A 56549-nucleotide genomic window follows, 5' to 3' on the forward strand; every position below is an offset into this window, starting at 1 on the left:
GTGCTCGATTTGCTGAATCAGCAATGGAGGCAGGTCGCTGCACTCTTTCACGTCGACGTACAGCTGGGACAGCTTGTCGTGTGGTACTGCAACCACTTTGGCATCGCCGCCGCCGTCGTCAGTCATGTGCAGGATGCCGATTGGACGGGCGCGGATGACCGAACCTGGAGCAACCGGGTAAGGGGTCACGACCAGCACGTCGAGGGGGTCACCGTCGTCAGCCAAGGTGTTCGGGATGAAACCGTAGTTGGCCGGGTAGAACATCGGGGTGGCCATGAAACGGTCAACGAACAGGCAATCGCTGTCTTTGTCGATTTCGTATTTGATCGGGGCGTGGTTGGCCGGAATCTCGATCGCGACGTAGATGTCGTTCGGCAGGTCTTTGCCAGCCGGAATCTTGCTGTAGCTCATTGGGCGGTGCCCCCGTTAGTTGACCAAAAACACTTGGCCGGATTGACCAAAAAGTGGCGGCGATTATAGGCATATTCCGCCACCGATGCTATGGACCAGAGGTCGTGTAGACCTTAGTCGCGTGCCTGATAGACCGGGTCTTCGGCCAGAAGTTGCCGCAGCCGGGCCAGAGGGTCCTGGCGGTAAAACAGCTTCAGTTGTTCATAAACCTGAGGATACGCCTCGTGCAGCAAATCCGGGGCACTGAAGAAGTATTCGCTGGTGACCGCGAAGAACTCGGCGGGGTTTTCCGCTGCGTACGGGTCGATGGCGGTGTCAGCGTCGGGATTGCGGTCCAGTTGCCGATCAAGGTCGTCGTAGGCCTCTTGCATGACCTTGGCCCAGTCGCTGACCCGCATGTCGGCGTGCAGCGGCGGCAGCCCGTTGGCGTCGCCGTTGAGCATGTCGAGTTTATGCGCGAGCTCGTGGATTACCAGGTTGTAGCCTTCCCAGCCACCACTGGCCATCACGCCGGGCCAGGCGAGGATGATCGGGCCTTGCTGCCAGGCTTCGCCGCTGTGTTCGCCGTCCCATTCGTGCTCGACACCGCTGGCGTCGCGATGGCGCTGGGGGCTGAGGAAGTCGTCGGGATAGAGGACGATTTCGTGGAAGCCCTGATACCAGTTCAGATCGCCCAGCTGTAGCAACGGCAATTGCGCCTGGGCGGCAAGCAGCAGGCGTTGCTCCTGGTGGAGTTTGACGCCGGGCAGGGCGGTCAGGTGTTTGTCCTGGAGGAACAGCACGCTGGCTTCGCGCAGCCACTGGTCTTCGGCGGCGCTGATGCCATCGAGAAAACTCAAGTGATGGCGCACCCGCTGCCACATGTCGTCGGCAATCGGGTGCTTGGCCAGGGTGCGCTGGCGACGCCAGGCGCTAAGGGACCACATGGTGAATCAGCGCGATTGGGCTTTGGACGCGGCGTTTGCAAGGCGACTGCGGATCATGCCGATGATCATCGGTACCAGCGATAGCAGGATGATGCCCACTACCAGCAGCGACAGGTTCTTTTTGATGAACGGTACGTTGCCGAAGAAGTACCCGAGGGTCACCAGACCGCCCACCCAGAGGATCGTGCCAAAAACACTGAAGGCGAAGAAACGCGGGTAGGGCATTTTGGCCACGCCGGCGACAAACGGTGCAAAGGTGCGAATGATCGGCATGAAGCGCGCCAGCGTCACCGTTTTGCCGCCGTGTTTGTCGTAGAAGTCGTGGGTTTGCTGCAGGTAGTCGCGGCGGAAGATTTTCGAATTAGGGTTACTGAACAAACGCTCGCCGGCCGTTCTTCCGATCAGGTAGTTGGTGCTGTCGCCAAGGATTGCCGCCAGCATCAGCAGGCCACCCAGCAGCACCGGGTCCATACCGCCGCCGGCGGCTACTGCGCCAGCGATGAACAGCAGGGAATCGCCCGGCAGGAATGGCATGACCACCAGACCGGTTTCGCAGAAGATCACCAGGAACAAAATGGCGTAAATCCATGGCCCGTAGTTGTTTACCAGCAAATCGAGGTACACATCGAGATGCAGGATAATGTCGAGCGGGTTGAAATCCATGTGGGGCACCTGTGGTGATAGTCCGACTCAGCAGACCCGTGCGATTGACTTCATGTAAGGCTACAAGCGGGTGTAGTTTTTCTTACAAGCCGGGAAGCTCGGGATTATACGGGCTGAGAAGTGAAAAACGCGTCGAGTTTGTAGCGGGGGATGTCTAGGGATCCACACCGGTTGGAGTGGCGCAATCGATTCCTGTGGGAGCGAGCTTGCTCGCGATTCAGGCACCTCGGTGTATCAGTCATAGCGAGGAGAAGCTATCGCGAGCAAGCTCGCTCCCACAATGTTCGAGGTGGATCAGAGCTCGTCGCTGATCGGCAACACATAGTTTTTGAACTCGGTGTCTTCCTTGAATCCGATGGATTCGTAGGTTTTCTGCGCGACTTCGTTATTGCTGCTGGTGGAAACGCGCATCCGCACAGCATTGGTTTCCTTGGCCATTTTCTTCGCGGTGCGGATGAGATTGTCGGCCACCAACTGGCGGCGGGCCTCTTCGGCGACGTAGATGTCGTTGAGGATCCACACGCGCTTCAGCGAAAGGGACGAAAAGCTCGGATACAACTGACAGAAACCCATCAGTTTGTTGCTGTCGTCATCGGCCAGGGCCAGGTAGATCACCGACTCCTTGCGACGCAGGCGTTTTTCGAGGAACGCCCGGGACGAGTCCGGATAGGCCAGAGAGCCATAAAACTCGCGATATTTGACGAACAACGGGGTCAGCAGGTCCAGGTGTTCGAGGGTCGCTTGAATAATCCGCATGGTTGGTCTCGTCTTCAAGTGGCTGTCTTCACGTACTCTGACGGCGAACGGTTCTCACTCGGGCAGCCGTGCGTCGATCCTGCCTGAAACTGGATCAGAAACGCAATGCGGAATCGGTTCAGGTATTCGGCGGACTCAGTAGGAAATTGCCTTTCATGTCCGCTCCTGCGTCCGACTCCAGCGTCTGAACCTGCGCTTCGTCCTTCAGATTGACTCCCGACAACTGCCGCCGGCACGCTTCGCGCATCAAATACAGCAAGCGGTGTGCTGCCATGCCGTAACTCAGGCCTTCGAGCCGGACATTGGAGATGCAGTTGCGATAGGCGTCCGTCAGCCCGACCTTTGGATTGTAGGTGAAATACAGCCCCAGGCTGTCCGGGGAGCTGAGGCCAGGGCGTTCGCCGATCAGGATTACCACCATTTTCGCACCCAGCAGTTCGCCGATCTCGTCGGCTACGGCGACCCGACCCTGTTCCACCAGAATGACCGGTGAGACGGACCAGCCGTCACTCACAATCTGATCTTCCATTCGCGCCAGAAACGGCAGGGTATGGCGATGAACGGCCAGCGCCGACAACCCATCGGCAACGACAATTGCCAGATCGACACCGCCGGGATTGGCCAGTGCGTAATCGCGCAGTGTCTGAGCCGACTCATCACTCAGCTTTCGCCCCAAATCGGGGCGTTGCAAATAACTGTTCCTGTCCGTAGCGGCGCTGTGTAGCAGCAAGCTGGCGCGCCCGCGTTCAGCCAGTTGTGAGCTGAGCCCCGCATGGTCGAACGGCAAGTGCACCGCATCCCGCGCCTGAGCGTGGGCGTACTGGAAATCCAGTTGCGCGCTGGTCGGCATGCTGGTGCCAGTTCTACCCAAGGCGATCCGCGCCGGCGTCAGGCGACGCAGTTCCAGCAACGGGTTCTGTGGGTCAACGGGTGGTTTATCCATTTCAACACTCATCCCAGTTGCGCCATCGCTTGGCGGAAAGCCGGCGGCAGGCTGTCGCCGAAGTGAATCTTGCCGTCTGTCTGGGTGAAAATGCCCATTCTCGCCAGCCATTGTTCGAATTCCGGTGCAGGTTTCAGGCCCAGCGTCTGGCGAGCGTAAAGCGCGTCGTGGAATGAGGTGGTCTGGTAGTTGAGCATGATGTCGTCGGAGCCGGGGATGCCCATGATGAAGTTGATCCCGGCCACGCCCAACAGGGTCAGCAGGGTGTCCATGTCGTCCTGGTCGGCTTCGGCGTGGTTGGTGTAACAGATGTCGCAACCCATGGGCACGCCCAGGAGCTTGCCGCAGAAGTGATCCTCGAGGCCGGCGCGGATGATCTGTTTACCGTTGTAGAGGTATTCCGGGCCAATGAATCCTACGACGGTGTTCACCAGGAACGGTTTGAAATGTCGCGCAACGGCGTAGGCGCGGGTTTCGCAGGTCTGTTGATCGATGCCGTGGTGGGCGTTAGCTGACAGGGCGCTGCCTTGGCCGGTCTCGAAATACATCAGATTCTGGCCCAGCGTGCCGCGATTCAGGCTCAAACCGGCGTCATAGCCTTCCTTCAGCACGTTCAGGTTGATACCGAAACTGGCGTTGGCCGCTTCGGTGCCGGCGATCGACTGGAACACCAGGTCCAGAGGAACGCCGCGATTGATCGCCTCAATGGACGTGGTGACATGCGTCAGCACGCAGGCCTGGGTCGGAATCTCGTAGCGCTGAATGATCGCGTCGAGCATTTCCAGCATGGCGCAGATTGAGGCGATGCTGTCGGTGGCCGGGTTGATGCCGATCATCGCGTCGCCATTGCCATACAGCAGGCCGTCCAAAACGCTCGCGGCGATGCCAGCCGGTTCGTCGGTGGGGTGGTTGGGTTGCAGGCGGGTGGATAGCCGACCGCGCAGGCCCATCGTGCCGCGGAACAGGGTGACCACGCGGATTTTCTGCGCCACCAGCACCAGATCCTGCACGCGCATGATCTTCGATACGGCGGCGGCCATTTCCGGGGTCAGGCCTGGCGCGAGGGCGCGCAGGCTCTGTTCGTCGGCGGCATCGCTGAGCAACCAGTCGCGAAAGCCGCCGACGGTGAGGTGGCTGACGGCGGCGAAGGCTTGTTTGTCGTGAGTGTCGATGATCAGTCGGGTGACTTCATCGGTCTCGTACGGAATGAGTACTTCTTGCAGGAAGTGGCTGAGCGGGATGTTGGCGAGGGCCATCTGCGCGGCCACACGCTCGCCATCGTTGAGGGCGGCGACGCCGGCCAGAAAGTCCCCGGAACGCGCCGGGCTGGCCTTGGCCATGACGTCCTTGAGACTCTCGAAGCGATAGGTCTGGGCGCCGACGGAATGGGCAAATGCGGCCACGTTATTCTCCTGATTCAATCAATGACTCAAAACACCACCAAACCCCTGTGGGAGCGAGCTTGCTCGCGATAGCGGTATGTCATTCAGCACATGTGTCGGATATAAGACCGCTATCGCGAGCAAGCTCGCTCCCACAGGAGGGCGGTGCACTTCAATATGGCAGTCGCCGGGCAACAGGCCCGGCGCCGGTGCAACTCAGACGCCTTCGAGCATCGCGTCCGCCGGCGCATCGAAGCGCTGCTTGGCGGTCAATTGGAAATACAAGTAACCGACAGCCATAAACCCGAGGAACACACAGCCAATCAGCGTGTTGAACCAGGCCATCGCCACCAGGCACACCACCGCCAGAAACAGCGCAATACCCGGCACGATCGGATAACCCGGCGCGCGGAAGGTGCGTTCAAGGTTTGGCTCGGTTTTACGCAGTTTGAACAGGCTCAGCATACTGATGATGTACATCACGATGGCACCGAATACCGACATGGTGATCATGGCTGCCGTCAGGGTCATGCCTTGCAGGTTGACCAGGCCGTCGCTGTAGATCGCCGCGATGCCGATCACGCCGCCAGCCAGGATCGCCCGGTGCGGAGTCTGGAAGCGCGAGAGCTTGGCCAGACCGCGAGGCAGGTAACCGGCCCGGGCCAGCGCAAAGAACTGCCGCGAGTAGCCAAGAATGATCCCGTGGAAACTCGCCACCAGACCGAACAGGCCGATCCAAACCAGCATGTGCATCCAGCTCGAATTGTTGCCGACCACGGCTTTCATTGCCTGAGGCAACGGGTCGTTGATGTTCGACAGTTGACGCCAATCGCCAACGCCGCCCGCCATCACCATCACGCCGATAGCCAGGAACACCAAGGTCAGAATGCCACTGACGTATGCCCTGGGAATCGTGCGTTTCGGGTCCTTGGCTTCTTCAGCCGCCATCGCCGCGCCTTCAATCGCAAGGAAAAACCAGATCGCAAAGGGGATTGCCGCAAAGATGCCGGGAATCGAGCCCATGGTGAACTCGTTGGCGCCTGACCAGCCGTTAAGCGCAAAATTACTGAAGCTGAAGCCCGGCGCAACGACGCCCATGAACACCAACAATTCGGCGACCGCCAGCACGGTGACTACCAGTTCAAACGTCGCGGCGATGCTGACGCCGAGGATATTCAAGCCCATGAACACGAAATAGGCGCCTACGGCGGCGATCTTGGGGTCCAGTTCCGGGTATTGCACGTTGAGGTAGGCGCCGATGGCCATGGCGATGGCCGGTGGCGCAAAGACGAATTCGATCAGGGTGGCGATGCCGGCGATCAGTCCGCCTTTCTCACCAAAAGCCCGCCGGCTGTAGGCAAACGGCCCGCCCGCGTGGGGAATTGCAGTAGTCAGTTCGGTGAAACTGAAAATGAAACAGGTGTACATCGTCGCCACCATCAGAGCGGTGACGAGGAAACCCAGGGTCCCTGCGGTGCCCCAGCCGTAACTCCAGCCGAAATACTCGCCGGAAATCACCAGGCCGACGGCAATGCCCCATAAATGCAGGGTGCCGAGTGTGGGTTTGAGCTGTGTAGTAGAAGTCATAAGTCCTCTCTATTTTTTATTGTTTAATCTTTTGGACTTTCGGGTACGACGTTTTCGTGTAGAGCGGGCACGCAAAGCCCGTGCCAGAGCGGCAGGGCGGTTTCGGTGTGTCATTGAGGGCGCCATCGCGAGCTTGCTCGCGATGGCTATTTGAAGGGCGACACAGGAATACCTGTCCCGCCCCCGGATTTTAGAAGAAGCCCAGCGGATTGATGTCGTAGCTCACCAGCAGGTTTTTGGTCTGCTGATAGTGATCGAGCATCATCTTGTGGGTTTCACGACCGACGCCGGACTTCTTGTAACCGCCGAACGCGGCGTGCGCCGGGTACAGGTGGTAGCAGTTGGTCCACACACGACCGGCCTTGATGGCACGGCCCATGCGGTAGGCGCGGTTGATGTCGCGGGTCCAGAGGCCGGCACCCAGGCCGAACTCGGTGTCGTTGGCGATGGCCAGGGCTTCGGCTTCGTCCTTGAAGGTGGTGATGCTCACCACCGGGCCAAAGATTTCTTCCTGGAACACGCGCATTTTGTTGGTGCCCTTGAGCAGGGTCGGCTGGATGTAATACCCGGTCGCCAGGTTGCCCTCGAGTTTTTCCACTTTGCCGCCGGTCAGCAGCTCGGCGCCTTCTCCTTTGGCGATTTCCAGGTACGAAAGGATTTTGTCGAATTGCTGCTCGGACGCCTGGGCGCCGACCATGGTGTCGGTGTCCAGCGGGTCGCCACGTTTGATCGACAGGACTTTTTTCATCACGACTTTCATGAAGTCGTCGTAGATCGACTCTTGCACCAAGGCGCGGGATGGGCAGGTGCAGACTTCGCCTTGGTTGAAGAACGCCAGCACCAGGCCTTCAGCGGCTTTTTCAATGAAGCTTGGCTCGGCGTTCATGATGTCTTCGAAGAAGATGTTCGGCGACTTGCCACCCAGCTCCACGGTGGACGGAATGATGTTTTCGGCGGCGCATTTCATGATGTGCGAGCCGACCGGGGTTGAACCGGTGAAGGCAATCTTGGCGATGCGTTTGCTGGTGGCCAGGGCTTCGCCGGCTTCTTTGCCGAAGCCTTGCACCACGTTCAGCACGCCCGGCGGCAGCAGGTCGCCGATCAGCTCCATCAGCACGGTAATGCCCAGTGGCGTTTGCTCGGCAGGCTTGAGCACCACGCAGTTACCGGCCGCCAGGGCCGGGGCGAGTTTCCAGGCAGCCATCAGGATCGGGAAGTTCCACGGGATGATCTGCCCGACCACGCCCAATGGTTCATGGATGTGATACGCCACGGTGTTGCCGTCGATCTCGGCAGCGCTGCCTTCCTGGGCGCGGATGCAACCGGCGAAGTAACGGAAATGGTCGGCCGCCAGCGGGATGTCGGCGTTGAGGGTTTCACGCACGGCTTTGCCGTTGTCCCAGGATTCGGTGATCGCCAGGACTTCCAGGTTCTGTTCGATGCGGTCGGCGATTTTCAGCAGCACCAGCGAGCGAGCCTGGGCGGACGTGGCGCCCCAGGCATCGGCAGCGGCGTGGGCAGCGTCCAGGGCCTTTTCGATGTCTTCGGCCGTGGAGCGGGGGAATTCGGCAATCGGTTGGCCATTCACTGGCGAGGTATTGGTGAAGTACTGACCTTTAACAGGCGCGACGAACTCGCCGCCGATGTAGTTTCCGTATTTGCTCTTGAACGAAACGATAGCGCCTTCAGTACCGGGGTGAGCGTAACGCATGATGTTTTCTCCTTGGCTTTTGTACTTATAAGAGAGCGCGCTTGTGCGCTTGTTATAAGCGTAGAGCAAAGGTCGGGCCACTGCCTTGCAGGTCAGGCAAATCAAGGCCTTACGCAGTTTTTGTCGGACCGGCGGACGCTGCCTGTGACGGTTCCGGTACGGTCCCGGTGACACTTTGTACCGTCTTCGGCACAACCTGTGACCGGGCGGTCTTGCCAGCATTGCAATGAAGGCTAGGCTGGAGGATGCTCGGCATCACCTCAACCACGGGTCGCCGAGCCTCGGGGAGAACAATAAGAAATGCACGACAACCATTTGAGTCGCCATGCCCAGCAGGTCCTGACCGTCACTCAGGGAAAATCCCACCTGCACGGCCCCGGCAGCGACCCGTCGATTGCCCGTTCCTGGCTGCGCTGTCTTGAGGACTATCACCTCGACCCGGCCCTGACCATGGCGCCGACGGTGCTGGAACATGGCCGCGTCCTGGAAAGCCGCGAGCGCTTGCAGCAAGTGCTGCACATCGCCGGCAGCGAAATGACCAGCCTTCATCAGCAACTCTCCGGCGCCGGCCACGCGGTCCTATTGACCGACGCCCGCGGCGTGATCCTCAATTGCGTCACCGCGCCTGCCGAGAGGAAGATTTTCGAGCGCGCCGGCCTCTGGCTTGGGGCTGACTGGAGCGAAGCCTGCGAAGGCACCAACGGCATCGGCACCTGTCTGGTGGAGCGTCAGTCGCTGACCATCCATCAGGACGAGCACTTTCGCGGCCGTCACACCGGCCTGACCTGCTCGGCGAGCCCGGTGTTCGACCCGCACGGCGAACTGCTGGCGGTGCTCGACGTGTCCTCGGCGCGTCACGAGGTCTCGCGTCAGAGCCAATTCCACACCATGGCCCTGGTCAATCTTTCGGCGAAGATGATCGAGAGCTGCTATTTCCTGCGCTATTTCGACAATCAGTGGTTGCTGCGTTTTCACTTGCAGGCCGAATCCGTCGGGCTGTTCAGCGAAGGGTTGCTGGCGTTTGACGGGGAAGGGCGGGTCAGCGCGGTCAACCAGAGTGCGCTGAACCTGCTGGGGCATATTCGCGGTGGGTTGTTGGGCAAACCGGTGGAGGCGTTTTTCGATTGCTCGCTGGATGAATTGCTCGGCCGCGCCAGCGTCAATGCCAGCGCCAGTTGGCCGTTGCGCACGCGCGACGGACGGAGCCTGTTTGCGGTGTTGCGCGGGCAGCCACGCAGCATTCCGGTGCCGGTGGTGCAAAGTGCGGTGATCACCGAACCTTCGCGTTTATCGAGCATTTGTCTGGGCGACACGGGGTTGCAGGAAGATTTCCGCAAATCTTTGCGCGTGTTCGAGCGGGACGTACCGCTACTGATCAACGGCGAAACCGGATCCGGCAAAGAAGCGTTTGCCAAAGCCGTCCATCAGGCCAGCCAGCGAGCAGAAAAAGCCTTCGTCGCCCTCAACTGCGCAGCCATCCCCGAAAGCCTGATCGAGAGCGAACTGTTTGGTTATCGCGGCGGCAGCTTTACCGGTGCGCGTAAGGAAGGCATGCGCGGCAAGTTGCAGCAGGCCGATGGCGGCACTTTATTCCTCGATGAAATCGGCGACATGCCCTTGGCGTTGCAGACCCGGCTATTAAGGGTGCTGGAGGATCGTCAGGTGGTGCCGATCGGCGGCGAGCCGGAGTCGGTCAACGTACGGATCATCAGCGCCACTCACCGCAATCTGCTGGAGCGGGTGCAGGACGGCAGCTTCCGCGAGGATTTGTATTACCGGCTCAACGGGCTGGAAGTTGCACTGCCGGCGTTGCGTGATCGCAGTGATAAATCCCAACTGCTCGACTTTTTGCTGGCCGAAGAGGCGGGCGGGGAAACCGTATTGATCGACGGTCCGGCACGCCAGGCGTTGCTGGCCTTCGCCTGGCCGGGGAATGTGCGGCAGTTGCGCAATGTGCTGCGCACGTTAGCGGCGTTGTGTGACGGTGGGCGGAGCGGGCTGGAGGATTTGCCGGTGATGATTCGCCAGGCGCGGCTGGCGGTAGTGCTAGCGGTTGAGGAAGTGTCCGAACATCCGCTGGATGATGCCGAGCGGCTGGCGTTGCTAAATGCGCTGGAGCAGACGCGTTGGCATATGACTCACACGGCTGAGCAGCTGGGTGTCAGTCGTAACACGCTTTACAGGAAACTTCGTAAGCACGGTATCGCCCGGTAGGCACGCTCCTACAGGGATGGCGCTGGTTGATCTTTAAACACAAGGTGCGAATTTTCCCACCCTAAGCTAACCTGCGGCCATGTTTTACGAGGTCGACTAATGCACATTCACATTCTTGGTATCTGCGGCACTTTCATGGGTTCGATGGCGGTTCTGGCCAAAGAGCTGGGCCATCACGTGACGGGCTCCGATGCCAACGTCTATCCGCCGATGAGCACTCAGCTTGAGGCTCAGGGCATTGAGTTGACCCAAGGCTACGACCCGGCGCAGCTCGATCCGGCACCGGATCTGGTGGTGATCGGCAATGCCATGTCCCGCGGCAACCCGGCTGTCGAATACGTGCTGAACAAAGGCCTGCCGTACGTCTCCGGCCCGCAATGGCTGGCGGATCACGTGCTGCAAGGTCGCTGGGTGCTGGCCGTCGCCGGTACCCACGGCAAAACCACCACCAGCAGCATGCTCGCCTGGGTGCTGGAGCACGCGGGCATGAGCCCGGGTTTCCTGATCGGCGGCGTGCCGCAAAACTTCTCGGTGTCCGCTCGTCTGGGTGACACACCGTTCTTCGTGATCGAAGCCGACGAGTACGACAGCGCGTTCTTCGACAAGCGTTCCAAGTTCGTTCACTACCGCCCGCGCACGGCGATCCTGAACAATCTGGAATACGATCACGCTGATATCTTCCCCGATTTGCCCGCCATCGAGCGCCAATTCCACCATTTGGTGCGGACCATTCCGAGCGAAGGCCTGGTGATCCATCCGACCACCGAGCCTGCGTTGCTGCGTGTGATCGAGATGGGTTGCTGGACCCCGGTGCAAACCACCGGTGCCGGCGGTCAGTGGCAGGTCAAGCTGCTGAGCGAAGACGGTTCGAAGTTTGAAGTGATGTTCGAAGGTGTCACTCAAGGTGTGGTCGAGTGGGACATGACCGGCCAACACAACGTCGCCAACGCGCTGGCCACGTTGGCTGCGGCGCGCCACGTCGGTGTTGTGCCGTCCATGGGCATCGCTGCGCTGAGCGCATTCAAAAGCGTCAAGCGCCGGATGGAAAAAGTCGCGGAGGTCCGTGGCATTACCATCTATGACGACTTCGCTCACCATCCGACGGCTATTGCGACGACCCTCGACGGCCTGCGCAAGCGCATCGGCGATGCACCGTTGATAGCGATCATCGAGCCGCGCTCCAACTCCATGAAGCTCGGTGCTCACCGCGACGGCTTGCCGGAAAGCGTGGTCGATGCCGATCAGGTGATCTGGTATGCGCCGGCCAACCTCGGTTGGGATCTGGGGGCGACTGCTGCGTTGTGTACGGTGCCGTCGATCGTCAGCGATTCGCTGGAAGGCATCATCGAGCGTGTGAAGAGCCAGGCCCAGCCCGGCACTCACGTGGTGATCATGAGCAACGGCGGCTTCGGCGGCCTGCACGGCAAACTCGCCGAGGCGCTGCAATGAACAACGGCCCGGAACGCATCACGCTGGCGATGACCGGCGCTTCGGGCGCCCAATATGGTTTGCGCCTGCTTGACTGCCTGATTCGTGAAGACCGCGAGGTGCACTTCATGATCTCCAAGGCTGCGCAACTGGTGATGGCCACCGAGACAGACGTTACGCTGCCGCCGAAAACCCAGATGATGCAGGCCTTCCTCACCGAATACACCGGCGCTGCCGTCGGGCAGATTCGGGTGTATGGCAAGGAAGACTGGATGTCGCCAGTGGCCTCGGGCTCCGGCGCGCCGGCAGCGATGGTGGTGGTGCCGTGTTCCACCGGGACCTTGTCGGCTATTGCGACGGGGGCTTGCAACAACCTGATCGAGCGCGCTGCCGACGTCACCTTGAAGGAACGTCGTCAGCTGATTCTGGTGCCGCGTGAGGCCCCGTATTCGAGCATCCATCTGGAGAACATGCTCAAGTTGTCGAACATGGGCGTGACGATTTTGCCGGCGTCGCCAGGCTTTTATCATCAGCCGCAAACCATCGACGACTTGATCGATTTTGTCGTGGCGCGAATTCTCAATCTGCTGAACATTCCCCAGGACATGCTGCCGCGTTGGGGCGAACACCATCTGACCAGCGATGAATAAGCTGCTGGCGATTGTGCTGGCGCTGCAATTGGCTGGCTGCGCCACGGCGCGAACGCTTGATGCCGCCAAGCCCGGGGCACCAGTGGTGTATTCGGGGACGCGTCTGGATTTGTATGCCATGAACGGCGGCTGCTGCGCCATGGACCGCTTCGGCGCCGAAGCTCCGAGCTATCCGGGCGTCGACCTGCCGGCCAGAGCGTTGCTCGACACGCTGCTGTTGCCGCTGTCGCTGCTGACGGTGATCGGGGTAAGTTTTCAGGCGACGGGTGGATTGTAGGACTGAGCGCGGCTCTTGTGGCGAGGGAGCAAGCTCCCTCGCCACAAGGTTTGCGAATTACTTGCCGAGTTTGCGCAACTCATCCGACTCCACAACCCGCACCCCATCCTGCTCTTCCAGCGCCAGTCGCCACATGGCGCGGGCCAGTTGGCAGGCTTCGATGCCGCGGTATTTGCCGGGGATCAAACGGGACAAAGGCCCGACGAATTGCTCAGCCATACGCGGTTCCATACGCTCGCCCAGCAGCAGCGAAGGTCGGCAAATGGTCAGTTGCGGCCAGTCCTGCGCGCGCAACGCATATTCCATCTCGCCTTTGACCCGGTTGTAGAAAACAGAGGACCGGCGATCGGCCCCCAGGGCACTGATCACGATCAGGTGCCGTGCGCCCATCTCCCGTGCACGTTTGGCGAACGCCACCACCATGTCCAGGTCCACCGCGCGAAACGCCTGTTCCGAGCCGGCTTGCTTGATTGTGGTGCCCAGGCAGCAGTAGGCGATGTCGACGCGACCATTCAATTGCGGCAGAAACACCGCAGGGTCGCCGACCGGATTTTCCAGATGGGGATGCTCGGCCAGTGGCCGGCGTGAGGGGGCTAGTACCCGTGAAATCGTTGGCTCATTGAGCAGACGATCCAGAAGATGTTCACCGGTCAAACCAGTAGCTCCGGCAAGCAGTACGTGCTGAGGCGTCAAGTACATAGTGTTTCCCCCTTGATACTATTCAGCTTAGTTGCTCTTTGCATCCTTGTTGCTGATAGAGACACTTTGTAGTGCTTTTCGTGCCTGCTGTTTGCGTAACAGCTGCCAGTGAGAGAGAACGGTTTTCGGCGCCCAGATCTGCGGTTCAGAGGCTTCGAAACTGTCTGCCAGTTCGCGCTCGGCGACGGTGGCCTTGGCCAGTTTGAAGGCTTGCTCCAGATCGTCGGTCTGGTTCAGTGCCTGGGCGAACAGCGCGTCGCCGAAGTAGGTGAAGTTGGCTTCTTCCGAGCAGCCGAAGGACACCCGGTCAGCGCGCGAGGCGGTCATGATCAGGGTGCGTTCATCCTTCAGTGCGGGAATGAAACCACCGGAGTAGCAGGACGAAATCACGATGATCTTGTCGCGGTTTTTCAGCGGAGAGAGCACTGCGGCGAGTTCGTCGGCCGGTAGATCGGACAGTTCCATGCGCGGCTGGTCGAGCACCAGTTCGTGTTCGCTGGTGCCGTGACTGGTCATGTAGATGAAGATCAAATCTTCCGGGCCACTGCGTTCGGCCAGGGTGGCGGCGGCGCGGCGCAGGTTTTCCCGGGTGGCCATTGGCCGGTCGACGAGGTGGTCGCGATGGTTCACCAGGCGGATCTGGCCAAACGCACCAAAGCGGCTGCTGAGCATGTTGCTGACGTAATCGGATTCGCGCAGGAACACGCTTTGCTTGCCGTCACCGCCCAGTGTCAGGGTGTACAACTCGACTGCGGGGGTCGAAGCCGGCACGCTGGACAGTGCATCGTCGAGCAAACGGCCCTGGGCCAGCAAACCGAGTTCCAGACTGTCGGGCAGCAGCTTGCCATTGGCATCGCGAACACGCTGGCCATTGATCCATGTGCCGCTTTGCACTGTGCCGTCAGTCAGCACCAGGGTGCCGTGCCCCGAGTAACTGTCACCGTCGAATTGACCAATGTAGAAGCTGCCGTCGGACAGGTTCAATCGACCTTGGCCGGTAAAGCGCCAGTCGCTGAACTGGCCGATGTAATGGCTGCCGTCGGCGCCGATCAACTCGCCCTTGCCGTTCAGCGATCCTTCCTTGAACAGACCGAGCCAGACATCACCGTCGGCGTTTTCGTAGCGGCCCTTGCCGTGCAGTTGGTTGTTCTTGAAGCCGCCGACATAGATATCGCCATCGGCGCTGTTGAAAGTCCCGTTGCCTTCGAGCTGACCGTCGACGAAATGCCCGGTGAACTGATTGCCGCTGGCGTCGCCCCGTTGGCCTTCGCCGTTGGGTTTACCGTGGGCGAACTGGCCCTGATACGAGCTGCCGTCGTCGAGTTCGAGACGGCCGAGCCCTGAATATTGATCGGCCTTGAATTCACCGCGGTAGGTCATACCGTTTTCTTTGAGGGTGCCTTCGCCGTCCCGTCGACCGGCTTTGAAACCGCCGGTGAAGCTGCTGCTGCTGGTGGTCAGTGTGCCCTTGCCGTCGAACAGTCCTAGATTGAATCCCCCGCGATAGACTTCGCCGTTGCTGCCGTGCCATTCGCCCTGGCCATGCCATTGGCCCTTGTCGAAGTCGCCGGCGTACCAGCTGCCGTTCGGGTAATCGATACGGCCCTGGCCTTGCAGCAATCCGTTGACCAGTTCACCGCGATAGCGTCCGCCGTCCGGCAAGCGGGCGTCGGGGGGCAACAGCGATTCGCCGTCGCCGCAAGCGGTGAGCAATAGGGTCAGAGCGAGGAGTGCAAGTGGGCGCATAGCGGGATCCGGGCAATTAGGCGACCGAGTATGCCGCAGCTGTTTAACCTTATATAGCCAGGAAACAGGAGAGGGCGCGAAACAGCGTGAGCTGCTTCGCATCCGGGATGGGTTACACGAAGCAGAGAGACAGTGGCTCGGCGATGTAGGCCGGTTTGTCCGAGCCTTCGATCTCAAGCGTGGCGGTGGCCTTGAGCAGCCATTGGCCGGGTTTCTTCTCGATGACTTCGTTCATGTCGACCTTGAGTCGTACCCTGGAATTGACCTTCACGGGCTGGATAAAACGCACGGAATCCAGGCCGTAGTTGACCACCATCTTCGCCCCTTCAGGGAGGATCAGGATGTCTTCCATCAGCTTGGGGATCAGCGACAGCGACAGGAAACCGTGTGCAATAGTGCTGCCAAATGGCGTTTGCGCGGCTTTGACCGGGTCGACGTGGATGAACTGATAGTCCCCTGTGGCTTCGGCGAACAGGTTGATGCGCTCCTGATCGATGGTGAGCCATTCGGAACGTCCGAGTTCCTTGCCGACATAATCTTTGAGCTCCGCAACTGGAACATAGGGCATTGAGACTCTCCTTGGGTTCATCGGTTTTATAGTTTTGAGGTGGGGGGATTTGACCTCCCGGATTACCACTTTAGATCAACATGGCAAATGGCTCCGGTCAACTGACCATGATTTTGGCGAATGCCGGTCTATAGCGTTGACGTGCTTATAATGCTCGGCCCGCTTGTGCGGGATGGTATTGGCGGGAGATGACGAATGTTGTTACGTGGCCTGACCTGGCTGGTGCTGTTCCAATTGCTGGGCACAGCCATCAACCACTTGTTTTTACCGGTGCTGCCGGGGCCGATTGTCGGCCTGCTGTTGCTGCTGGTGTTCCTGATCAGCCGTGGCCAGGTCGGCGAACCGCTGAGCCTCGCGGCCAGCAGTCTGCTGCGTTATCTGCCCTTGCTGCTGGTACCGCCAGCCGTGGGTGTGATGGTTTACGCCAAAGACATTGCCGCGGATTTCTGGGCCATCGTCGGTGCGCTGGTGTTGTCACTGTTGCTGTCCCTGGCCTTCGCTGGCGTGCTGATGCAGCGCATGGTCAAGCGTCACGCTCATCGTGAGGACGGCCAATGATCTTCGACTGGCACGGCGCCTGGGCGTCGGTGATTCATCATCCGTTGTTCGGCATCGGTATTACGCTGGGGGCTTATCAGTTGGTGCTGGCGGCGTTCGAGAAAACCCGCTGGATCTTTCTGCAACCGGTGCTGGTCTCTATGCTGCTGGTGATTGGCGTATTGGTGGGTTGCGGCCTGACCTATGCCGAGTACCGCAAGAGCACCGAGATCCTCAGCATCCTGCTCGGGCCGGCGACCGTAGCGCTGGCTGTACCGCTGTACCTCAATCTGCGACGCATTCGGCAGTTGTTCTGGCCGATATTTACTACGCTGGTGATAGGTGGCGTGGTCGCCACCGGTATGGGCGTATTGCTGGGCTGGTCGTTTGGTGCCGAGCACATGATCCTGATGACCATGGCGCCGAAGTCGGTGACGTCGCCGATTGCCATGCTGGTGGCAGAGCAGATCGGTGGCGTTGCGGCGCTGGCGGCAGTGTTCGTGTTGATTACCGGGGTGATCGGGGCGATCTTCGGGCCGAGTCTTTTGACCCGGCTGGGTGTGCACAGCCCTGAGGCGCGCGGTATGGCACTGGGCATGACTGCGCACGCGGTCGGCACGGCGGTGGCGATGCAGGAAAGTGAAGAATGCGGCGCCTTCGCGGCGCTGGCGATGAGTCTGATGGGCGTGGCCACGGCAGTTTTCCTGCCGTTGGCGGTGTCGATGGTGGTGTAAGGAAATGTCTATGAGCTTGCCGCTTTTTCCGCTGAATACGGTGTTGTTTCCTGGCTGCATCCTCGATTTGCAGATCTTCGAGGCGCGCTACCTGGACATGATCAGTCGCTGCATGAAACAGGGCGGCGGCTTCGGCGTGGTGTGCATCCTCGACGGCGAAGAAGTCGGCATTGCCCCGTTGGGCTACGCGCTGGTCGGATGCGAGGCGCTGATCACTGATTTCAAACAGCAGGACAATGGCTTGCTGGGCATTCGGGTGCAGGGCGGACGGCGTTTCCACGTGTTGCGCACCGAGGTTCAGCGCGATCAGTTGACCGTCGCCGACGTCGAGTGGCTGGAGGACGAACCTGAGCAACCGCTGCAGGACGAGGACGCCGACCTGGTTGCACTGCTCAAAGCCTTGGCCGAACACCCGATGGTCGAAGCGTTGAACATGGGCACTGAAGCGACGGGACAACAGTCGCTGGCCAATCAATTGGCGTACCTGCTGCCGTTTGCCGAAGTGGACAAGATCGACCTTCTGCAACTCGATGATCCGCAGCAGCGGCTGGATGCGATTCAGGCACTGCTGGATGAGTTGCAGGGGGAGTTGTTTGCTTAGTTGTACTTTGTATTAACTTGGTTTGTCTGCCAGTATTGTTTTGATTTTGTCTTTGTCCTAATTTTAAGTTGCCCACAAGGAGTGGGTGGCCTGATTAATGATAAGGATGGGATTATGATTGTTTATGAAGATGAAGGGGCGTTCTGGGACGATATTGCTGGCAAGTATATTTTGAAACATGCAGCGGTCGATCATAACGTCGATAAAGTGATAGGCGCTGCGGGCGTTTATGCTGACTTGATGGTGCTTGAACGCCGTAAGCGCAAACGCGTAAAACTTCCTGTTAAAGATGTGCCCGCTGCTGCGGCAGCGTAGGCCGTCTTTTTGTATTTCGTCGATTTTCTGTTTTCAGAGTTCCCGGCTAAATGGACGGGTATTAAATAATATCGAGTTTGATAAAGTACAGGTGGTTTATGTCTCTGGATAATAACAAAGCATTTACAGCTAATCTCTACCTTAATGGTCTGCCCTTGGTGCTCAATCAGCAGCGTCTGAAGCTACGGCTGCGAGACCCACGGATCACCAGGCGCGAGCAGTTGGATGTCGAAGTCGCTCTGGCCGACCTAGGCGGCTCGAGTTTTGTTACGTTGGCCGATCATGAAGATGACAAGCCCTTGTTACTGAAATTTGTTCCATGCGGTGAAAACTATGTTGTCACCGCCGTTCTGCGGGGTGTTTATGATGGATGGCGGTTGAGAATAGAAGGCGGTACGCATCATTTGTCCGTGAGTGATAACGCTCCGTCCGATTATTTTTCAATCAGTAAGGATGTTGTGTCGAAAGTCGGACTGGCAGATCTTGCCCCTGGCCCTTCTTATGTGCGTCTTGTGAGCGAGACAAATAAAAAAGCTTTATATCGTGCCGAGAAGGAAGGGAAGATACATTTCAAAAATGTAGATCCGAATGTAACTGGGCATCCTGCTTTTAATGGTACGCCTGCCACTTTCGTACTGAAGATTATTGATAAGCCCGCTGGGGTGGAAGAATGAGTTAGCGCCATTCATTCGTGCAATGAATGGCGCGTTTTATCGGTATTGGTCAGTACGCATACCGCAACATCGCATGCGGCAAATATCGCAACGCAAAGAAACCGAACAGCGCCACCATCGCCGGCAACACCAGCCACCAGACCTTCGGTGGCATGGCGTTAAGCGGCGTCTGGCGCTGATTCAGCCACAAGCTCGCCGCACACACGCACGCTGCCAGCATCGCGCCGGCCAGCACATCCGTTGGCCAGTGCGCGCCCAGGTACACCCGCGACAGAGCAATCGCCAGCGCGGGCAAGCAACCCAATAGCAGCCAGGTCAGGCGCATGCGCGGTGGTTGTTCGCGACCGGCCAGCACGGCCAGCGTCAGAAACAGCGCAAAAGCGCCCGAGGCGTGGCCGCTGGGCATGCTGTAGCTGGTCAGAGGGTCGCTCAACACTTCCGGGCGTACGCGGGCGAAAAAGTGTTTGGTCACGGTGTTGCCCAGCGCGGTGCACAGCAGGGTGCTGCCGGCGAAAATCGCCTGGCGCCATTGCCGGGTGAGCAGCAGCAAACCCGTCAGCAGGGCGCTGAACACCAGCATGTTGCGAAACTCGCCGATCAGCGTGAACGTCACCGCCACTTCATCGAGCAGCGGGCTGCGATGTTCCTGCACCAGGGTCATCACGCCCTGATCGAGGGCGGTCAGGTGCGGATAGCCGATAAACAGTCCGGCCAGAATCAGGAAGCTCATTCCAGTAATCAGCATCGTCGCTTTGCGATGACGACGCATGCTGCTGGTGATGCTCAAGCCCACCATGAGGGCGATGCTGCCAGCGACGATTCCGGCCTCAGGCCAGAATCCCTCCGGCAACGGCAATCGAATTGCCGCACCGGTGGCCCAGCCGGGCAGCAGGTACGCGACGCTCCAGCCCGCGGCGGCCAGCAGGCTGACGGCTGCGAAGCGCGGGAAGGGCATGTCGAACATCCCGGCGACCATCGGCAACATCGGCCGCAGCGGACCGATGAAGCGCCCGACCAGCAGGCTGGCGATGCCGTAGCGCTGGAAATACGCTTTGGCCCCGGCGATCCATTCCGGATGATGGCGCAACCCAGGCAGGCGCCGGATGTTCTGGTGGAAATGTCGTCCGATGAAGTAAGAGACGATATCGCCCAGAACGCCAGCGACGAATCCCAGTAATAGCGTTTCGCTCAATGACAGCGCGCCACTGCCGGCCAGTACCGCCACGGCAAACAGCAGCACCGTGCCGGGCACAATCAACCCGGCAATCGCCAGGCATTCCACAAAGGCCACTATGAACACCGCCACGGCCAGCCATTGCGGGTTGACCGTCAGCCAACCGGTCACGCTATCGAGCCATGGGCCCATAAAAACAACTCCCTCTTATTAATTGACACCCCCGGCGTAGGAGCTGCCGCAGGCTGCGTTCTTTTGATCTTGATCCTTTAAGGGCAAAAGATCGCAGCCTACGGCAGCTCCTACAGAGAACTGTGTTCACAGCAATATATAATCGCGCCCTTCGACCTGCCCCCGCCGCAGCGGGTTGCGCGTGCAATACGGCGCATAAGCCGCATCGACGAAACGGTACATCAAATGCTCATCGCGCCCGTGGGGAATGCCCAAACGCGTGGTTTGTATGATGTGTACGGGCGCCGGGCCGACATCTTCCACCAGCAGCACTTCATGGTCGAAGCGCTTGGCGTCCCAGACTGGCACCTTCAGGCCCAACGCCTTGCAGAGCAGCGTCTGTCCGGCGCAAAGCTTTTGCGAGGGGCGAGGGCGACCCTGGGCGTCGGGATTGTTCAACAGCATCTGCGCCAGGCTCGCCGGCCCGCTCAAGTCATCGACCCACGGATAGGCCGATTTGATCAGCACAGCATTGCCCGGCCCCTGGGCGCTGAAGTTCAGGGAATCGCCGCCGCGGGCGTAATACATATAGATGTGCCCGCCATCCAGAAACAAAGCCTTACGCTTTTCTGTGTAGCCGAGGGAGGCGTGACTGCCTTTTTCTTCGCAGTAATAGGCTTCGGTCTCGATGATCCGGGCGCTGAGCCACAGGTCGCCGACCCGGTGACGGATGACTTTGCCGAGTAAGTCCCGAGCCAGCGTTTGGGCATCTCTGTCGAAAAATGCATCCGCGAGCCCCTCGGGCAGGCTCGTCGCGGACGTGCGAACAGTCAGGTTGGTCATGATGAACGGCGTTTATAAGGGCTGATTGAGTCGTGATGATAACAATTTGCAGCTTAATCACGGCTGAACGTCGGCAAATTGCCCTCCATTTCGACCATCCGCCCGTCACCGCTGTTAGTCGAGGGACGCGACAGCTATAATCTGCCGCTTTCCTCTTTGCCAAGTCCACGCCAGACCATGACTGAGTCCGTTCTTGACTACATGACCCGCTTGGGTCGCGCTGCCCGCGAAGCTTCTCGCGTCATCGGCCGTGCCAGCACCGCGCAGAAAAACCGCGCTTTGCAGGCTGCTGCCAATGCGTTGGACGCTGCACGCGCCGAGCTGACGGCTGCCAATGAACTGGACTTGGCCGCTGGCCGTGCCAATGGTCTTGAACCGGCACTGCTTGAGCGTCTGGCGCTGACCCCTGAACGCATCGACGGCATGATCGTCGGTTTGCGTCAGGTAGCGGCTCTGCCGGACCCGGTCGGCGCGATCCGCGACATGAGCTTTCGCCCGTCGGGCATTCAGGTCGGCAAGATGCGCGTGCCGTTGGGCGTGATCGGGATCATCTACGAATCCCGGCCGAACGTGACCATCGATGCCGCCAGCCTGTGCCTGAAGTCCGGCAACGCGACCATCCTGCGTGGCGGCTCCGAGGCGATTCATTCCAATCGTGCCATTGCCGCCTGTATCCAGCGCGGTCTGGCCGAAGCCAATTTGCCTGCCGCCGTGGTGCAAGTGGTCGAAACCACTGACCGTGCCGCCGTTGGCGCACTGATCACCATGCCGGAATACGTCGACGTTATCGTGCCCCGTGGCGGCCGTGGCCTGATTGAGCGCGTTAGCCGTGACGCCCGCGTGCCGGTGATCAAGCATCTGGACGGCATCTGTCACGTTTACGTCAGTGCTCACGCCGACCTGCCGAAAGCCCAGCGCATTGCCTTCAATGCCAAGACTTACCGTTATGGTATCTGCGGTGCCATGGAAACCCTGCTGGTGGACCAATCGGTCGCCAAGGATTTCCTGCCATCGATGGCTGCACAGTTCCGCGAAAAAGGAGTCGAGCTGCGCGGCTGCGAGCGCACCCGGGCGATCATCGAGGCTGTTCCCGCTAGCGAAGACGACTGGAGCACCGAATACCTGGCGCCGATTCTCTCGATCCGTGTGGTCGACGGGCTGGACCAGGCCATCGAGCACATTAATAAGTACGGCTCCCATCACACCGATTCGATCGTCAGCGAAAACCTTGCCGACACCCGACGTTTCGTCGCGGAAGTCGATTCGTCGTCGGTAATGATCAACACCCCGACGTGCTTCGCCGATGGCTTCGAATACGGATTGGGTGCCGAGATTGGCATTTCTACTGATAAGCTGCACGCCCGCGGCCCGGTGGGTCTCGAAGGTCTGACCTGCGAGAAGTACATCGTGGTCGGTGATGGCCAGTTGCGCGGCCAGGCGTCGGACTGACTTGGGCGACCTCGACCTGTCAGCCCCGGTCACTGCCAGCGAGCCTGCGCCTAGACGCATTGGCATGCTGGGCGGGACCTTCGACCCGGTGCACATCGGCCATTTGCGTAGTGCGCTGGAAGTCGCTGAATCGCTGGCGCTCGATGAGCTGCGTCTGACACCCAGTGCCAGGCCGCCTCATCGCGGTACGCCGCAGGTATCGGCGAAAGACCGTCTGGCGATGGTCGAGTGCGCGGCGGCCGGTGTGGCGCCGCTGGTGGTGGACGCCCGCGAATTGCAGCGGGACAAACCGTCCTACACCATCGACACCCTGGAACTGATGCGCGGAGAACTTGCCGCCTCCGACCAGGTTTTTCTACTTTTGGGCTGGGACGCATTTTGCGGCCTGCCCACTTGGCACCGCTGGGAAGAGTTGCTCCAGCATTGCCACATCCTGGTGCTGCAACGCCCGGATGCCGACAGCGAACCGCCGGATGCCTTGCGCAATCTGTTGGCGGCACGCTCGGTGAGCGACCCGCTGGCCCTCAAAGGGCCGAGCGGACAGATTGCATTCGTCTGGCAGACACCGCTCGCGGTATCCGCCACCCAGATCCGTCAACTGCTGGCCAGCGGTAAGTCGGTACGTTTCCTGGTGCCCGACGCGGTCCTGGCCTACATCGATGCGCACGGACTCTACCGTGCGTCGAACTGAAAAAGGGAGCGCTTCAAAACACGTGAACGCGTGTACCGAAGCGCCCGAACATACGAGCAAAACGAGTTTTATATGACTGACAAAGACGTAACTAAAGTAAAGCGCAAAGGCACGTTCAAGAGCGCCCCGCTGCCAGTAGAGGTCCCAACCGGCCCTGAGCTGCGCGGCGAAGAGCTGGTCAAGGTTGCCGTAGCGGCCCTGGAAGACGTCAAGGGCCAGGACATTCAGGTGATCGACGTTCGTGAAAAGCAGAGCATCACTGACTTCATGATCATCGCTACCGGTACGTCCAACCGCCAGATCGGCGCGATGCTGGATAAGGTCCGCGAGGCGGTCAAAGCCCAGGGCGTCAAGCCGCTGGGTGAAGAAGGCAAGGGCGACAGCGACTGGGTCCTGCTGGATATGGATGATGTCATCGTGCACATGATGACCGCTTCGGCTCGTCAGTTTTACGACCTGGAGCGTCTGTGGTCCGGTGCAGAACAGAGCCGTGCTCTGAACGCGGCTCACCACAGCCCGGAAAACACCCATGAGCACTTCGTCAAGCTCAACAAAGACCAGCAATAAGGGACCGCTGTGCGACTGCGACTGATCGCCGTCGGTTCACGCATGCCCAAGTGGGTGGAAGAAGGCTGGCATGAATATGCCAAGCGTCTTCCGTCCGAGCTGGCGCTGGAACTGGTGGAAATACCGCTCAACACCCGTGGCAAGAACGCCGACGTGGCGCGCTTCATCCGTCAGGAAGGCGAAGCCATGCTGGCCAAGGTCGGGCCGAACGAGCGCGTTGTGACCCTCGAAGTCCACGGCAAGCCCTGGAGCACCGAGCAACTGGCGGTCGAGCTCGATCGCTGGCGTCTGGACTCGCGCACGGTGAATTTCATGGTCGGCGGCCCCGAAGGGCTGGCGCCGGAAGTCTGTGCCCGAGCCGATCAGCGCTGGTCATTGTCGCCGTTGACGTTGCCGCACCCGCTGGTGCGAATCCTGATCGGCGAACAGCTGTATCGTGCCTGGACAGTCTTGTCCGGCCACCCTTACCACAAGTAGTTCTGCCCTCATGTCCCAGCCGATCCGCATCAAGGACCACGAAAAAGACGCCCGTCTGGTGCGTGGCCGCGTCGTGTTCGGGGCAATTGCGGTCGTGACGCTGATCGGTGTGCTGATCGCGCGGCTGTATTTCCTTCAGGTGATCCAGTACGAGTACCACTCGACCCTGTCGGAAAACAACCGCGTCCATGTGCAGCCGATTCCGCCGACGCGCGGGTTGATTTTCGACCGCAATGGCGTGGTGGTGGCCGATAACCGGCCCAGCTTCAGCTTGAGCATGACCCGCGAGCGCTCAGGCGACTGGCAGCAAGTGCTCGACGTGATCGTCGAAGTGCTGGAGCTGACGCCCGAGGACCGGGTGATCTTCGAGAAGCGCATGCGTCAGGGGCGTCGGCCGTTCGAGCCGGTGCCGATCCTGTTCGAGCTGACCGAAGAACAGATCGCGCGCATCGCGGTGAATCAGTTCCGTCTGCCAGGCGTGGAAGTGGTCGCGCAGTTGGTGCGTCATTACCCGCAGGGTGCGCATTTTGCGCACTCGGTGGGATATATGGGGCGGATCAACGAGAAAGAACTGAAGTCGCTCGATCCGGTGAGTTACAGCGGTACCCATCAAATTGGCAAAACCGGTATCGAGCGCTTCTACGAGCCGGAATTGCACGGTCAGGTCGGTTACGAAGAAGTCGAGACCAACGCCCGTGGCCGCGTGCTGCGGGTACTCAAGCGTACCGAACCGATTTCCGGCAAGGACATCGTCCTGAGCCTGGACATCAAATTGCAGGAAGCGGCCGAAGCTGCACTCGGCGGTCGTCGTGGCGCAGTGGTGGCGCTGGACCCGAAAACCGGCGAAGTCCTGGCGATGGTCAGTCAGCCGAGTTTTGACCCGAACCTGTTCGTCACCGGCATCAGTTTCAAGGCCTATGCCGAGCTGCGCGATTCCATTGATCGGCCGCTGTTCAACCGCGTGTTGCGTGGTCTGTACCCGCCGGGCTCGACCATCAAACCGGCGGTAGCGATTGCCGGCCTTGATTCGGGCGTGGTCACCGCATCGACTCGGGTGTATGACCCCGGCTATTACCAGTTGCCCAACTACGATCACAAATACCGTAACTGGAACCGTACCGGTGATGGCTACGTCGATTTGGACACGGCGATCATGCGGTCCAACGACACCTACTTCTACGACCTGGCCCACAAACTGGGAATCGATCGCTTGTCGGCGTACTTGAGCAAGTTCGGCATCGGCCAGAAGGTTTCGCTGGACATGTTCGAAGAGTCGCCGGGGCTGATGCCTACACGTGAATGGAAGCGTGCAACTCGTCGTCAAGCCTGGTTCCCGGGCGAAACGCTGATTCTGGGGATTGGTCAGGGCTACATGCAATCAACGCCATTGCAACTGGCCCAGGCCACAGCGCTGGTCGCGAATAAGGGTGTCTGGAACCGTCCGCACCTGGCCAAGACCGTCGAAGGCGTGCGGCCGAAGGATGAAAACCCGATGCCGGACATCATCCTGCGTGACCCCTCCGACTGGACCAAGGTCAACCATGGCATGCAGCAGGTAATGCACGGTGCCCGTGGTACCGCGCGCAAGGCATCGATTGGCGCTCAATACCGGATTGCCGGTAAAAGTGGTACGGCCCAGGTCGTCGCGATCAAGCAGGGCGAGAAGTACGACCGCTCCAAGGTTCAGGAGCGCCACCGCGACCACGCCTTGTTCGTCGGCTTCGCACCCGCCGACAACCCGCAAATCGTGGTGTCGGTGATGGTCGAGAACGGCGAGTCCGGTTCCGGCGTCGCGGCGCCCGTTGTGCGTCAAATCATGGACGCCTGGCTTCTGGACCAGGACGGTCGGTTGAAGGCCGAATACGCCAGCCCTATCAGTGCGGAGGCTACGGCCCGTGAAGAGTAATTTCGATCGCATCCTCTCCAGTGAGGATGTGATGCGTCGCCGCGCGACGCTGTTGCAACGCATGCACATCGACGGCCCTTTACTGATCCTGCTGCTGACCCTCGCGGCCGGCAGCCTGTTCGTGCTGTATTCGGCCAGCGGCAAAAGCTGGGATCTGCTGGCCAAGCAAGCCACTTCGTTCGGTATCGGTCTGGTATCGATGATCGTCATCGCCCAATTTGAGCCGCGCTTCATGGCCCGTTGGGTGCCAGTCGGTTATGTGATCGGTGTGCTGTTGCTGGTGGTGGTGGACGTCATGGGCCACAACGCCATGGGCGCCACGCGCTGGATCAACATTCCCGGGGTGATCCGCTTCCAGCCCTCGGAATTCATGAAGATCCTGATGCCGGCGACCATCGCCTGGTACTTGTCCAAGCGCACCTTGCCGCCGCAGCTCAAGCATGTGGGCGTCAGTCTGTTTCTGATCGGCTTGCCGTTTATCCTGATCGTGCGTCAACCCGACCTCGGCACTTCGCTGCTGATCCTCGCCGGTGGCGCGTTCGTTCTGTTCATGGGCGGCCTGCGCTGGCGCTGGATTCTCAGCGTGATTGCCGCGGCTGTGCCGGTGGCGGTCGGCATGTGGTACTTCATCATGCACGACTACCAGAAGCAGCGAATCCTGACCTTCCTCGATCCCGAGAGCGATCCGCTGGGCACGGGCTGGAACATCATTCAATCGAAAGCCGCCATCGGTTCCGGCGGTGTGTTCGGCAAGGGCTGGTTGCTCGGCACTCAGTCGCACCTGGACTTCCTGCCGGAAAGCCACACCGACTTCATTATTGCGGTCATGGGCGAAGAATTCGGCCTGGTGGGTATCTGCGCACTGCTGCTGATTTACCTGCTGTTGATCGGCCGCGGACTGGTGATTACCGCTCAGGCCCAGACATTGTTCGGTAAATTGCTCGCAGGCAGCCTGACCATGACGTTTTTTGTTTACGTTTTCGTCAACATCGGTATGGTCAGTGGCCTGTTGCCGGTTGTGGGGGTGCCGTTGCCGTTCATTAGCTACGGAGGAACTTCGCTGGTGACGCTGCTGTCAGCGTTTGGGGTTTTGATGTCGATCCATACCCATCGCAAGTGGATCGCTCAGGTTTGAATAAGGTGAAGATTTCAATGCAAGTAATGCGTGGCTGGGCGACTCGATACGCGCCATGGGTCGGCCTGGTAAGCATCCTTGGCACAGCGCAGGAAGCGTTGGCCGGCGATTACGAAGGCTCACCCCAGGTGGCCGAATTCGTCGGTGAAATGACCCGCGACTACGGTTTCGCCGGTGAACAGCTGATGGGCGTGTTCCGCGAAGCCGAGCGCAAGCAGTCGATTCTGGACGCGATCTCGAAACCGGCCGAGCGGGTCAAGCAGTGGAACGACTATCGCCCGATGTTCATCACCGACGCGCGCATCGCCCGTGGTGTGGACTTCTGGCGTCAGCACGAGGCGGTACTGGCCCGTGCCGAACAAGAATACGGCGTGCCGGCTCAGGTGATTGTTTCGATCATCGGCGTTGAGACCTTTTTCGGCCGCAATACCGGCAATTTTCGAGTAATCGACGCCTTGTCGACCCTGGGTTTCGACTATCCTCCCCGTGCCGAATTTTTCCGCAAGGAATTGCGTGAGTTCCTGTTGCTGGCCCGGGAAGAGCAGGTCGATCCGCTGACGCTCAAAGGCTCCTACGCCGGCGCCATGGGCTTGCCGCAGTTCATGCCGAGCAGCTTTCGCGCCTATGCGGTGGACTTCGACGGTGACGGCCACATTAATATCTGGACCAATCCGGACGATGCCATTGGCAGCGTCGCCAGTTATTTCAAGCGTCACGGCTGGGTCGCCGGCGAACCGGTGGTCAGCCGCGCCGATGTGCGTGGAGATCAGGTGGACGAAGGTTTGACCACGGGCATCGAACCGACTAAAACCGTCGGGGAGTTGCGGGCGCTGGGGTGGTCAAGTCATGATGCGCTGCGCGATGATATGCCGGTTACGGCATTCCGCCTGGAAGGTGACAATGGCCCTGAATACTGGATGGGTCTGACGAATTTTTACGCAATCACGCGTTATAACCGCAGCGTGATGTACGCCATGGCCGTACATCAACTGTCTGAACAGCTGGTCCAAGCACGGGGCGTCAAGTAATGCGGGCATTGCCTATGAATAAACCCCTGAAGCTGATGGCATTCGCCGCGTTGGCGGTGCTGGTCGCCAGTTGTTCGACCAGCCGTGCGCCGACGCAAAAGTCCACGACTGCCGTGCGTTCTGCGCCGGGGCTGGACATCAACCGCGCGCACAAAGATGGCGCGCCGTGGTGGGACGTCGATGTATCGCGCATCCCGGATGCCACGCCGACCCTGCATACAGGTCCTTATAAAGCCAACCCATACACCGTGCTGGGCAAGACTTATTTTCCGCTGCAGGAATCCAAGACCTACGTGGCCTCGGGCACTGCGTCCTGGTATGGCACCAAGTTCCATGGCCAGAACACCGCCAATGGCGAGGTTTACGACCTGTACGGCATGAGTGCCGCCCACAAGACATTGCCACTGCCGAGTTACGTTCGGGTGACCAACCTGGACAACAACAAGAGCGTAGTCCTGCGGGTCAACGACCGCGGGCCGTTCTACTCGGACCGAATCATTGACTTGTCCTACGCAGCGGCCAAGAAACTCGGCTATGCCGAAACCGGCACCGCGCGGGTCAGGGTCGAAGGCATCGACCCGCAGCAATGGTGGGCAGCCAAAGGCCGTCCGGCGCCTTTGATGCTCAACGAGCCGCAAGTCGCGCAAAATAGCGCCCCGACGATTACGGCGTCGGCCGGCACCGTCGAGCAATGGACGCCACCGCCACAGCAGCACGCCTCGGATACTGTGCCAGTGCCGATCAGTGCAAAAAAAAACGCTTCTGTACCAGCCTCTGGCCAGTATCTGCAGGTGGGCGCGTTCGCCAACCCGGACGCTGCAGAACTCCTGAGATCGAAGCTCAGCGGGATGGTGAGCGCTCCGGTGTTCATCAGCTCGATCGTGCGCAACCAACAGACACTGCATCGGGTGCGCCTGGGGCCGATCGGCTCGCCGGGTGAAATCCAGCAAGTGCAGAACAGTGTGCGTCTGGCCAATCTCGGTTCGCCGAGCCTGGTCACTGCCGAGTAATACGTAGTACTTGATTGACGGTTCGCTTGCGGTTTGGGGGGCGAACCGGGTTGTTGGCTCGTTAAAGAACAAAAGCCCGGCAAGGGTTCTGAGTGAACAGCTGAACACGCGACAGCTCGTTAGAAAGCTGTCTGATTAGTTTTGCCTTCGGGCAGTTTCCATTAGCGATTTCGAGAGACGGATGAACATCACCACCTTTGCCAAACGCCTGTGCCTGCTAGTCCCGCTGCTCCTCTCGCCTGCCGCTTTCGCGGTCGAGATGATGCCGTCGCCACCGCAACTGGCCGCCAAAGCCTACGTACTCATGGACGCCAGCAGCGGCAACGTGCTGGTGGAGAACAACGGTGACCAGCGTCTGCCTCCGGCCAGCCTGACCAAGCTGATGACCGCATACATCGCGACCCTGGAAATCCGTCGTGGCCAGATTGGCGAAAACGATCCGGTGACCGTCAGCGAAAATGCCTGGCGTACCGGCGGTTCGCGGATGTTCATCAAGGTCGGCTCGCAGGTGACTGTCAGCGACCTGCTGCACGGCATCATCATTCAGTCGGGTAACGACGCCAGCGTTGCGCTCTCCGAGCACATCGCCGGCAGCGAAGACGCCTTCGCTGACATGATGAACAAAACCGTGGCTGACCTGGGCATGACCAACAGCCACTTCATGAACCCGACCGGTCTGCCGAACCCTGAGCACTACTCGTCGGCTCACGACATGGCGGTGCTGGCTCGCGCGATCATCCACGAAGACCCGGCTCACTACGCGATCTACTCGCAGAAAGAGTTCTTCTGGAACGGCATCAAGCAACCTAACCGTAACCTGCTGCTGTGGCGCGACAAGACGGTTGACGGCCTGAAAACCGGCCACACCGACGAAGCCGGCTATTGCATGGTGTCTTCGGCAGTACGTGACGGCATGCGCCTGATCGCTGTGGTGTTCGGCACCAGCAGCGAAGTGGCTCGCGCCTCTGAAACCCAAAAGCTGTTGACCTACGGTTTCCGCTTCTTCGAAACCCAGACCTTCTATCAGAAAGGCGCCGAGCTGGCTCAGGCTCCTGTCTGGAAAGGCACCACCAATCAAGTCAAGGCCGGCCTGGCTGAAGACCTGACCATGACCCTGCCAAAAGGCCAGCTGAAAAAGCTCGCTGCCAGCATGACCATGAACCCGCAACTGGTTGCGCCAATCGCCAAGGGCGACGTGATCGGTAAAGTCGAAGTGAAACTGGACGACAAAGTGGTGCACAGCGCCGACCTGATCGCTCTGGACGCGGTCGACGAGGGTGGTATCTTCCGTCGCATGTGGGATAGCATCCGTCTATTCTTCTACGGCTTGTTCAACTGAATTAGTGTGGACTTGCATGGCCCTGTTCCAATTGGAGCGGGGCCATGTCCGTTGCCACGGCTTACGAGGCCGTTACGCCATGACAGACACCGAAGTAAAGGCGCCAAAAATCGAATTCCCCTGCGCGGATTACCCTATCAAGGTGATCGGCGACACCGGCGTGGGTTTCAAGGACAAGATCATCGCGATCCTTGAGAAACACGCGACCGTTGACCACAAAACCCTGGCCGAGCGCCAGAGTACCAACGGCAAGTACACGACCATCCAGCTGCACATCATCGCCACCGGTCAAGAACAGCTGTACGACATCAACAGCGAGTTGCGGGCTACCGGTTTCGTGCACATGGTGCTGTGATGTCTGGCACGCTGGGCTTTCGCGAGCTCGGCCAGATGGCTTACGAGCCGGTCTGGCATGCCATGCAACGCTTCACCAACGAACGTGGCAGCGATGCCGCGGACGAGATCTGGCTGGTCGAGCACCCACCGGTGTTCACTCAGGGGCAGGCCGGCAAGGCTGAGCACGTGTTACTCCCGGGAGATATTCCGGTAGTAAAGGTTGATCGCGGTGGTCAGGTGACTTATCACGGTCCCGGCCAATTGGTGGCCTACCTGTTGCTCGATGTGCGTAAGCTGGGTTTCGGCGTGCGTGACCTGGTCAGCCGCATGGAACAATGCCTGATCGAGTTGCTGGCCAGCTACGGCGTCACTGCCGTGGCCAAGCCGGATGCTCCGGGTGTCTACGTCAATGGGGCGAAAATCGCTTCTCTGGGTCTGCGGATCCGCCACGGTTGTTCCTTTCATGGCCTGGCCCTGAATGTTGACATGAACCTGGAACCGTTTCGACGGATTAATCCCTGCGGCTACGCCGGGCTGGCGATGACCCAGCTGAGCGATCACGCAGGATCGATTGAATTTGCCGAGGTAAGTGCCCGGCTGCGCGCGCAGCTCGTCAAACACCTCGACTATGCTGAGCAGACGACCCTAACGGGCGGAATCGACTGATATGACTACTGATGCAGTGCAAACCATGATCCCGACGCTGGATGTCACCGAGCGTCCGGCCCCGCGTGCCAAGGTTGAAGCCGGCGTGAAGCTGCGCGGCGCCGAGAAGGTTGCACGTATCCCGGTGAAGATCATTCCGACCACCGAACTGCCGAAGAAACCTGACTGGATTCGCGTGCGTATCCCGGTTTCCCCGGAAGTCGACCGCATCAAGGCCCTGCTGCGCAAACACAAGCTGCACAGTGTCTGCGAAGAAGCGTCCTGCCCGAACCTGGGCGAATGTTTCTCCGGCGGCACCGCGACCTTCATGATCATGGGTGACATCTGCACCCGTCGCTGCCCGTTCTGCGACGTTGGCCACGGTCGTCCGAAGCCACTGGACACCAACGAGCCGGAAAGCCTGGCCATTGCCATCGCCGACCTGAAACTCAAGTACGTGGTGATCACCTCGGTTGACCGCGATGACCTGCGTGACGGCGGTGCCCAGCACTTTGCCGATTGCATCCGCGAGATCCGCAAGCTGTCGCCGAACGTGCAGCTCGAAACCCTGGTTCCGGATTACCGTGGCCGTATGGACGTTGCGCTGGAAATCACCGCTGCCGAGCCACCGGATGTGTTCAACCACAACCTGGAAACCGTGCCGCGCCTGTACAAGGCTGCGCGTCCGGGTTCGGACTACCAGTGGTCGCTGACCCTGCTGCAACGCTTCAAGCAGATGATGCCGCACATTCCGACCAAGTCCGGCCTGATGCTGGGTCTTGGCGAGACCGACGAAGAAGTGATCGAAGTCATGAAGCGCATGCGCGAACACGACATCGACATGCTGACCCTGGGCCAGTACCTGCAACCGTCGCGCAGTCACTTGCCGGTGGAGCGTTTTGTGCATCCGGATACCTTCGCCTGGTTCGCCGAGGAAGGCTACAAAATGGGCTTCAAAAACGTCGCTTCTGGCCCGTTGGTGCGTTCCTCGTACCACGCCGACGAGCAGGCGAAACTGGTTAAAGCTGAATTGATGTCGTCCTTGTAACAAAGCGCCCGCAAGGCTTTTCAGCCTTGCGGGCGTTTTTGTTGGCCGTGCCTACGGCCACTACAGTCTTTTCCTGCAACCTGCGGGGCGACTGATCCTCTTCTGTTTGTCCCCGTTCCTGACTACTGTGTGCTGAAGCTTTTTTGCGCAGGGAGATTCATGGATGACCGTTCGACCGACTCACACCCTTTGTCCTCACGTCCCCGTTCCGGCCTTGCCGTCGGAAGGGCTGATCGGCGTCATCGCGCCCGCCGGTCCCGCAGCGCTGGACTCCGATAAAGCCATCGCCTGGATGCGCGCTCGCGGATATTCGCTGCGGGTTTTCCCCGGCGTGTACGAGAAAGATGATTATCTGGCCGGCAATGACGATGTGCGGCTCAATGACCTGCACGCGGCGTTTGCCGACAGTGAGGTCGACGCCATCATTTGCTTGCGTGGGGGTTACGGTACGCCGCGGTTGCTCGATCGCATCGACTTTGAACTGCTGCGCAACAATGCCAAGCCGTTCATCGGCTACAGCGACATCACTGCGCTGCACTTGGCGATCAGCCGTTATGCGGGCTTCGTGACCTTTCATGGCCCGATGCTCAACGCCGACCTGCTAGGTGACAAGCAAAAACCTACCGAGTCTTCATTCTTCAACATGCTCAGAGGACAGTTGAAGGCCGGTAGTGTGTTGATGCACCCGGTGGCCTACCCGTTGACCACCATTGAGCCTGGTATCGCTCACGGGCGTTTGCTGGGGGGCAATCTTTCGATAATCGCCGCGACCATGGGCACGCCGTACGAGATGGATGCCGAGGGCGTCATCCTGTTCATCGAGGACATCAACGAGCCGTTGTATCGAATCGACCGGTTGCTGACCCATCTGCGCCTGGCCGGCACGCTGCACAAGTTGCGCGGGGTTCTGGTGGGGGATGTGGCGGGGGTTGATACGGTTTCTCTGGAGCGCTTGCTCAAGCAGACCTTTGCGCCTTTGCGGATACCGGTGTTGTCCGGTTGGCGCAGCGGGCATTGCGATCCGAACCTGACGTTGCCGATGGGCGCGCTGGTGAGGCTGGATGCGGGGAGCAAGGAATTGGTGTTGGAGCAGGATGTGGTGGTCAGGTCATAGCGCGTAGCAAAAAAAGATCGCAGCTTTCGGCTGCGATCTTTTGCTTTTAGCGGTTACGAAGGCCTTCGAGCAACTTGTGCGTCGGATACCCATCCGCCGGCCAGCCAAACGACTGCTGGGCACTGCGGATCGCCTTGCGGGTGTTGGCGCCGATAATGCCATCGGCGGTGCCCGCGTCGTAGTTCTGAGCACTCAGCAGGCTTTGCAGTTCGATCCGCTCGGTACGGCTCAGCGGCAAATCATCTTTGGGCCACATGCCGTTGATCAGGCCGGTGCCGTTGAAACGCTCGGACAACAGGCTTACGGCCAAGGCGTAGGACGATGAGTTGTTGTACTTGAGGATCGCGCGGAAGTTGTCGAGGACCAGGAACGCCGGGCCACGGTAACCGGCCGGCAGCATCAGGGCGGCTGACAGGTGTTCGGAGCCTGCCGGAACCTGGCCGCCATTGGGCAGGGTAACGCCCAATTGCAGCCATTCAGCGACGCTCTTGCGAATCGTGCCATCGGCCAGGATGTAGTTGAAACTGCCCGGCAGCTGCACTTCAAAGCCCCACGGCTGGCCTTTCTGCCAGCCTGAACTTTGCAGGTAGTGCGCCGTCGAGGCCAGCGCGTCGGCCGGACTGCCCCAGATATCGCGGCGACCATCGCCATCGAAGTCCACGGCTTGGGTGTTGTAGGTAGTCGGGATGAACTGGGTCTGGCCCATGGCGCCAGCCCAGGAACCGAGCATTTTCTCAGGCTCGATATCACCCTGTTGCAGGATCTGCAGGGCGGCGATCAGTTGCGCGTGGGCAAACCCGGGACGCCGACCTTCATAGGCCAGGGTCGCCAGGGAGTTAATCACCGACTTGTTGCCCTGAAACTGCCCGAAGTTACTTTCCATGCCCCACACCGAGACCAGTGCCTGACGATCGACGCCGTAGCGCTGTTCGATGCTTTGCAGGATGTCGGCGTACTGGCTGACGAGCGCCTGACCTTTGCGTACCCGCAGCGGCGAAAGGGCGCCGTCGAGGTATTCCCAGACCGGGCGGGAGAACTCTGGTTGGCTGCGATCAGCACGAATCACGCTGGCGTCGAAGCTGACATTGGCAAACGCACGATCGAACAGATCGGCGCGGATCCCGGCGGCCAGCGCATCCTTGCGGAAACCTGCCTGCCATTCGGCAAAGGTCTGGGTGGGCTGGATGTCGAGGTCTTCACCGGTCGGAACCACAGGCGGAATGACCGCAGGGGCTGTCGCGACGGGGAGGGTCTGAAGCGGCTTGGCGTCGGCTGCGGTGGGTTTTTCCGCGCAGGCAACAAGCAAAATGAGGCTGGAGGCAGCGATCAGTTGGCGCAGGGGCCAACGACGGGAAATACAAAGGGGCATGCACGGGTCCAGGGAATACGAATCAGGTGCAGACCTTAACATGTTGAGCGAGCGCTTGCCTTTCAGGCCGCCAGAAAGTAAGAAGCCTCCCAGCTATTAGACTGGAAGGCTTCGCGGCGGTAGCTGCCTTTGCCCTTGCCGGCTCGTTCCTGACGGCTGCGGAACAGTGGCTGGGCGATGATGGATTTGGCCTTGTTCGGGCCATGCTTCGATGGCTTTTTGCTCATGATGATTTCTCGCAAGTGAGTGGGCTTTGCGGGGCAAATCATCGGCCGAAGCTGGGGATCTGTCTATAGGACAGTTGGATGTGTGTTGTGTAGGAAAGCAGGATCTTTTGATCTTATTCAGCGGGCAAAGACAATCTCTGCCCGGCCATCAGCAACGACAACCGACTCAAACTCATCCACGGCGAACCGGCCGCCTGGCCTTTGATCTGCGCATCGATACGCTGGGCCTCGAGCAACAACTGCGCCCAGCGTTGCGCCGAGTAGCGTTGCAGGGCTTTGCTCATCAGTGGTTTGCGTTTGTCCCAGACCGGAGGTCGGGCAGAGCTGAAGGCTTTGTCCAGTGGCACGCCCTGGCTATATTGCAGTGACAGGTTGGCCAGCAGGCGCAGCTCCCGGGCCAGCGCCCAGAGAATCACGGGTGGTTCGACGCCTTCTCCGCGCAGGCCTTCGAGCATGCGCAGGGCATGAGCTGCTTCACCATTGAGAATCGCATCGGTCAGGCCAAAGACATCGAAGCGCGCACTGTCGGCCACCGCCGCTTGCACGGTATCAACGGTGATCTGACCACCTTCGGCCATCAGTTTGAGCTTTTCGATTTCCTGGGCAGCCGCGAGCAGGTTGCCTTCGACCCGTGCGGCGATCAGTTCGACGGCGTCCTGGCTGGCGGAAAGCCCGGCCTGGGACAACCGTTGACGGATCCAGCTCGGCAACTGGTTGGCCTCTATCGGCCAGATTTGCACGAACTGAGTCTGCTGACCTTCGACCAGCGCCTTGCCCCACTTGGTTTTCTGCGCACTGCCATCAAGTTTCGGCAGGCTGATCAGCAACACCGCGTCTTCGGCGGGCCTTGAGCAGTACTCGATAAACGCGGCAGCGCCTTTGTCACCGGGTTTGCCGGACGGCAGACGCAGTTCCAGCAGGCGTTTTTCGGCGAACAGCGACATGCTCGCGCCGGCTTGCAGCAACGTTCCCCAGTCGAAACTGGCGTCGGCGGCGAAGACCTGGCGCTCGTCGAATCCCTGTTGGCGGGCGGCGGCACGAATGGCGTCGGCGGCCTCCTGACACAGCAGTGGGTCATCGCCACTGATGATGTAGACCGGCGCGAGAGCACCTTGCAGGTGTTTGGCGAGTTGGGCGGGGGCGAGTTTCATAGGCCAGGGCGAACGGGGCGCCTGAGCGCCCCGTAAGTCTTACTGCTGCGGCAGTTGGATTGGCGACTGACGCGGAGTGTTCGCTTCAGCCTTCTGTGCCGCTTCCAGGGCCGCGGCTTCAGCCTTGGCACGGGCTTCGGCGGTCTGTTGCAACTGATCCAGCTGGGCAGGCGTGAGCTGTTGCAGGCGCAGCATCATCCGTTGAACCAACTCACGATGCGTGTCTTTGCGCGCATCACTGGCTTCCTGGTCGGAACCCACCAGGTTGTTGCCGTCGTGCATGAAGACCTTCTGCACTTCGAGCTTGTCGCTCAGCAGCGACAGATCGTGCCCACCACGGATATCGTAGTTCAGCACTGTAGTCACCTGATACTCGCCAGTGCGACCGGCACCTGCGTAGCTGAGGATGCGCTGGGTTTCCTGCTCATCGGTCAGCACCAGCTTGTAAGGCGCACCGCTGTAGACCTTGACGCCGCTGCTTTCGAGTACCTGGCGCAGTTGAGTCACGGTTTCGCCGTAGGCGTTACGGGCACTCAGGTCGAGTTCCTTGATCGCCAGTTCGGTGGTGCCGGTGCCACGCAGCTGGAAACCGCAGGCGCTCAACAGGACCGCAAGGCCCATCACCAGCAAATTGCGTTTGATCATCTTGTTGCTCCCCTTGAAACCATGTGGGCCGATCTTGCGGCCCGAAAGGTTTTACTCGGCGCCAGGCATGACCTGGCGCCTGATCCAATTAGCTGGCGACGATATTGACCAGTTTCCCGGGCACTACGATCACTTTACGAATGGTCAGACCGTCAACAAAGCGCAGCACGTTCTCGTTGGCCCGTGCGGCGGCTTCGACTTCTTCGCGGCTGGCGCTGGCGGGCATTTCGATGTGGCCGCGCAGCTTGCCGTTGACCTGGATGACCAGTTGCAGGCTGTCCTGCACCAACGCGCTTTCATCCAGCACCGGCCAAGCGGCGTCGATCACCGGGGCAGCGTGACCCAGTTGATTCCACAACTCGTGGCTGATGTGCGGCGTGATCGGAGCCAGCAGCAGAGTCACGGTTTCCAGACCTTCGTGAACCAGCGCGCGATCCTGTTCGGAGCCTTGCGGGGCTTTTTCCAGCACGTTCATCAGCGTCATCACCTGGGCGATGGCGGTGTTGAATTTGTGGTTCTGGCCGACGTCGTGGCTGGCCTGCTTGATGGCCTGGTGGATCGAACGGCGAATCACTTTCTGCTCGTCATTCAGGCTGGCGACATCCAGTTTGCCCGGCAGGCCCTGAGTGACGTGGGCTTGAGCCAGGCGCCAGACGCGCTTGAGGAAGCGGTGCGAACCTTCCACTCCGGAGTCGGACCATTCCGCGCTCATGTCAGGTGGCGAGGCGAACATCATGAACAGGCGGCAGGTGTCTGCACCGAACTGGTCAATCATCGACTGTGGGTCAACGCCGTTGTTCTTCGACTTGGCCATCTTCTCGGTGCCGCCGATTTCCACCGGCAGGCCGTCTGCGATTAGCTTGGCGCTAATTACTTTGGCTTTGCTGTCGCGTTCGAGTTCGACGTCCGCCGGGTTGAACCAGGTGTAAGCACCATTGGCTTCGCGACGATAGTAAGTCTCGGCGATCACCATGCCCTGGGTCAGCAGGTTCTTGAACGGTTCGTTGGAGCTCACCAGGCCTTCGTCACGCATCAGCTTGTGGAAGAAGCGCGCGTACAGCAGGTGAAGAATGGCGTGTTCGATGCCGCCGATGTACTGATCAACCGGCAGCCAATGGTCAGCTGCGGATTTTTCCACCAGACCGCCTTCATAGTGCGGCGAGGCGTAGCGGGCGTAGTACCACGAGGACTCGACGAAGGTGTCCATGGTGTCGGTTTCACGCTTTGCAGGCTGGCCGCATTTCGGGCAGCTGCACTCGTAGAACTCGGGCATGCGCGCCAATGGCGAACCGGCGCCATCCGGCACGACGTCTTCCGGCAATACGACTGGCAACTGATCTTCCGGGACCGGGACATCACCGCAGGTGTTGCAGTGGATGATCGGGATCGGGCAGCCCCAGTAGCGCTGACGGCTGATGCCCCAGTCGCGCAGGCGGAACTGGGTGCGCGAGGCGCCAAGGTTCTTCTTGATCAGCGCGACTTCAATGGCGTCGAACGCGCCTTCGAAGTCCAGGCCGTCGAACTCGCCGGAGTTGATCAGAGTGCCGTGTTCGCCATAAGCGTCTTGCCATGGCGACGGGTTGGTGTCGCCGGAGCTGGTGCGCACTACCGACTTGATTGGCAGGTTGTACTTGGTGGCGAACTCGAAATCACGTTCGTCGTGCGCCGGAACGGCCATTACAGCGCCATCGCCGTAGTGCATCAGCACGTAGTTGGCGACCCACACCGGAAGCTTCTCACCGGTCAGTGGATGCTCGACGAACAGCGAAGTCGGCAGGCCTTTTTTCTCTTGGGTGGCGACGTCGGCTTCGGCGACGCTGCCGCCCTTGCATTCAGCGATGAACGCTTGCAGCTCAGGGTTGTTCTGCGCGGCCAGGGCTGCCAAATGGTGTTCGGCGGCTACAGCAACGTAGGTCGCGCCCATCAGGGTGTCCGGACGGGTAGTGAAAACTTTCAGTACGCCGCTTTCGCCGATGGAATCGACGTTGTACGGGAACTGCACTTCCATGCCGCGGGATTTGCCGATCCAGTTGCGCTGCATGGTCTTGACCTGTTCAGGCCAGCCAGTCAGTTCGTCGAGGCTCTCCAGCAGCTCATCTGCGTAAGCGGTGATCTTGAAGTAGTACATCGGAATTTCGCGCTTTTCGATCAGCGCGCCGGAACGCCAGCCGCGACCGTCGATCACCTGTTCGTTGGCCAGAACGGTCTGATCGACCGGGTCCCAGTTCACGGTGCCGCTTTTTTTGTAAATCACGCCTTTTTCGAACAGGCGAGTGAACAGCCATTGTTCCCAGCGGTAGTAATCAGGCTTGCAGGTGGTGACTTCGCGGGACCAGTCCACCGCGAGGCCCAGGCTGCGCAGCTGGGCTTTCATGTAGGCGATGTTTTCGTAGGTCCACTTGGCGGGCGCTACGTTGTTCTTCATCGCGGCGTTTTCCGCCGGCATGCCGAAGGCGTCCCAACCCATGGGTTGCAGGACGTTCTTGCCTTGCATGCGCTGGTAGCGGGAGATCACGTCGCCGATGGTGTAGTTGCGCACGTGCCCCATGTGTAGCTTGCCGCTGGGGTAAGGGAACATCGACAGGCAGTAGAAAGTCTCCTTGCCTGGCTGTTCGCTGACTTCAAAGGACTTTTGCTCGTCCCAGAACGACTGGGCGGCGGCTTCGATTTCACGGGGCTGATATTGTTCGTGCATGGCTACTTTTGAACTGAATAGGGGTGGCCTAATCCTCTTCAATGCAACGCTGGACGGTGATCACGCCAAATCGGCGTTTCGGTGCCCAGACGAGCTGGAAGTGGAGTTACAGGAAGCGCCGTAGCATACATGACCGCACTCTACCGAGGGAAACCCTGATTACTGCTGCGGGTCGCCCAAAAACCGCTGCGAGGGCCGTTGGTCGCAGCGCTCAGCCGGTTTGATGATGGAAGCTAAGCTCTAATTGGGGAGTAAGTCTTATCTTCAATGAGGTGAGGGATGGTTGAGTCACGGCGAAAAGTTACAAAACCGGAGCTGTACGAAAGACTGATCGATCGTCTGGGAATGGCCCTGGACGCGGCAAAAACCGCTGACCGGTTACGCGATGAACGTCCACTGGAACTGGAATTGCGTGGCTTGAGCCCCGCAGAGTTTGCACTGGTCAAGGCGTATCTCGATCGCAGTGAACGTGAGACACACGGATGCTTGTCAGAAGCAGTGAAGCAACTCGACGCACCACGTTCGGCCAAGATCATCTGGCTCAAGGACAAGGTTCCCGGCAGGGACGCGGTAAAGGTCCGGTCTTTGCAATTCAAGTAAGGACACTGGAAGTAATGTCTTATGTATTTGTGAAGCATAGTCCTTCCGTATTTGTTGTCGCATTGCGTCAACCCACTTAGGCTTCGGGCATCTTTTTGGAGATGCTCGATGCCTTTTCGATATTTCGTTAAACAACTCCTGTTGCCGCCCGGCATTCTTTTGCTGCTGTTGGTGCTTGCCTGGTGGTTGCGCCGCTCAAGACCGCGTCTTGCCGGATTCTGCTTTGCGTTGGGCGTGGGCGGCTTCTGGCTGATGAGCTTGCCGGTGGTGGTGCAGTGGGGCGCCAAGGCGCTGGAAAGTGAAGTGCCGCTGTCCCGCGATGAATGGGCAACGCTGAGTCAGCGCGCCGATGCGATCGTGGTGCTCGGTTCGGGGCGGGAGCGGGGCGATCCGGCATGGGGCGCTGACCAGCCAACGGGCGTGGGCCTGGAGCGCGAGCGCTATGCGGCGCGGCTGGCCAAGGCCTCCGGTTTGCCGATTCTGACCAGCGGAGGCCTGCATTACGGCACCCCGCCGACCGAAGCGAAGTTGATGGCGGACTCGTTGCTCGATGATTTCGGCGTGGCCGTGCGTTGGCAGGAAGGGCGCAGCCGCACGACCCGGGAGAACGCGCAGTTCAGCGCCGAGGTGTTGTTGCCGGAAGGGGTCAAACGCGTGGTCGTCGTGACTCAGGCCTGGCACATGCCGCGAGCAGTCTGGAGTTTCAAAAAGGCAGGTTTTGAAGTGGTGCCAGCGCCGGTGGGGTTTTTAGGTGTGGACAACGCCCGGCCACTGGGTGGCTGGATGCCGGAATTCAAGTCGATCTGGCAGAGCGGGCAGTTGTTGAATGAGGCGGTGGGGCAGGTCGGTTACTCAATGTTTTACCGCTGACCTGTGGCGAGGGGATAAATCCCCTCGCCACAAAAGCTGAATTAAACAGTCTTGGCCATCCGGCTTGCGATCAGCGCCCAGCCAAACAGCAACACGCAAACAATAATCAGCGGCCACGAGCGCCATTGTAGATAGGGCGTCAGGTTGTGCATTGGCACTACTTCACCGTACAGAATGCCGCGCTCGAACTGCGGGATCTGCACGGTGATCTGGCCGAACGGGTTGATCAAACCGGTCACGCCGTTGTTGGTGGCGCGGATCATCCAACGACCAGCCTCCAGTGCGCGCATCTGCGCCATCTGTAAATGTTGCAGCGGGCCGATGGACGTGCCGAACCAGGTGTCATTGCTGATGGTCAGCAGCAGATCGCTACGCGCTGCGAGGCCGGCGGCAAATTCCGGGTAAACCACTTCGTAGCAGATAAACGGCGCAATTTGATAACCCTTGGCCTGCAGCATCGGCTGATCATCCGGGCCACGGGCAAAGTCCGACATCGGCAGATCGAAGAAAGCGATCAGCCCGCGCAGCACGTCCTGCAACGGCACGTATTCGCCAAACGGCACCAGCTTCTGTTTGAGGTAAGTGCCATCGCCCTCGCCCACGACGGTGATGCCGTTGTAGAAACGCTTCTGGTGATGGACTTCCTCGCGGATCGGTACACCGGTAATCAGTGCGGACTTACGCTCTGCAGCGAAGCTTCCCATCATGTTCAGGTAGCCCTCGGCGGACTCCTTGAGCACCGGGATGGCCGTTTCCGGCCAGATCAGCAAGTCGACCCGTTTCGAGCTGAAACTCATGTCGCGGTACAGCGCCAACTGCGCATTGAGCTGCGCCGGGTCCCACTTCATGCTCTGTTCGATGTTGCCCTGAATCGCCGCGACACTCAGCGGATCACCCGCCGGGGTGGTCCAGGCGTGTTCCTTGAGCGCCATGCCGGCCACCCAAGGGCCGACCAGTAGCAACACACCCGCGGCGATGAAACCTTTGCGGCCGGTGCGCACCAGACGCAAAGCGTTATAAATCAGCGCGGCCGTCAGGGCCAGGGTGAAGGAAATCAGCCACATTCCGCCGAGTGGCGCGAGCCCGGCCAACGGGCCGTCGAGCTGGCTGTAGCCGGAATAAAGCCAGGGGAAACCGGTCAGGAACCAGCCGCGAAAGGCTTCCTGGCCGACCCACAACGCCGCAAACGCCAGGGCATCAGCCAGCGGCACTTCGTTACGGCGCAGCCAGCGCGCCCAGATCCAGGCGGGCAGGGCGAAGAACCAGGCAATCGCCGCCGTGAAGATCAGCATCAGGAAGCCGGCCAGCAGCACCGAAGCGCCACCGAAGTGGTGAATGCTGTAGTAGATCCAACTTGTGCCAGCGCCAAACAGGCCGAAGCCGAAACACCAGCCACGGCCCAGGGCCTGACGTGGGTTCAGCTCGCGTAAGCCGGCATAGAAGAAACCGACCGCCAGCAACGCCAATGGCCAGATATCGAACGGCCCCAGGGCCAGGGTGGTGAGTGCACCGGCCGCCACGGCCAGCAGGTTACCGGGCCAGCCGGGGCGGGTTACGCGGAGCATGTCAATCCTTAACGGGCAATGGGCGTCAGGCGAAGCAAGTGAATCCGACGGCTGTCGGCGTTCAGGATGCGGAAGCGATAAGGGCCGATTTCAGTGATTTCGTTGCGTTTTGGCAGGTGCCCGAACGCGCTCATCACCAGACCACCGACGGTGTCGAATTCGTCATCGGAGAATTGGCTGTCGAAGAACTCGTTAAAGTTCTCGATCGGCGTCAGGGCCTTGATCAGGAAATCACCGCTGGGCAGCGGCTTGATGTAGCTGTCTTCTTCGACGTCATGCTCGTCTTCGATGTCGCCGACGATTTGTTCCAGCACGTCTTCGATGGTCACCAGACCTGCCACACCGCCGTATTCGTCAATGACGATGGCCATGTGGTTGTGGTTGGCGCGGAACTCGCGCAGCAGCACATTCAGACGCTTGGACTCGGGCACGAAGGTGGCCGGGCGCAGCAGGTCCTTGATGTTGAAGCTGTCGCCGTTCTCCTTGAGGATCAACGGCAGCAAGTCCTTGGCCAGCAACACGCCCATCACGTCATCGTGGCTTTCGCCGATCACCGGGTAGCGGGAGTGGGCCGAGTCGACCACGGCAGGCAGGAACTCGCGGGGTGTCTGGGTCGCCTTGATGCTGATCATCTGCGAGCGCGGGACCATGATGTCCCGAACTTGCAGGTCAGCGACCTGGATGGCGCCTTCGACGATGGCCAGCGCTTCGCTGTCCAGCAACTTGTTTTGGTGTGCATCGCGCAGCAGCTCCAGCAGCTCCTGGCGGTTCTTCGGCTCGTGGGCAAAAGCCTGGGTGAGCTTACCCAGCCATGACTTTTGCCCGTTGCTCGATCGATCTTCGCTCATAGCGATTACTCTGAATCCTTTGTTGTAACGATAGGGGATGCGTCTGTTTCGTCGTCCGCATACGGGTCGGGAAAGCCCAACTCTGCAAGCAACGTTCGTTCCAGTGCTTCCATTTCTTCGGCTTCATCGTCATCTATATGGTCGTAACCCAACAGATGCAAGCAGCCGTGAATGACCAGATGAGCCCAATGGGCCTTGAGTGCCTTGCCTTGTTCGGCGGCTTCGCGCTCGACCACCGCCACGCAGATCACCAGATCGCCCAGCAGCGGGATGTCTAGAAATTCGTCAGGCACATCGGCAGGAAACGACAAGACGTTAGTGGCGTAATCCTTTTGCCGCCAGGTGTGGTTCAGCTCGCGAGCTTCTTCTTCATCGACCAGGCGAATGGTCATTTCCGAATCGGCGGTGCGTTGGCGCAGGGCCAGCTCACACCATCGGCGGAACTCGGCTTCGCTTGGGGCAGGCGCTTCGGTAGCCAGTTGTAGATCAAGCTCAAGCATCGCGGCGGCTGTCCTTTGGGGCTTCATCGGTCACGCGATTCTCGAAGCGCTCGTAGGCTTCGACGATGCGTTGCACCAGTGGATGGCGCACAACGTCCTTGGGTTTGAAATGGGTGAAGCTGATTCCCGGCACATCTTTCAGCACTTCGATCACATGGTGCAGGCCGGACTTGGTGCCTTTCGGCAGGTCGACCTGGGTGATGTCACCGGTGATGACCGCGGTAGAGCCGAAGCCGATCCGGGTCAGGAACATCTTCATCTGCTCGACGGTGGTGTTCTGGCTTTCGTCGAGGATGATGAAACTGTTGTTCAAGGTGCGACCGCGCATGTAGGCCAGCGGCGCAACTTCGATCACTTGGCGCTCGATCAGCTTGGCGACGTGTTCGAAACCGAGCATTTCGTAGAGTGCGTCGTAGAGCGGGCGCAGGTACGGGTCGATCTTCTGCGACAGGTCGCCGGGCAGGAAGCCGAGCTTTTCGCCCGCTTCAACCGCAGGACGCACCAGCAGGATGCGGCGAATCTGCTCGCGTTCCAGCGCGTCTACCGCGCAAGCAACGGCCAGATAGGTCTTGCCGGTACCGGCCGGGCCGATGCCGAAGTTGATGTCGTTACCGAGGATTTCCTTCACGTAGCGCAACTGATTCAAGCCGCGAGGGCGAATCATGCCTTTTTTGGTGCGCAGGGCGACGGAGGGTTCGGAGGGGGAGACGTTGTCCAGCTCTTCGACGGCCGATTCCTGCAGGAACAGGTGAACCATGTCCGGCGACAGCTCGGTACCCTTGGTTTCCCGGTACAGGCGGCGCAGAAGGTTTTCCGCGGAGGTGGTGTGTTTGGGCTCGCCGATCAGTTCGAACTGGTTTCCGCGGTTGCGGATCTCGATGGTCAGGCGCTGTTCGATCAAGCGCAGATGCTCGTCGAATTGTCCGCACAGATTGGCGAAGCGGCGAGCTTCAAAAGGCTCGAGGATAAAACGATGTGGTTCGATGGGTGCGTTCAAGGTCGTATTTAGCCGCCCTGGGGCAATTAAGATGAAATCAAGGATAACGCCAGTGGCCTGGGTGCGAAAGCTCTTAAATATTCCAGCGCCAAACACCGTCCCTTGTGGGAGCGAGCTTGCTCGCGATGGCGGCATGACAGACGACTTATATGTTGAATGTCAGACCGTAATCGCGAGCAAGCTCGCTCCCACAGGGGAATGCGGTGTTACTGGATCAGCGAACCCCGCAGCGAGTGTGGCTGAGCCGCATCAATGTGCACATCGGCAAACTGGCCAATCAGCGTCGGGTTGTCGCAGCGGAAATTGACGATGCGGTTATTCTCGGTCCGGCCTTGCAGTTCGCCAGGGTCTTTTTTCGAATAATCGGTCACCAGGATCCGCTGGATCGAACCGACCATTTGTCGGCTGATCTCGAAGCCTTGCTGGTTCAAGCGATGTTGCAGGGCGTTCAGGCGTTCTTTTTTCAGCTCTTCCGGCGTTTCGTCGGCCAGATCGGCAGCTGGAGTGCCCGGGCGCTGGCTATAGACGAACGAGTAGGAGAAGTCGAAACCGACGTCTTCGATCAGCTTCATGGTCTGTTCGAAGTCTTTTTCTGTCTCGCCGGGGAAGCCAACGATGAAATCCGAGCTGATGCAAATACCCGGCACGGCAGCACGCAGCTTGCGCAGTTTCGATTTGTATTCCAGCGCGGTGTGGTTGCGCTTCATCGCCGCCAGGATTCGGTCCGAGCCCGATTGCACCGGCAAGTGCAGGTGTTTGACCAGTTCCGGCACGTCGGCATGGGCCTGGATCAGGCTATCGGAGAACTCTAGCGGGTGTGAAGTGGTGTAGCGGATGCGGTCGATGCCATCGACGGCGGCGACGACGCGGATCAGTTCGGCCAGGTCAGCCAAGCGACCGTCATGAGTGGTCCCGCGATAGCCATTGACGTTCTGCCCCAGCAGGGTCACTTCGCGCACGCCGTTTTCGGCCAGGTGGATGATCTCGGCGATCACGTCATTGAAGGGGCGGCTGACTTCTTCGCCGCGGGTGTAAGGCACCACGCAGAACGTGCAGTACTTGCTGCAGCCTTCCATGACCGACACGTAGGCGCTTGGGCCATCGATGCGCGGCTCGGGCAAGTGGTCGAATTTTTCGATTTCCGGAAACGAGACGTCGACTTGCGGCAGCTTGGTAGCGCGGGCGGCGTCGATCATTTCCGGCAGGCGGTGCAGGGTCTGCGGACCGAAGACCACGTCCACGTAAGGGGCGCGGTCGCGAATTGCAGCGCCTTCCTGGCTGGCCACGCAGCCGCCAACGGCGATGACCATGTCCGGGTTGGCCAGTTTCAACTCGCGCCAGCGGCCGAGTTGGGAATACACCCGGTCCTGGGCGCGTTCGCGGATCGAGCAGGTATTGAGCAGGATCACGTCGGCATCTTCAGCGCGAGCGGTGACTTCCAGGGCCTGATGTTCGCCCAGCAGATCGACCATGCGCGAGCTGTCGTACTCGTTCATCTGGCAACCGTGGGTTTCGATGTAAAGCTTCTTGGCCATGGACAGAGTCATCACGTGATTCAAAGAACCGCGCATTATAGGGAACATGTCCCAAGGTTCCTACCGCTGTGCGTCCGGCGGCTATGCTATAGTTCGCGCCCTCATTTTTATCCCCGATGTGTTGCTCGCCCACCATGACCAAACGTGAAGCTCCAATCTACAAGGTGATTTTCCTCAACCAGGGCCAGGTGTACGAAATGTATGCCAAGCAGATTTATCAAAGTGATCTGTGGGGCTTCCTGGAAGTGGAAGAGTTCGTCTTTGGCGAGCGCACGCAAGTGGTCGTCGATCCGAGCGAAGAGAAGCTCAAGGCTCAGTTCGAAGGCGTTGTGCGCAGCTTTGTGCCGATGCATTCGATCGTGCGGATCGACGAAGTAGAGCGCCTTGGCACGCCGAAAATCAGCGAAGCCCGCGGCGCGGTCGGCAATGTCATGCCGTTTCCGATGCCGATGCCTGAGAAGTAAGCCTCAAGACCTAGTCGCCCCCAATCGCGAGCAAGCTCGCTCCCACAATGAATCTCTGGTGTTCACAAATATTGTGTTCACAGAAGATCAAATGTGGGAGCGAGCTTGCTCCGGGCGGCGTTCCGACGATGGGGCCAGTCAGAACTATGCAGGATTCAAGGCAGGGGCGAGAACGGCGTACGCCCATCGGCGCTCTGCAATTCCATCAAGTACTTGCGGAAGATTTGCCCCAGTACCTGGGTAGCTACTTCCAGTTCTTCGCGGGGCATTTTCTCGGCGACTTCGTCGGCGGTGTCCAATGCTTCTTCAGCGCCATTGACAGCAGCCATTTTCAGCACGATATACGCCTGAACGTTATTGGCCGGTACGCCTTCGCCGTGGAAGAACATGGTGCCGAGTTTGAACTGCGCCTGGGCGTGGCCTTGCAGCGAGGCCTTCTCGAAGTAGCCCAGGGCTTTTTTGAGGTCGCGCGGCGTATTTTTGCCGTCGTAGTAGAACTCACCCAACTCGTATTGCGCTTGCGCATCCCCTTCATCCGACGCTTTCTGACAGGCGGCGAGCGCCTGTGCCAGGTCTTGCGGCTGAGTATTGAGGGTGCAACGACCCATCGCTGGGATTAACAACGAGTTGCCGCCTGCTTGTGCGAGCGCGAGCAGGGGCTGAAGGAGCAACAGGCAGCCCAGTGCAAGGGCGCGGCCGGTGCGGTTCATGGGAATCGACTTACCTCTGAAGGGCGCGCGGACCCATCGAGGGATCCAATAAGCGCGCATTATGAAATAAGCAGGGCCAACCTTACAAAGTCTTTACTCGTTTTTCTGCTGCGCGGGGAATATATCGCCCACTTTGCTGGGGATTTTGAGCAGACGCGTAGGAAAAAGGGCGGGAATGCAGGTGAAAGCTGACGCTGGCAATCGCCAACGTCAGCGGCACAGCGTTATTTCAATGCGGCAAATGCGCGCTCGGCGGCATCCAGCGTCAGTTTCAGCTCGGTTTCGCCGTGGGCGATCGAGGTGAAGCCGGCTTCGAAGGCGCTCGGCGCCAGGTACACGCCGCCTTCGAGCATCAGGTGGAAGAAGCGCCCGAACAGGGCGGCGTCGCTGGCCATCACGTCATCGAAGGTCACGATGTCGTCGGCGCCGCTGAAGTACAGACCGAACATGCCGCCGGCCTGTGTGGTCACGAACGGAATGCCCGCCGCATCGGCGCGCTGTTGCAAGCCATCGAGCAGGCGGCTGGTGTAGTCAGTCAACTCGGCGTGGAAACCAGGGCGGCTGATCAGGCGCAGGGTCGTCAGGCCGGCAGCCATGGCCAGCGGGTTACCCGACAAGGTGCCAGCCTGATAGACCGGGCCCAATGGCGCGATGTGCGACATGATTTCGCGCTTGCCGCCGAAGCAGCCAACCGGCATGCCGCCACCGATGATTTTGCCGAAGGTGGTCAGGTCTGGCTTCACGCCGTAGTGGGCTTGTGCGCCGCCGAGGGCGACACGGAAACCGGTCATCACTTCGTCGAAAATCAATACCACGCCATGCTTGTCGCACAGAGTGCGCAGGCCTTCGAGGAAACCTGGCGCCGGCGGTACGCAGTTCATGTTGCCGGCCACTGGCTCGACGATGATGCACGCCACGTCCTGGCCGACTTCGGCGAGCAGGGTTGCTACGGCGTCGATGTCGTTGAACGGCAGGGTCAGGGTGTGTTTGGCGAAGGCCGCCGGCACACCGGCCGAGCTCGGCACGCCTTGGGTCAGGGCGCCGGAGCCGGCCTTGACCAACAGGCTGTCGGAGTGACCGTGGTAGCAGCCTTCGAACTTGATGATGCTGTCGCGGCCGGTGAAACCACGGGCCAGACGGATAGCACTCATGGTCGCTTCGGTGCCGGAGCTGACCATGCGCACCATTTCCATCGACGGCACGATCGAGCAGACCAGATCAGCCATCTGGGTTTCCATCTCGGTCGGCGCGCCGTAGGACAATCCGTGCTCAAGCTGTTTGCGCACGGCGTCCAGCACGTCCGGGTGGCTGTGGCCGAGAATCATCGGCCCCCAGGAGCCGACGTAATCCACATAACGCTTGTTGTCTTCGTCGGTGACGTAGGCGCCTTCGGCGTGTTTGAAGAACAACGGCGTGCCGCCAACGCTTTTGAATGCGCGAACAGGCGAGTTCACGCCACCGGGAATGTGTTTCTGGGCATTGGCAAACAGCGTTTCGGAACGAGACATGATCGGGCTCTCAAAATCAGATTTTTAGTAATTCGTTGAATGCGCGGGCGCGGCGTGTCACTTCAGCCGTGCTCTCAGCGCCAAACAGGCCATGGACCACCGCCAGCAGATCGACCCCGTGGGCCACCAGTGGCGCGGCGTTTTCCAGGGTGATGCCGCCAATCGCGCAGATCGGCAGGTGCAGTTTGCTGCGGGCCTGGTCGAGCAATTCGAGGCTGCAAGTCGGTGCACCGGGTTTGGTATTGGAGTTGAAGAAACGACCGAAAGCGACGTAACTGGCGCCTTCCTTGGCCGCTTGCTCGGCGAGATCGAGTTGCGCGTGGCAGGTCGAGCCGATGATCGCCTGGCGACCGAGCAGTGCCCGAACCGGCATCAGCGGGCCATCGGTCTGGCCCAGGTGCACGCCGACGTTCAGGCGTGCAGCGAGTTCGGCATCGTCGTTGATGATCAGCTGGGTCTTGTAGCGTTCGCACAGATCGCGCAAGGCTTCGGCCTCGCGCAGACGGCGGGCCTCGTCGCTGCTCTTGTCGCGGTATTGCAGCAGGGTGACGCCGCCTTCCAGCGCCGCCTCCACGTACGAAAGAAATTTACCTGCCAGCAGCTGGCTATCAGTAATGGCGTACAGGCCACGTAGCTTCATCGGGCGATCCTTTTTGCTTTACGCATGGACAGTTACGAACAGAAATCCAGCGGCAGGCGGCGCGGCACGAACTGGCCTTTGCCCAACTGCTCCGCATCACGCAGGGTGCGCCACGTGTAGTTAAGCGCGGTCTGCACGGCACTGGCGAGGTTTTCGCCGAGGGCCAGACGACCGGCGAGAGCACTGGCCAGCGTGCAACCGGAGCCGTGATAACTGCCGGGCAAGCGCTGGCAGGTGAAGGTTTCGCGGTGACCGTCGCGGCTATACAGGCGATTGTGGATTTCGTGTTCATCGCCATGGCCGCCGGTGATCAGCAGGTGTTTGACGAATGGCAGGAGTTTTTCAGCGCACTCGTCCGCGGTGCCTTCGGGCAGTTCGGCGAGGATGCGGGCTTCGGGAAGGTTTGGGGTCGCGATGATCGACAGAGGCAGCAGGCGCTCGCGCATGGCGTAGCCGACTTCGTCCTTGCCCAGGCGTCCGCCGCCACCGGCGCGCAGCACCGGGTCGCAGACCACCGGCAAATGCGGGTGCGCCGACAACAGTTCGACCACGGTGTCGACCATTTCCAGGGAACCGAGCATGCCCAGTTTCACCGCCGCGACCGTCGAGTCGTTGAGCACGGCATTGGCCTGGGCCAACACCCACTCACGGTCGAGGACGCGGAAGTCAGTGACGTTGACCGTGTCTTGCACGGTCAGGGCGGTGACGGCCGGGGCCGCATGACAACCCTGAGCGAGCAGGGCTTCGATATCTGCCTGCAAGCCGGCGCCACCACTTGGGTCGTGGCCGGAGAGACAGAGGACAACGGGGCGAGAGCTGTAGATATTCATGGTGCGCGAGCTTACCACCAGTCGACCGACGAGTCATGACGGTCCATGTAGCAGCTGCCGAAGGCTGCGTTCGGCTGCGTAGCAGTCGTGAAGTCAGTCGCTGGGGTGTATCAGGCAGACCGCGTGTGCAGGTTTTACGACTGCTGCGCAGCCGAACGCAGGCTTCGCCAGCTGCTACAGGGAATGGGCATTTTCACAAACTGACCGGGCTTACAGCTCTACTTCAAGATATGGAGCTGGAACGCCCGTTCTAGAGCCTTTGTAGGAAAAATTTCAATGGTGTTCAATGGCCACCAACGGCTATGCTAGAGTGGATCCAAACCAATAACAGGTAACACCGGTTTTACGTCTACTCAAAAGGAATGAGGGGCTTCCTGAGATAACCGGACAGGCCACGCTGGGGCTTAAATGCGCTATTTGCTGATGTTGCTGTTGTGCTTGCCCCTCATGGCGAGTGCCGTCGAATTCGACGAATTCACTCAAAGCCTTCCCCTGGGCCGAACCCTGCAAGTGTTCGAAGACGCGGGCGGTCAGGCGACCATCGCCGATGTCCGTGCACAAGCCGCGGCCGGAAACTTCAAACCCCACGACAAAGCCACACTCAACGCCGGTTACTCGCGTTCAGTGTTCTGGCTGAAAATCGACCTGCATTACCGCCCGAACAACCCCGCGGTGCAACGCACCTGGTTGCTGGAACTGGCCTATCCGCCCCTTGATCACCTTGATCTCTATTTGCCCGATGCGGCCGGTGGCTATCAACTGGCACGCCAGACGGGCGACGCGTTGCCGTTCGACAGTCGCGAAATTCGCCAGAACAACTACCTGTTCGATCTGAACTTCACCCCTGATCAAGCGCAAACCCTGTACCTGCGCCTGCAGAGTGAAGGGTCGATCCAGGCGCCGGTCACCCTATGGTCGAGCACTGCCTACCTGGAAGAGCAGCCAATCCGGCTCTATGTGCTGGGGCTGATCTATGGCGTATTGCTGGGGATGCTGGTGTACAACCTGTTCATCTACCTCAGCGTGCGCGATACCAGCTACCTCTATTACATCTTCTATATCGCCTCGTTCGGCTTGTATCAGTTGTCAGTGAACGGCGCGGCCGTGGAATATTTCTGGCCGAACAATCCCTGGTGGGCCAACGCAGCGACGCCGTTTTTCATCGGTTGCGCAGGCCTGTTCGGCAGCCAGTTCGCGCGCAGCTTCTTGCAGACGGCAACCCACGGTCGTTGGCTCGACCGCTTACTGCTGGCGTTGATTGCGTTTAGCGCGGTGGTGGTCGGGTTGTCGTTGATGACCAGTTACGCCCTGGCCCTGCGCCTGGCGACGGCGCTGGCACTGACCTTCACCGTAGTGATTTTTGCCGCTGGGATTATCGCCTGGCTACGCGGCCTGCGAGTGGCGCGTTATTTCATTATTGCCTGGTCGGCGTTTTTACTCGGCGGCATCGTCAACACCCTGATGGTGCTGGGTTACCTGCCAAACGTGTTCCTGACCATGTATTCCAGCCAGATCGGCTCGGCGATTGAAGTGGCGCTGCTGTCCCTGGCGCTGGCCGATCGCATCAACGCCATGCGCGAGCAACAGGCGCAGACCCTGTTCGATGCTGGTCAAACACTTGAAGTGCTCAACCAGCAACTGGCTCACAGTAACAAGCTCAAGGATGAATTCCTCGCCACACTGACCCACGAACTGCGCACGCCCATGAACGGTGTGATCGGTTCGCTTGAGCTGATGCAGACCGTCGAGATGGACCCGGAGCTGGAGCAATATCAGCAAACGGCCGCCGGTTCCGCGCGAGACATGATGCGCATGGTCAACGGCATCCTCACCCTGACCGAGTTGCAGGCTGGCAAGCTCAAGACCTATCCGGCCGTTTTCAGTTTGCGCGGCGTGGTCGAGGCTTTGCGCCTGCAGTTCGAGGGCAACGCGTTAAGCAAGTCGCTGGACTTCAAAGTCGAGGTCACGCCGGGGCTGCCGGATCGCTTGCACGGCGACAGCGCCAAGTTGGCGCAATGCCTGGAATGCCTGCTGGATAACGCGATCAAGTTCACTCGGATCGGCGGACTGGCGCTGCGGGTGTCGGGTAAGCCCGTGGCGCCCGACCGACTGGCGCTGTCCTTTGCGGTGATCGACACCGGCATCGGCTTCACCGATCTGGGGGAGGCGACCCTGTATCAGCGGTTCTTCCAGCTCGATGGCTCGATGACCCGTGAATACGGCGGTCTGGGCGTCGGCCTGGCGATCTGTCGGCAACTGGTCGAACTGCTCGGTGGAAAACTGACCCACCGCTCCGAGCCTGGTCGTGGCAGCCGCTTCCAGCTCGACGTCGAGTTCGAACTGCCCGTGGTGGAGCGGCCGCCAGTGCCTCTGATGAACCGGGAATTTCCTCGCCTGCGACTGCCTCAGGACTGCACCGTACTGCTGGTTGATGACAACAGCATCAATCAGTTGGTGATGCGCGGCATGTTGCTCAAGCTTGGGTTCCGGGTGCGCTCCGTCGACAACGGGGCTGCCGCGCTCGATCACTTGCAGCGCGAAACCTTCGATGCGGTATTGCTCGACTGCCAGCTTCCACCGCTGGACGGCACGTCCCTCTGTTGCCAGATCCGCGCGTTGCCGGGCTGCGCCGAACTGCCGGTGTTTGTGATTGCCTTGAGTTTTGATCGGGAACGCTGCCCGACCGGTGCCTTGATCGATTATCTGAACAAACCGGTGAAATTCGAAGACCTGCAGGCAGCGCTCTATCGCCGGGTGCTGTGTCCGCGACAAGGCGAAAGCGCCGGCAGTTAGGCAGATATGACGCTTTGTTCGGCCAAGGGGCGGTGCTTAACTGAAGTCCCTTGGCTGACCAAAGGAGCCCCGTCATGAACCTGCATCAGTTCGCCGAAACCCACGAAGTCACCAACCAGCCACCGTCGCTGGACGGCGTCAACCTGTATCGCATCGACCTGCCGTTGCAGGAGTGGTCGCGGCGTTTCGGGGCCGGGTGGGCCGAGTCGCGGATCGACGCTTACGGCGCCTTGGCCGGCGGGCCGCTGATGGAGGCGGGGTTCCTGGCCAATCAAAACAAGCCGGTTTTCAGCAGCCATGACCGTTACGGCCATCGCATCGACCTGGTGGAGTTTCACCCGGCCTATCACGAACTGATGCGCACGGCGGTCGAGCACGGACTGACCTCATTGCCTTGGGCGCATCCGCAGTCCGGCGCCCACGTCGCCCGCGCTTCCATGACCTACCTGCACAGCCAGGCCGAAGCCGGTAGTGGTTGCCCGCTGACCATGACCTTCGCCAGCGTCCCGGCAATGCGCCTGCAAGCGGATCTGGCAGAGCAATGGCTGCCGAAAATCCTCTCTACCGAATACGATCAGCGCAACGTCGGCATGGCCCACAAGGCCGGGGTCACCATCGGCATGGCCATGACCGAGAAACAGGGCGGCACCGACGTGCGGGCCAACACCACCAAGGCTTATCCGGTCGGCGCCAGTGGTCCGGGCCAGGCGTATGAACTGGTAGGCCACAAGTGGTTTTGTTCGGCGCCGATGTGCGATGCGTTCCTGACCCTGGCCCAGACTGACAAGGGGTTGACCTGTTTCCTGCTGCCGCGCCACCGCCCGGACGACACGCGCAATCAGTTCTACATACAGCGCCTGAAGAACAAACTCGGCAATTGTTCCAACGCATCCAGCGAAGTGGAGTTCCGTGGTGCGCTGGCGTGGATGGTCGGCGAGGAGGGACGGGGCGTTCCGACCATCATCGAAATGGTCGCCATGACCCGCTTCGATTGCATGGTCGGCTCCAGTTCGTTGATGCGCCAGGCCCTGACCCAGGCCAGCCACCACTGCGCTCACCGCAAGGTCGGCGGTAAATTGCTCAGCGAACAACCCTTGATGCAGAACGTACTGGCCGACCTGGCCCTGGAATGCGAAGCCGCCCTGGCCTTGAGCCTGCGCATGGGCCAGGCGCTGGATCATCTGGATGACGAGCATGAAGCCAAATTCGCTCGGCTGGTCACGGCGGCGGGCAAGTACTGGATCTGCAAACGCGCGCCCGGAATGATCAACGAAGCCGCCGAATGCATGGGCGGCGCCGGTTATGTCGAAGACAGCATCCTGCCGCGGTTGTACCGAGAGGCACCGGTCAATTCGACGTGGGAAGGTTCCGGCAACGTGCAATGCCTCGACGTGCTGCGAGCGTTGTCGAAGGAGCCGGGTGTGCTCGACGTACTGTTCAGCGAATTGGGCGATGGTCATGGCGACAAGCGCCTGGCTGCGCACATCACTCAATTGCGGGCAGCGTTCAAGGACACCAGCGACATTCAATATCGTGCACGGCAGCTCACCGAAGACATCGCCTTGGGCCTTCAGGCCAAGCTGTTGCTGGAGGCGGGCAACGCGGCCGTCAGTGACGCCTTCATCGCCAGCCGCCTCGGTTCGGTCGGTCGGGTGTATGGCGCGTTGCCACGTGGGCTAGATTTGGAAGCGATTGTCGCCCGGTCGACACCTCAGGGCTTCTGATCGCGCTGACTTGCAGGCAAGATGAAGGCCTGCAAGTCAGAACACAGGATGCTGATCGTGACCGAAGCTTTTATTGTCGTTCAAACCGCCGAGCAAGCCGTGGACCGGCTTGCGCTCTTGCACAATCGTGCAACCACCGCGCTGAACCAGGCGCTCAAGCGTTACCTCAAGGATCGAGTCGAACCGGACGCCGAACAGCGTGCGATGTTTCGTTATCCCGAACTGCGTCTGACCTACCTTTGCCAGGGCGAAGTCCCACAGACCACTCGCGCCTACGCCAAGGTTCAGCTGCCGGGGACTTACAGCGTCACCGTCACTCATCCCGCCGCCTTCCGTAAATACCTGCTGGAACAGCTGGTGCCGCTGATGCACGACTTCACCGTGACGGTGGAAGTCGGCATCAGCCAGCAAAACATTCCTTATCCGTACGTGGTTGAGCAGGGCGATGAACTGGCCGGCTCCGGCGTCACCGCTGCCGTGCTGGCGCGGGTGTTCCCGAGTACCGACCTGTCTGCCGCGACCGATGGCATCGCCGACGGTTTGTACGATTGGGAAAACACCGATCCGCTGCCGTTGGCCTTGTTCGACGCCGCGCGGGTGGATTTCTCCCTGCGCCGCCTGGTGCATTACACCGGCAGCGACTGGCGTCATGTGCAGCCATGGATTCTGCTGACCAACTACCACCGCTACGTTGACCAGTTCATCGTCCATGGCCTGGAACAGTTGCGCAGCGATCCGCGTTTCGTGCGCATGGTCTTGCCGGGCAATGTGATCATCGAAAAGAGCATGGATCACGGCGAAGCCTCGGCGATTGCCGCCGGTGTGGTCTGGCACCGCTATCAGATGCCGGCCTATCACCTGATCGCCACCGACGGTCATGGCGTGACCCTGGTGAACATCGGCGTCGGGCCGTCCAACGCCAAGAACATCACCGACCACCTGGCGGTGCTGCGTCCGCATTGCTGGCTGATGATCGGCCACTGTGGCGGTTTGCGTCAGTCGCAGACGATTGGCGATTACGTGCTGGCGCACGCTTACATGCGCCGCGACGGGATTCTCGATCGGGTCGTGCCGCCGAATATTCCGATTCCGGCCCTGGCCGAAGTGCAAATGGCGTTGCAGC

Annotated in this window: 55 protein-coding genes (2 of these 55 only partly in view); 28 read left to right on the top strand and 27 right to left on the bottom strand. The window is 60.0% G+C overall.

Translation table 11 applies throughout. The features are described from left to right. The 8 genes from ppa to MO767_RS08710 all read right to left on the bottom strand — a co-directional run. Positions 1 to 411, bottom strand: partial view of an inorganic diphosphatase gene (gene ppa / locus MO767_RS08675; RefSeq protein ID WP_123367670.1) — the 5' portion only. Its footprint begins 117 nt before the window's first position; the window shows 411 of its 528 coding nt (coding positions 1–411); its start codon is at positions 409 to 411; the stop codon falls past the left edge of the window. Positions 412 to 524: 113 nt separating this feature from the next. Next, a complete protein-coding gene (locus MO767_RS08680; protein WP_282480158.1) occupies positions 525 to 1337 on the bottom strand; it encodes a zinc-dependent peptidase in 813 nt (270 codons plus the stop codon). A gap of 6 nt (positions 1338 to 1343) precedes the next feature. Further along, a complete protein-coding gene (locus MO767_RS08685) occupies positions 1344 to 2000 on the bottom strand; it encodes a DedA family protein (RefSeq protein WP_056743613.1) in 657 nt (218 codons plus the stop codon). A 294-nt stretch (positions 2001 to 2294) separates the two neighbouring features. Continuing rightward, complete coding sequence (locus tag MO767_RS08690) at positions 2295 to 2756, bottom strand: GNAT family N-acetyltransferase (protein WP_095130795.1); 462 nt, start codon at positions 2754 to 2756, stop codon at positions 2295 to 2297. A 118-nt stretch (positions 2757 to 2874) separates the two neighbouring features. Continuing rightward, entirely contained in the window at positions 2875 to 3699 is an 825-nt protein-coding gene (gene eutC / locus MO767_RS08695; protein ID WP_282480159.1) for an ethanolamine ammonia-lyase subunit EutC, read from the bottom strand. An 8-nt stretch (positions 3700 to 3707) separates the two neighbouring features. After that, positions 3708 to 5102, bottom strand: coding sequence for an ethanolamine ammonia-lyase subunit EutB (locus tag MO767_RS08700; protein WP_282480160.1), 1395 nt, complete (start codon positions 5100 to 5102; stop codon positions 3708 to 3710). A 195-nt stretch (positions 5103 to 5297) separates the two neighbouring features. After that, positions 5298 to 6668, bottom strand: coding sequence for an ethanolamine permease (gene eat / locus MO767_RS08705; protein WP_046047379.1), 1371 nt, complete (start codon positions 6666 to 6668; stop codon positions 5298 to 5300). Positions 6669 to 6858: 190 nt separating this feature from the next. Further along, entirely contained in the window at positions 6859 to 8379 is a 1521-nt protein-coding gene (locus MO767_RS08710; RefSeq protein WP_282480161.1) for an aldehyde dehydrogenase family protein, read from the bottom strand. 300 nt (positions 8380 to 8679) lie between these two features. On the opposite strand from MO767_RS08710, the gene MO767_RS08715 reads away from it, so the two are divergent. From MO767_RS08715 to MO767_RS08730, 4 genes are all read left to right on the top strand, one after another. Further along, a complete protein-coding gene (locus tag MO767_RS08715) occupies positions 8680 to 10593 on the top strand; it encodes a sigma-54-dependent Fis family transcriptional regulator (protein ID WP_282480162.1) in 1914 nt (637 codons plus the stop codon). Between the two features lie 99 nt (positions 10594 to 10692). Next, positions 10693 to 12042: a UDP-N-acetylmuramate:L-alanyl-gamma-D-glutamyl-meso-diaminopimelate ligase gene (mpl, locus tag MO767_RS08720; protein ID WP_282480163.1), complete on the top strand. Its 1350-nt coding sequence runs from the start codon at positions 10693 to 10695 to the stop codon at positions 12040 to 12042. Continuing rightward, a complete protein-coding gene (ubiX, locus tag MO767_RS08725; RefSeq protein WP_282480164.1) occupies positions 12039 to 12671 on the top strand; it encodes a flavin prenyltransferase UbiX in 633 nt (210 codons plus the stop codon). Before mpl ends, ubiX begins: the two co-directional genes overlap by 4 nt. After that, the gene (locus tag MO767_RS08730; RefSeq protein ID WP_282480165.1) at positions 12664 to 12948 is read left to right on the top strand and encodes a YceK/YidQ family lipoprotein; all 285 of its coding nucleotides are present in this window, start codon (positions 12664 to 12666) and stop codon (positions 12946 to 12948) included. Before ubiX ends, MO767_RS08730 begins: the two co-directional genes overlap by 8 nt. A 57-nt stretch (positions 12949 to 13005) precedes the next feature. Here MO767_RS08730 and MO767_RS08735 read toward each other — a convergent pair whose 3' ends face one another. From MO767_RS08735 to MO767_RS08745, 3 genes are all read right to left on the bottom strand, one after another. After that, the gene (locus MO767_RS08735; RefSeq protein WP_282480166.1) at positions 13006 to 13647 is read right to left on the bottom strand and encodes an oxidoreductase; all 642 of its coding nucleotides are present in this window, start codon (positions 13645 to 13647) and stop codon (positions 13006 to 13008) included. 27 nt (positions 13648 to 13674) lie between these two features. Further along, on the bottom strand, positions 13675 to 15393 hold the full coding sequence (locus MO767_RS08740; RefSeq protein ID WP_282480167.1) for a C13 family peptidase: 1719 nt from the start codon (positions 15391 to 15393) through the stop codon (positions 13675 to 13677). A 112-nt stretch (positions 15394 to 15505) separates the two neighbouring features. Then, entirely contained in the window at positions 15506 to 15961 is a 456-nt protein-coding gene (locus MO767_RS08745; RefSeq protein WP_008009033.1) for a MaoC family dehydratase, read from the bottom strand. 195 nt (positions 15962 to 16156) lie between these two features. Between MO767_RS08745 and MO767_RS08750 the strand changes: the two genes are divergently transcribed. The 5 genes from MO767_RS08750 (at position 16157) to MO767_RS08770 (ending at position 18822) form a co-directional block, all read left to right on the top strand. Next, entirely contained in the window at positions 16157 to 16519 is a 363-nt protein-coding gene (locus MO767_RS08750; protein WP_046048699.1) for a CidA/LrgA family protein, read from the top strand. Further along, entirely contained in the window at positions 16516 to 17232 is a 717-nt protein-coding gene (locus tag MO767_RS08755) for an LrgB family protein (RefSeq protein ID WP_282379112.1), read from the top strand. Before MO767_RS08750 ends, MO767_RS08755 begins: the two co-directional genes overlap by 4 nt. A gap of 10 nt (positions 17233 to 17242) precedes the next feature. Continuing rightward, positions 17243 to 17833 (top strand): LON peptidase substrate-binding domain-containing protein, encoded by a 591-nt coding sequence (locus tag MO767_RS08760; protein WP_282480168.1) that lies wholly within the window; start codon positions 17243 to 17245, stop codon positions 17831 to 17833. A gap of 114 nt (positions 17834 to 17947) precedes the next feature. Continuing rightward, positions 17948 to 18148 carry a hypothetical protein gene (locus tag MO767_RS08765; protein ID WP_282480169.1) on the top strand — a complete coding sequence of 67 codons (201 nt, stop codon included), beginning with the start codon at positions 17948 to 17950 and terminating at the stop codon, positions 18146 to 18148. A gap of 98 nt (positions 18149 to 18246) precedes the next feature. Continuing rightward, entirely contained in the window at positions 18247 to 18822 is a 576-nt protein-coding gene (locus MO767_RS08770) for a hypothetical protein (RefSeq protein ID WP_282480170.1), read from the top strand. A gap of 49 nt (positions 18823 to 18871) precedes the next feature. On the opposite strand, the gene MO767_RS08775 is transcribed toward MO767_RS08770, so the two are convergent. Together MO767_RS08775 and MO767_RS08780 are read right to left on the bottom strand one after the other, a co-directional pair. After that, the gene (locus MO767_RS08775; protein ID WP_282480171.1) at positions 18872 to 20188 is read right to left on the bottom strand and encodes a bifunctional DedA family/phosphatase PAP2 family protein; all 1317 of its coding nucleotides are present in this window, start codon (positions 20186 to 20188) and stop codon (positions 18872 to 18874) included. Between the two features lie 126 nt (positions 20189 to 20314). Beyond that, positions 20315 to 21010, bottom strand: a complete 696-nt coding sequence (locus MO767_RS08780) for a DNA-3-methyladenine glycosylase (protein WP_282480172.1) — start codon at positions 21008 to 21010, stop codon at positions 20315 to 20317. A 177-nt stretch (positions 21011 to 21187) separates the two neighbouring features. Here MO767_RS08780 and MO767_RS08785 point away from each other — a divergent pair, with 177 nt between their 5' ends. The 13 genes from MO767_RS08785 (at position 21188) to MO767_RS08845 (ending at position 33755) form a co-directional block, all read left to right on the top strand. Continuing rightward, positions 21188 to 22459, top strand: a complete 1272-nt coding sequence (locus MO767_RS08785) for a glutamate-5-semialdehyde dehydrogenase (protein WP_282480173.1) — start codon at positions 21188 to 21190, stop codon at positions 22457 to 22459. Position 22460: 1 nt separating this feature from the next. Beyond that, the gene (nadD, locus tag MO767_RS08790) at positions 22461 to 23150 is read left to right on the top strand and encodes a nicotinate-nucleotide adenylyltransferase (RefSeq protein WP_282480174.1); all 690 of its coding nucleotides are present in this window, start codon (positions 22461 to 22463) and stop codon (positions 23148 to 23150) included. A gap of 72 nt (positions 23151 to 23222) precedes the next feature. After that, positions 23223 to 23717 carry a ribosome silencing factor gene (gene rsfS / locus MO767_RS08795; protein ID WP_008152812.1) on the top strand — a complete coding sequence of 165 codons (495 nt, stop codon included), beginning with the start codon at positions 23223 to 23225 and terminating at the stop codon, positions 23715 to 23717. A gap of 9 nt (positions 23718 to 23726) precedes the next feature. Beyond that, a complete protein-coding gene (rlmH, locus tag MO767_RS08800) occupies positions 23727 to 24194 on the top strand; it encodes a 23S rRNA (pseudouridine(1915)-N(3))-methyltransferase RlmH (RefSeq protein ID WP_007937439.1) in 468 nt (155 codons plus the stop codon). 10 nt (positions 24195 to 24204) lie between these two features. Next, complete coding sequence (gene mrdA / locus MO767_RS08805) at positions 24205 to 26100, top strand: penicillin-binding protein 2 (RefSeq protein WP_282480175.1); 1896 nt, start codon at positions 24205 to 24207, stop codon at positions 26098 to 26100. A 31-nt stretch (positions 26101 to 26131) separates the two neighbouring features. Next, positions 26132 to 27235: a rod shape-determining protein RodA gene (gene rodA / locus MO767_RS08810; RefSeq protein WP_161990844.1), complete on the top strand. Its 1104-nt coding sequence runs from the start codon at positions 26132 to 26134 to the stop codon at positions 27233 to 27235. Between the two features lie 17 nt (positions 27236 to 27252). After that, positions 27253 to 28263, top strand: coding sequence for a lytic murein transglycosylase B (gene mltB / locus MO767_RS08815; protein ID WP_282480176.1), 1011 nt, complete (start codon positions 27253 to 27255; stop codon positions 28261 to 28263). After that, positions 28263 to 29273: a septal ring lytic transglycosylase RlpA family protein gene (locus MO767_RS08820; RefSeq protein ID WP_282480177.1), complete on the top strand. Its 1011-nt coding sequence runs from the start codon at positions 28263 to 28265 to the stop codon at positions 29271 to 29273. Before mltB ends, MO767_RS08820 begins: the two co-directional genes overlap by 1 nt. Positions 29274 to 29454: 181 nt before the next feature. Then, positions 29455 to 30612: a D-alanyl-D-alanine carboxypeptidase family protein gene (locus tag MO767_RS08825; protein WP_282480178.1), complete on the top strand. Its 1158-nt coding sequence runs from the start codon at positions 29455 to 29457 to the stop codon at positions 30610 to 30612. A 79-nt stretch (positions 30613 to 30691) separates the two neighbouring features. Then, positions 30692 to 30967, top strand: a complete 276-nt coding sequence (locus tag MO767_RS08830) for a DUF493 domain-containing protein (RefSeq protein WP_008152827.1) — start codon at positions 30692 to 30694, stop codon at positions 30965 to 30967. Further along, entirely contained in the window at positions 30967 to 31614 is a 648-nt protein-coding gene (lipB, locus tag MO767_RS08835) for a lipoyl(octanoyl) transferase LipB (protein ID WP_095130754.1), read from the top strand. Before MO767_RS08830 ends, lipB begins: the two co-directional genes overlap by 1 nt. 25 nt (positions 31615 to 31639) lie before the next feature. Next, positions 31640 to 32641 carry a lipoyl synthase gene (gene lipA, locus MO767_RS08840; protein WP_282480301.1) on the top strand — a complete coding sequence of 334 codons (1002 nt, stop codon included), beginning with the start codon at positions 31640 to 31642 and terminating at the stop codon, positions 32639 to 32641. Positions 32642 to 32804: 163 nt separating this feature from the next. Continuing rightward, complete coding sequence (locus MO767_RS08845; protein WP_282480179.1) at positions 32805 to 33755, top strand: LD-carboxypeptidase; 951 nt, start codon at positions 32805 to 32807, stop codon at positions 33753 to 33755. A gap of 46 nt (positions 33756 to 33801) precedes the next feature. Here the strand turns inward: MO767_RS08845 and MO767_RS08850 are convergent, their stop codons facing one another. The 5 genes from MO767_RS08850 to leuS form a co-directional block, all read right to left on the bottom strand. Further along, positions 33802 to 35124, bottom strand: a complete 1323-nt coding sequence (locus tag MO767_RS08850; RefSeq protein WP_282480180.1) for a lytic murein transglycosylase — start codon at positions 35122 to 35124, stop codon at positions 33802 to 33804. A gap of 62 nt (positions 35125 to 35186) precedes the next feature. Continuing rightward, entirely contained in the window at positions 35187 to 35351 is a 165-nt protein-coding gene (gene arfA, locus MO767_RS08855; RefSeq protein ID WP_003176285.1) for an alternative ribosome rescue factor ArfA, read from the bottom strand. 113 nt (positions 35352 to 35464) lie between these two features. After that, positions 35465 to 36502, bottom strand: a complete 1038-nt coding sequence (holA, locus tag MO767_RS08860) for a DNA polymerase III subunit delta (protein ID WP_282480181.1) — start codon at positions 36500 to 36502, stop codon at positions 35465 to 35467. Between the two features lie 39 nt (positions 36503 to 36541). Continuing rightward, on the bottom strand, positions 36542 to 37147 hold the full coding sequence (gene lptE / locus MO767_RS08865; RefSeq protein WP_282480182.1) for an LPS assembly lipoprotein LptE: 606 nt from the start codon (positions 37145 to 37147) through the stop codon (positions 36542 to 36544). 88 nt (positions 37148 to 37235) lie between these two features. Beyond that, positions 37236 to 39842, bottom strand: coding sequence for a leucine--tRNA ligase (gene leuS / locus MO767_RS08870; protein WP_282480183.1), 2607 nt, complete (start codon positions 39840 to 39842; stop codon positions 37236 to 37238). A 279-nt stretch (positions 39843 to 40121) separates the two neighbouring features. Here leuS and MO767_RS08875 point away from each other — a divergent pair, with 279 nt between their 5' ends. Both MO767_RS08875 and MO767_RS08880 read left to right on the top strand, forming a co-directional pair. Continuing rightward, positions 40122 to 40442: a hypothetical protein gene (locus MO767_RS08875; RefSeq protein WP_282480184.1), complete on the top strand. Its 321-nt coding sequence runs from the start codon at positions 40122 to 40124 to the stop codon at positions 40440 to 40442. A gap of 108 nt (positions 40443 to 40550) precedes the next feature. Continuing rightward, the gene (locus tag MO767_RS08880) at positions 40551 to 41312 is read left to right on the top strand and encodes a YdcF family protein (RefSeq protein ID WP_282480185.1); all 762 of its coding nucleotides are present in this window, start codon (positions 40551 to 40553) and stop codon (positions 41310 to 41312) included. 41 nt (positions 41313 to 41353) lie between these two features. Here the strand turns inward: MO767_RS08880 and lnt are convergent, their stop codons facing one another. From lnt to miaB, 5 genes are all read right to left on the bottom strand, one after another. Continuing rightward, complete coding sequence (gene lnt / locus MO767_RS08885) at positions 41354 to 42877, bottom strand: apolipoprotein N-acyltransferase (protein ID WP_282480186.1); 1524 nt, start codon at positions 42875 to 42877, stop codon at positions 41354 to 41356. Between the two features lie 8 nt (positions 42878 to 42885). Next, positions 42886 to 43725, bottom strand: coding sequence for an HlyC/CorC family transporter (locus MO767_RS08890; RefSeq protein WP_008152854.1), 840 nt, complete (start codon positions 43723 to 43725; stop codon positions 42886 to 42888). 5 nt (positions 43726 to 43730) lie between these two features. Beyond that, on the bottom strand, positions 43731 to 44225 hold the full coding sequence (gene ybeY, locus MO767_RS08895; protein WP_282480187.1) for an rRNA maturation RNase YbeY: 495 nt from the start codon (positions 44223 to 44225) through the stop codon (positions 43731 to 43733). Continuing rightward, positions 44218 to 45222, bottom strand: coding sequence for a PhoH family protein (locus MO767_RS08900; protein WP_282480188.1), 1005 nt, complete (start codon positions 45220 to 45222; stop codon positions 44218 to 44220). Before MO767_RS08900 ends, ybeY begins: the two co-directional genes overlap by 8 nt. A 206-nt stretch (positions 45223 to 45428) precedes the next feature. Then, positions 45429 to 46757, bottom strand: a complete 1329-nt coding sequence (miaB, locus tag MO767_RS08905) for a tRNA (N6-isopentenyl adenosine(37)-C2)-methylthiotransferase MiaB (RefSeq protein WP_282480302.1) — start codon at positions 46755 to 46757, stop codon at positions 45429 to 45431. Positions 46758 to 46891: 134 nt separating this feature from the next. Here miaB and MO767_RS08910 point away from each other — a divergent pair, with 134 nt between their 5' ends. Continuing rightward, the gene (locus MO767_RS08910) at positions 46892 to 47221 is read left to right on the top strand and encodes a DUF1820 family protein (protein ID WP_007894425.1); all 330 of its coding nucleotides are present in this window, start codon (positions 46892 to 46894) and stop codon (positions 47219 to 47221) included. A gap of 155 nt (positions 47222 to 47376) precedes the next feature. Here the strand turns inward: MO767_RS08910 and MO767_RS08915 are convergent, their stop codons facing one another. The 4 genes from MO767_RS08915 to MO767_RS08930 all read right to left on the bottom strand — a co-directional run bounded on the left by MO767_RS08915 (position 47377) and on the right by MO767_RS08930 (position 50909). Next, positions 47377 to 47931: a tetratricopeptide repeat protein gene (locus tag MO767_RS08915; protein WP_056744588.1), complete on the bottom strand. Its 555-nt coding sequence runs from the start codon at positions 47929 to 47931 to the stop codon at positions 47377 to 47379. A 224-nt stretch (positions 47932 to 48155) separates the two neighbouring features. Beyond that, positions 48156 to 49439 carry a glutamate-1-semialdehyde 2,1-aminomutase gene (gene hemL / locus MO767_RS08920; protein WP_282480189.1) on the bottom strand — a complete coding sequence of 428 codons (1284 nt, stop codon included), beginning with the start codon at positions 49437 to 49439 and terminating at the stop codon, positions 48156 to 48158. A gap of 16 nt (positions 49440 to 49455) precedes the next feature. Continuing rightward, positions 49456 to 50079, bottom strand: coding sequence for a thiamine phosphate synthase (gene thiE, locus MO767_RS08925; protein WP_282480190.1), 624 nt, complete (start codon positions 50077 to 50079; stop codon positions 49456 to 49458). A 32-nt stretch (positions 50080 to 50111) separates the two neighbouring features. Continuing rightward, entirely contained in the window at positions 50112 to 50909 is a 798-nt protein-coding gene (locus tag MO767_RS08930; protein WP_008152868.1) for a hydroxymethylpyrimidine/phosphomethylpyrimidine kinase, read from the bottom strand. Positions 50910 to 51317: 408 nt separating this feature from the next. Between MO767_RS08930 and MO767_RS08935 the strand changes: the two genes are divergently transcribed. The 3 genes from MO767_RS08935 to amn all read left to right on the top strand — a co-directional run. Beyond that, complete coding sequence (locus MO767_RS08935) at positions 51318 to 53702, top strand: hybrid sensor histidine kinase/response regulator (protein ID WP_282480191.1); 2385 nt, start codon at positions 51318 to 51320, stop codon at positions 53700 to 53702. A 74-nt stretch (positions 53703 to 53776) separates the two neighbouring features. After that, entirely contained in the window at positions 53777 to 55426 is a 1650-nt protein-coding gene (locus MO767_RS08940; RefSeq protein ID WP_282480192.1) for an acyl-CoA dehydrogenase family protein, read from the top strand. A 21-nt stretch (positions 55427 to 55447) separates the two neighbouring features. Continuing rightward, a protein-coding gene (amn, locus tag MO767_RS08945; protein ID WP_282480193.1) for an AMP nucleosidase crosses the window boundary here: on the top strand, positions 55448 to 56549 show its 5' portion. Its footprint extends 398 nt past the window's final position; 1102 of the gene's 1500 nt are visible here — the first part of the coding sequence; it begins with the start codon at positions 55448 to 55450; its stop codon lies beyond the right edge, outside the window.

The organism is Pseudomonas sp. UYIF39, assembly GCF_029963765.1.
Taxonomy (GTDB): domain Bacteria; phylum Pseudomonadota; class Gammaproteobacteria; order Pseudomonadales; family Pseudomonadaceae; genus Aquipseudomonas.

Bases quoted from the DNA above. Each gene is read 5' to 3' on its own strand.
- MO767_RS08680 (WP_282480158.1), bottom strand. From the start codon at position 1,337: ATGTGGTCCCTTAGCGCCTGGCGTCGCCAGCGCACCCTGGCCAAGCAC.
- MO767_RS08685 (WP_056743613.1), bottom strand. From the start codon at position 2,000: ATGGATTTCAACCCGCTCGACATTATCCTGCATCTCGATGTGTACCTC.
- MO767_RS08690 (WP_095130795.1), bottom strand. From the start codon at position 2,756: ATGCGGATTATTCAAGCGACCCTCGAACACCTGGACCTGCTGACCCCG.
- eutC (WP_282480159.1), bottom strand. From the start codon at position 3,699: ATGGATAAACCACCCGTTGACCCACAGAACCCGTTGCTGGAACTGCGT.
- eat (WP_046047379.1), bottom strand. From the start codon at position 6,668: ATGACTTCTACTACACAGCTCAAACCCACACTCGGCACCCTGCATTTA.
- MO767_RS08710 (WP_282480161.1), bottom strand. From the start codon at position 8,379: ATGCGTTACGCTCACCCCGGTACTGAAGGCGCTATCGTTTCGTTCAAG.
- MO767_RS08715 (WP_282480162.1), top strand. From the start codon at position 8,680: ATGCACGACAACCATTTGAGTCGCCATGCCCAGCAGGTCCTGACCGTC.
- mpl (WP_282480163.1), top strand. From the start codon at position 10,693: ATGCACATTCACATTCTTGGTATCTGCGGCACTTTCATGGGTTCGATG.
- ubiX (WP_282480164.1), top strand. From the start codon at position 12,039: ATGAACAACGGCCCGGAACGCATCACGCTGGCGATGACCGGCGCTTCG.
- MO767_RS08730 (WP_282480165.1), top strand. From the start codon at position 12,664: ATGAATAAGCTGCTGGCGATTGTGCTGGCGCTGCAATTGGCTGGCTGC.
- MO767_RS08735 (WP_282480166.1), bottom strand. From the start codon at position 13,647: ATGTACTTGACGCCTCAGCACGTACTGCTTGCCGGAGCTACTGGTTTG.
- MO767_RS08740 (WP_282480167.1), bottom strand. From the start codon at position 15,393: ATGCGCCCACTTGCACTCCTCGCTCTGACCCTATTGCTCACCGCTTGC.
- MO767_RS08745 (WP_008009033.1), bottom strand. From the start codon at position 15,961: ATGCCCTATGTTCCAGTTGCGGAGCTCAAAGATTATGTCGGCAAGGAA.
- MO767_RS08750 (WP_046048699.1), top strand. From the start codon at position 16,157: ATGTTGTTACGTGGCCTGACCTGGCTGGTGCTGTTCCAATTGCTGGGC.
- MO767_RS08755 (WP_282379112.1), top strand. From the start codon at position 16,516: ATGATCTTCGACTGGCACGGCGCCTGGGCGTCGGTGATTCATCATCCG.
- MO767_RS08760 (WP_282480168.1), top strand. From the start codon at position 17,243: ATGAGCTTGCCGCTTTTTCCGCTGAATACGGTGTTGTTTCCTGGCTGC.
- MO767_RS08765 (WP_282480169.1), top strand. From the start codon at position 17,948: ATGATTGTTTATGAAGATGAAGGGGCGTTCTGGGACGATATTGCTGGC.
- MO767_RS08770 (WP_282480170.1), top strand. From the start codon at position 18,247: ATGTCTCTGGATAATAACAAAGCATTTACAGCTAATCTCTACCTTAAT.
- MO767_RS08775 (WP_282480171.1), bottom strand. From the start codon at position 20,188: ATGGGCCCATGGCTCGATAGCGTGACCGGTTGGCTGACGGTCAACCCG.
- MO767_RS08780 (WP_282480172.1), bottom strand. From the start codon at position 21,010: ATGACCAACCTGACTGTTCGCACGTCCGCGACGAGCCTGCCCGAGGGG.
- MO767_RS08785 (WP_282480173.1), top strand. From the start codon at position 21,188: ATGACTGAGTCCGTTCTTGACTACATGACCCGCTTGGGTCGCGCTGCC.
- rsfS (WP_008152812.1), top strand. From the start codon at position 23,223: ATGACTGACAAAGACGTAACTAAAGTAAAGCGCAAAGGCACGTTCAAG.
- mrdA (WP_282480175.1), top strand. From the start codon at position 24,205: ATGTCCCAGCCGATCCGCATCAAGGACCACGAAAAAGACGCCCGTCTG.
- rodA (WP_161990844.1), top strand. From the start codon at position 26,132: ATGCGTCGCCGCGCGACGCTGTTGCAACGCATGCACATCGACGGCCCT.
- mltB (WP_282480176.1), top strand. From the start codon at position 27,253: ATGCAAGTAATGCGTGGCTGGGCGACTCGATACGCGCCATGGGTCGGC.
- MO767_RS08820 (WP_282480177.1), top strand. From the start codon at position 28,263: ATGCGGGCATTGCCTATGAATAAACCCCTGAAGCTGATGGCATTCGCC.
- MO767_RS08825 (WP_282480178.1), top strand. From the start codon at position 29,455: ATGAACATCACCACCTTTGCCAAACGCCTGTGCCTGCTAGTCCCGCTG.
- MO767_RS08830 (WP_008152827.1), top strand. From the start codon at position 30,692: ATGACAGACACCGAAGTAAAGGCGCCAAAAATCGAATTCCCCTGCGCG.
- lipB (WP_095130754.1), top strand. From the start codon at position 30,967: ATGTCTGGCACGCTGGGCTTTCGCGAGCTCGGCCAGATGGCTTACGAG.
- lipA (WP_282480301.1), top strand. From the start codon at position 31,640: ATGATCCCGACGCTGGATGTCACCGAGCGTCCGGCCCCGCGTGCCAAG.
- MO767_RS08845 (WP_282480179.1), top strand. From the start codon at position 32,805: ATGACCGTTCGACCGACTCACACCCTTTGTCCTCACGTCCCCGTTCCG.
- MO767_RS08850 (WP_282480180.1), bottom strand. From the start codon at position 35,124: ATGCCCCTTTGTATTTCCCGTCGTTGGCCCCTGCGCCAACTGATCGCT.
- arfA (WP_003176285.1), bottom strand. From the start codon at position 35,351: ATGAGCAAAAAGCCATCGAAGCATGGCCCGAACAAGGCCAAATCCATC.
- holA (WP_282480181.1), bottom strand. From the start codon at position 36,502: ATGAAACTCGCCCCCGCCCAACTCGCCAAACACCTGCAAGGTGCTCTC.
- lptE (WP_282480182.1), bottom strand. From the start codon at position 37,147: ATGATCAAACGCAATTTGCTGGTGATGGGCCTTGCGGTCCTGTTGAGC.
- leuS (WP_282480183.1), bottom strand. From the start codon at position 39,842: ATGCACGAACAATATCAGCCCCGTGAAATCGAAGCCGCCGCCCAGTCG.
- MO767_RS08875 (WP_282480184.1), top strand. From the start codon at position 40,122: ATGGTTGAGTCACGGCGAAAAGTTACAAAACCGGAGCTGTACGAAAGA.
- MO767_RS08880 (WP_282480185.1), top strand. From the start codon at position 40,551: ATGCCTTTTCGATATTTCGTTAAACAACTCCTGTTGCCGCCCGGCATT.
- lnt (WP_282480186.1), bottom strand. From the start codon at position 42,877: ATGCTCCGCGTAACCCGCCCCGGCTGGCCCGGTAACCTGCTGGCCGTG.
- MO767_RS08890 (WP_008152854.1), bottom strand. From the start codon at position 43,725: ATGAGCGAAGATCGATCGAGCAACGGGCAAAAGTCATGGCTGGGTAAG.
- ybeY (WP_282480187.1), bottom strand. From the start codon at position 44,225: ATGCTTGAGCTTGATCTACAACTGGCTACCGAAGCGCCTGCCCCAAGC.
- miaB (WP_282480302.1), bottom strand. From the start codon at position 46,757: ATGGCCAAGAAGCTTTACATCGAAACCCACGGTTGCCAGATGAACGAG.
- MO767_RS08910 (WP_007894425.1), top strand. From the start codon at position 46,892: ATGACCAAACGTGAAGCTCCAATCTACAAGGTGATTTTCCTCAACCAG.
- MO767_RS08915 (WP_056744588.1), bottom strand. From the start codon at position 47,931: ATGAACCGCACCGGCCGCGCCCTTGCACTGGGCTGCCTGTTGCTCCTT.
- hemL (WP_282480189.1), bottom strand. From the start codon at position 49,439: ATGTCTCGTTCCGAAACGCTGTTTGCCAATGCCCAGAAACACATTCCC.
- thiE (WP_282480190.1), bottom strand. From the start codon at position 50,079: ATGAAGCTACGTGGCCTGTACGCCATTACTGATAGCCAGCTGCTGGCA.
- MO767_RS08930 (WP_008152868.1), bottom strand. From the start codon at position 50,909: ATGAATATCTACAGCTCTCGCCCCGTTGTCCTCTGTCTCTCCGGCCAC.
- MO767_RS08935 (WP_282480191.1), top strand. From the start codon at position 51,318: ATGCGCTATTTGCTGATGTTGCTGTTGTGCTTGCCCCTCATGGCGAGT.
- MO767_RS08940 (WP_282480192.1), top strand. From the start codon at position 53,777: ATGAACCTGCATCAGTTCGCCGAAACCCACGAAGTCACCAACCAGCCA.